At 68.9% G+C, this 53118-nt stretch carries 46 protein-coding genes, 2 pseudogenes and 3 CRISPR repeat arrays (1 of these 51 cut by a window edge); of the genes and pseudogenes, 19 read left to right on the top strand and 29 right to left on the bottom strand.

The window, feature by feature from the left end; translation table 11 throughout:
* Positions 1-836: 836 nt before the first annotated feature.
* From OG937_46260 to OG937_46250, 3 genes are all read left to right on the top strand, one after another.
* Positions 837-1376, top strand: a complete 540-nt coding sequence (locus OG937_46260) for a hypothetical protein (GenBank protein WUD78584.1) — start codon at positions 837-839, stop codon at positions 1374-1376.
* 67 nt (positions 1377-1443) lie between these two features.
* Complete coding sequence (locus tag OG937_46255; GenBank protein WUD78583.1) at positions 1444-1968, top strand: hypothetical protein; 525 nt, start codon at positions 1444-1446, stop codon at positions 1966-1968.
* A 140-nt stretch (positions 1969-2108) separates the two neighbouring features.
* Complete coding sequence (locus tag OG937_46250) at positions 2109-3272, top strand: DUF932 domain-containing protein (GenBank protein WUD78582.1); 1164 nt, start codon at positions 2109-2111, stop codon at positions 3270-3272.
* A 463-nt stretch (positions 3273-3735) separates the two neighbouring features.
* Here OG937_46250 and OG937_46245 read toward each other — a convergent pair whose 3' ends face one another.
* Positions 3736-4752 carry a pentapeptide repeat-containing protein gene (locus OG937_46245; protein WUD78581.1) on the bottom strand — a complete coding sequence of 339 codons (1017 nt, stop codon included), beginning with the start codon at positions 4750-4752 and terminating at the stop codon, positions 3736-3738.
* A gap of 1214 nt (positions 4753-5966) precedes the next feature.
* Between OG937_46245 and OG937_46240 the strand changes: the two genes are divergently transcribed.
* The 3 genes from OG937_46240 (at position 5967) to OG937_46230 (ending at position 7766) form a co-directional block, all read left to right on the top strand.
* Positions 5967-6359 carry a ParB/RepB/Spo0J family partition protein gene (locus tag OG937_46240; GenBank protein ID WUD78580.1) on the top strand — a complete coding sequence of 131 codons (393 nt, stop codon included), beginning with the start codon at positions 5967-5969 and terminating at the stop codon, positions 6357-6359.
* Between the two features lie 134 nt (positions 6360-6493).
* The gene (locus OG937_46235) at positions 6494-6946 is read left to right on the top strand and encodes a hypothetical protein (GenBank protein WUD78579.1); all 453 of its coding nucleotides are present in this window, start codon (positions 6494-6496) and stop codon (positions 6944-6946) included.
* Between the two features lie 124 nt (positions 6947-7070).
* Positions 7071-7766 carry a hypothetical protein gene (locus OG937_46230; GenBank protein ID WUD78578.1) on the top strand — a complete coding sequence of 232 codons (696 nt, stop codon included), beginning with the start codon at positions 7071-7073 and terminating at the stop codon, positions 7764-7766.
* Between the two features lie 692 nt (positions 7767-8458).
* Here OG937_46230 and OG937_46225 read toward each other — a convergent pair.
* Positions 8459-8911, bottom strand: coding sequence for a hypothetical protein (locus OG937_46225; GenBank protein WUD78577.1), 453 nt, complete (start codon positions 8909-8911; stop codon positions 8459-8461).
* Positions 8912-9296: 385 nt separating this feature from the next.
* Complete coding sequence (locus OG937_46220) at positions 9297-9419, bottom strand: hypothetical protein (protein WUD78576.1); 123 nt, start codon at positions 9417-9419, stop codon at positions 9297-9299.
* Positions 9420-9649: 230 nt separating this feature from the next.
* Between OG937_46220 and OG937_46215 the strand changes: the two genes are divergently transcribed.
* From OG937_46215 to OG937_46205, 3 genes are all read left to right on the top strand, one after another.
* Positions 9650-10795 (top strand): hypothetical protein, encoded by a 1146-nt coding sequence (locus OG937_46215; protein ID WUD78575.1) that lies wholly within the window; start codon positions 9650-9652, stop codon positions 10793-10795.
* A gap of 20 nt (positions 10796-10815) precedes the next feature.
* Positions 10816-11157, top strand: a complete 342-nt coding sequence (locus OG937_46210; protein WUD78574.1) for a hypothetical protein — start codon at positions 10816-10818, stop codon at positions 11155-11157.
* A gap of 103 nt (positions 11158-11260) precedes the next feature.
* The gene (locus OG937_46205; GenBank protein WUD78573.1) at positions 11261-11974 is read left to right on the top strand and encodes a hypothetical protein; all 714 of its coding nucleotides are present in this window, start codon (positions 11261-11263) and stop codon (positions 11972-11974) included.
* Between the two features lie 1420 nt (positions 11975-13394).
* Here OG937_46205 and OG937_46200 read toward each other — a convergent pair.
* The 7 genes from OG937_46200 to OG937_46170 all read right to left on the bottom strand — a co-directional run bounded on the left by OG937_46200 (position 13395) and on the right by OG937_46170 (position 18404).
* Positions 13395-13925 carry a hypothetical protein gene (locus tag OG937_46200; GenBank protein ID WUD78572.1) on the bottom strand — a complete coding sequence of 177 codons (531 nt, stop codon included), beginning with the start codon at positions 13923-13925 and terminating at the stop codon, positions 13395-13397.
* Positions 13922-14521 carry a 3'-5' exonuclease gene (locus tag OG937_46195; GenBank protein ID WUD78571.1) on the bottom strand — a complete coding sequence of 200 codons (600 nt, stop codon included), beginning with the start codon at positions 14519-14521 and terminating at the stop codon, positions 13922-13924. The genes OG937_46200 and OG937_46195 overlap by 4 nt, the downstream gene beginning before the upstream one ends.
* Complete coding sequence (locus OG937_46190) at positions 14518-15366, bottom strand: radical SAM protein (GenBank protein WUD78570.1); 849 nt, start codon at positions 15364-15366, stop codon at positions 14518-14520. The genes OG937_46195 and OG937_46190 overlap by 4 nt, the downstream gene beginning before the upstream one ends.
* Before the next feature lie 356 nt (positions 15367-15722).
* On the bottom strand, positions 15723-16271 hold the full coding sequence (locus OG937_46185; GenBank protein WUD79088.1) for a nucleoside-diphosphate kinase: 549 nt from the start codon (positions 16269-16271) through the stop codon (positions 15723-15725).
* A 5-nt stretch (positions 16272-16276) separates the two neighbouring features.
* Positions 16277-17296 (bottom strand): thymidylate synthase, encoded by a 1020-nt coding sequence (locus OG937_46180; GenBank protein WUD78569.1) that lies wholly within the window; start codon positions 17294-17296, stop codon positions 16277-16279.
* Positions 17297-17484: 188 nt separating this feature from the next.
* Entirely contained in the window at positions 17485-17976 is a 492-nt protein-coding gene (locus OG937_46175; protein WUD78568.1) for a hypothetical protein, read from the bottom strand.
* Complete coding sequence (locus OG937_46170) at positions 17970-18404, bottom strand: hypothetical protein (GenBank protein WUD78567.1); 435 nt, start codon at positions 18402-18404, stop codon at positions 17970-17972. The genes OG937_46175 and OG937_46170 overlap by 7 nt, the downstream gene beginning before the upstream one ends.
* A gap of 240 nt (positions 18405-18644) precedes the next feature.
* Between OG937_46170 and OG937_46165 the strand changes: the two genes are divergently transcribed.
* Together OG937_46165 and OG937_46160 are read left to right on the top strand one after the other, a co-directional pair.
* Positions 18645-19904 (top strand): hypothetical protein, encoded by a 1260-nt coding sequence (locus OG937_46165; protein WUD78566.1) that lies wholly within the window; start codon positions 18645-18647, stop codon positions 19902-19904.
* Positions 19905-19918: 14 nt separating this feature from the next.
* On the top strand, positions 19919-20470 hold the full coding sequence (locus OG937_46160) for an N-acetyltransferase (protein ID WUD78565.1): 552 nt from the start codon (positions 19919-19921) through the stop codon (positions 20468-20470).
* Positions 20471-20963: 493 nt separating this feature from the next.
* Here the strand turns inward: OG937_46160 and OG937_46155 are convergent, their stop codons facing one another.
* A complete protein-coding gene (locus tag OG937_46155; protein WUD78564.1) occupies positions 20964-22442 on the bottom strand; it encodes a restriction endonuclease in 1479 nt (492 codons plus the stop codon).
* A 537-nt stretch (positions 22443-22979) separates the two neighbouring features.
* Positions 22980-23932: a CRISPR direct-repeat array (repeat unit 28 nt; unit sequence GAACCACCCCCGCGTAGGCGGGGACGAC).
* Between the two features lie 91 nt (positions 23933-24023).
* Here OG937_46155 and OG937_46150 point away from each other — a divergent pair.
* Positions 24024-25157: an IS630 family transposase gene (locus OG937_46150; protein WUD78563.1), complete on the top strand. Its 1134-nt coding sequence runs from the start codon at positions 24024-24026 to the stop codon at positions 25155-25157.
* Positions 25158-25179: 22 nt separating this feature from the next.
* Here the strand turns inward: OG937_46150 and OG937_46145 are convergent, their stop codons facing one another.
* From OG937_46145 to cas3, 9 genes are all read right to left on the bottom strand, one after another.
* Positions 25180-25434, bottom strand: a complete 255-nt coding sequence (locus OG937_46145; protein WUD78562.1) for a hypothetical protein — start codon at positions 25432-25434, stop codon at positions 25180-25182.
* Positions 25435-25675: 241 nt separating this feature from the next.
* A CRISPR array of direct repeats spans positions 25676-26984; the repeat unit is 28 nt; unit sequence GAACCACCCCCGCGTAGGCGGGGACGAC.
* A gap of 44 nt (positions 26985-27028) precedes the next feature.
* A complete protein-coding gene (gene cas2e / locus OG937_46140; GenBank protein WUD78561.1) occupies positions 27029-27343 on the bottom strand; it encodes a type I-E CRISPR-associated endoribonuclease Cas2e in 315 nt (104 codons plus the stop codon).
* Complete coding sequence (gene cas1e / locus OG937_46135; protein ID WUD78560.1) at positions 27340-28398, bottom strand: type I-E CRISPR-associated endonuclease Cas1e; 1059 nt, start codon at positions 28396-28398, stop codon at positions 27340-27342. The genes cas2e and cas1e overlap by 4 nt, the downstream gene beginning before the upstream one ends.
* Positions 28391-29188: a type I-E CRISPR-associated protein Cas6/Cse3/CasE gene (gene cas6e / locus OG937_46130; GenBank protein WUD78559.1), complete on the bottom strand. Its 798-nt coding sequence runs from the start codon at positions 29186-29188 to the stop codon at positions 28391-28393. The genes cas1e and cas6e overlap by 8 nt, the downstream gene beginning before the upstream one ends.
* Before the next feature lie 4 nt (positions 29189-29192).
* Positions 29193-29990, bottom strand: coding sequence for a type I-E CRISPR-associated protein Cas5/CasD (cas5e, locus tag OG937_46125; GenBank protein WUD78558.1), 798 nt, complete (start codon positions 29988-29990; stop codon positions 29193-29195).
* On the bottom strand, positions 29990-31165 hold the full coding sequence (gene cas7e / locus OG937_46120) for a type I-E CRISPR-associated protein Cas7/Cse4/CasC (protein ID WUD78557.1): 1176 nt from the start codon (positions 31163-31165) through the stop codon (positions 29990-29992). Before cas7e ends, cas5e begins: the two co-directional genes overlap by 1 nt.
* Before the next feature lie 247 nt (positions 31166-31412).
* Positions 31413-32555 (bottom strand): type I-E CRISPR-associated protein Cse2/CasB, encoded by a 1143-nt coding sequence (casB, locus tag OG937_46115; protein WUD78556.1) that lies wholly within the window; start codon positions 32553-32555, stop codon positions 31413-31415.
* On the bottom strand, positions 32552-34240 hold the full coding sequence (gene casA / locus OG937_46110) for a type I-E CRISPR-associated protein Cse1/CasA (protein ID WUD78555.1): 1689 nt from the start codon (positions 34238-34240) through the stop codon (positions 32552-32554). The genes casB and casA overlap by 4 nt, the downstream gene beginning before the upstream one ends.
* Positions 34241-34544: 304 nt before the next feature.
* Entirely contained in the window at positions 34545-37424 is a 2880-nt protein-coding gene (gene cas3, locus OG937_46105; GenBank protein WUD78554.1) for a CRISPR-associated helicase Cas3', read from the bottom strand.
* 144 nt (positions 37425-37568) lie between these two features.
* A CRISPR array of direct repeats spans positions 37569-39302; the repeat unit is 28 nt; unit sequence GTCGTCCCCGCCTACGCGGGGGGTGGTT.
* Positions 39303-39615: 313 nt separating this feature from the next.
* Between cas3 and OG937_46100 the strand changes: the two genes are divergently transcribed.
* On the top strand, positions 39616-39903 hold the full coding sequence (locus OG937_46100; protein WUD78553.1) for a transposase: 288 nt from the start codon (positions 39616-39618) through the stop codon (positions 39901-39903).
* Positions 39904-40061: 158 nt separating this feature from the next.
* Here the strand turns inward: OG937_46100 and OG937_46095 are convergent, their stop codons facing one another.
* Positions 40062-40871 carry a phytanoyl-CoA dioxygenase family protein gene (locus OG937_46095; GenBank protein ID WUD78552.1) on the bottom strand — a complete coding sequence of 270 codons (810 nt, stop codon included), beginning with the start codon at positions 40869-40871 and terminating at the stop codon, positions 40062-40064.
* Positions 40872-40906: 35 nt separating this feature from the next.
* Between OG937_46095 and OG937_46090 the strand changes: the two genes are divergently transcribed.
* Positions 40907-42034: a glutamate--cysteine ligase gene (locus OG937_46090; GenBank protein ID WUD78551.1), complete on the top strand. Its 1128-nt coding sequence runs from the start codon at positions 40907-40909 to the stop codon at positions 42032-42034.
* Here the strand turns inward: OG937_46090 and OG937_46085 are convergent.
* The 3 genes from OG937_46085 to OG937_46075 are packed head-to-tail and all read right to left on the bottom strand — an operon-like array spanning position 42031 to position 46260.
* Entirely contained in the window at positions 42031-44235 is a 2205-nt protein-coding gene (locus OG937_46085) for a tetratricopeptide repeat protein (GenBank protein WUD78550.1), read from the bottom strand. The genes OG937_46090 and OG937_46085 overlap by 4 nt on opposite strands.
* A gap of 39 nt (positions 44236-44274) precedes the next feature.
* Entirely contained in the window at positions 44275-45330 is a 1056-nt protein-coding gene (locus OG937_46080) for an aminotransferase class I/II-fold pyridoxal phosphate-dependent enzyme (GenBank protein ID WUD78549.1), read from the bottom strand.
* A gap of 27 nt (positions 45331-45357) precedes the next feature.
* The gene (locus tag OG937_46075; GenBank protein WUD78548.1) at positions 45358-46260 is read right to left on the bottom strand and encodes a D-3-phosphoglycerate dehydrogenase; all 903 of its coding nucleotides are present in this window, start codon (positions 46258-46260) and stop codon (positions 45358-45360) included.
* Between the two features lie 357 nt (positions 46261-46617).
* Here OG937_46075 and OG937_46070 point away from each other — a divergent pair, with 357 nt between their 5' ends.
* Positions 46618-47100 (top strand): hypothetical protein, encoded by a 483-nt coding sequence (locus OG937_46070; protein WUD78547.1) that lies wholly within the window; start codon positions 46618-46620, stop codon positions 47098-47100.
* On the opposite strand, the gene OG937_46065 is transcribed toward OG937_46070, so the two are convergent.
* A complete protein-coding gene (locus OG937_46065; protein ID WUD78546.1) occupies positions 47066-47707 on the bottom strand; it encodes an IS5 family transposase in 642 nt (213 codons plus the stop codon). The genes OG937_46070 and OG937_46065 overlap by 35 nt on opposite strands.
* A 218-nt stretch (positions 47708-47925) precedes the next feature.
* Here OG937_46065 and OG937_46060 point away from each other — a divergent pair, with 218 nt between their 5' ends.
* Positions 47926-49053, top strand: coding sequence for a transposase (locus tag OG937_46060; GenBank protein WUD78545.1), 1128 nt, complete (start codon positions 47926-47928; stop codon positions 49051-49053).
* A gap of 73 nt (positions 49054-49126) precedes the next feature.
* On the opposite strand, the pseudogene OG937_46055 reads toward OG937_46060, so the two are convergent.
* The 3 genes and pseudogenes from OG937_46055 to OG937_46045 form a co-directional block, all read right to left on the bottom strand.
* Positions 49127-49252: pseudogene (locus OG937_46055) on the bottom strand (transposase).
* 129 nt (positions 49253-49381) lie between these two features.
* Entirely contained in the window at positions 49382-49669 is a 288-nt protein-coding gene (locus tag OG937_46050; protein WUD78544.1) for a hypothetical protein, read from the bottom strand.
* 211 nt (positions 49670-49880) lie between these two features.
* Complete coding sequence (locus tag OG937_46045) at positions 49881-50033, bottom strand: thioesterase family protein (GenBank protein ID WUD78543.1); 153 nt, start codon at positions 50031-50033, stop codon at positions 49881-49883.
* 695 nt (positions 50034-50728) lie between these two features.
* Between OG937_46045 and OG937_46040 the strand changes: the two genes are divergently transcribed.
* Positions 50729-50974, top strand: a complete 246-nt coding sequence (locus OG937_46040; GenBank protein WUD79087.1) for a hypothetical protein — start codon at positions 50729-50731, stop codon at positions 50972-50974.
* Positions 50967-52043, top strand: coding sequence for a response regulator (locus OG937_46035; protein WUD78542.1), 1077 nt, complete (start codon positions 50967-50969; stop codon positions 52041-52043). Before OG937_46040 ends, OG937_46035 begins: the two co-directional genes overlap by 8 nt.
* A 162-nt stretch (positions 52044-52205) precedes the next feature.
* Here OG937_46035 and OG937_46030 read toward each other — a convergent pair.
* Positions 52206-52393 (bottom strand): annotated as a pseudogene (locus tag OG937_46030) (MFS transporter).
* Positions 52394-52807: 414 nt separating this feature from the next.
* Between OG937_46030 and OG937_46025 the strand changes: the two are divergent.
* On the top strand, positions 52808-53118 hold the 5' portion of the coding sequence (locus OG937_46025; protein WUD78541.1) for a hypothetical protein. It continues 46 nt past the right edge of the window; 311 of the gene's 357 nt are visible here — the first part of the coding sequence; its start codon is at positions 52808-52810; the stop codon falls past the right edge of the window.

The raw sequence follows: 53118 nt of genomic DNA, 5'->3' as shown, positions 1-53118 counted from the left end.
ACCACAGCGCTGCGCGCTGTGCAAGGGAAGCCCACCGCTTCGCGGTGGGCTGGACCGCTCGCTGCGCTCGGCGGGTGCGGTCCGCTTCGCGGACCGCCAACCCCTCCACTTCGTTTCGGGGTTGGGCCCCGCGCTTGCGGGGCTGGCCTCACTTCGTTCAGCCTGCCCCTTTGCGGGCCCTGGTGGGCTTCCGCTTCGCTCCAGCCCACTTCCTGGCCCTGACTCGTGCTCAGGGTCAGGCGCGCTGCGCTTGCCTGACTGGCTCTCGGCTTCGCCTCAAGCCTTGGGGCCCGCTGACGCGGGCCCGGCTGGCTACGAGGGGTGTGAGGTGGTGGGCGCCTTTGAGTGATGCAGCATGTAGAGATGGGAAAACGGGCCACCCCCCTCAGAGGACAGGCCCGCTCCCCCGGCCGGAGTGACCGGCATGCTTGCACCACATAGCGGCCGCTGACATCACCTCACACACCCCACAGCGGCTCCTGACGGAGCCACACCCGCACAGCCCCTCCCCTCAGGAAACCCCCACGCGGCCCCACAGACGCCCAACACCCCACCCCAGCCGCTCGCAGCCCCACACAGACGCTCACAAGCCACGGCCCGCCCCGCCCCCACCACCGCCCCACACCGGGCCCAACAGCCCGGCAACCCCACGCACCCACCACCCAGCACAGCGCCCCGCCGGCCCGCCCAGACCGGGAAAGGGCAAGCCCACACCCCAGGCCAACCATACCCACCACAAAACGCCAGGGAATTAGGAGAAGTCAGAACCCGTCACCGGGCCGCATAGCCGCTTGACCAGGCCATACGCGGACGGACGTTGGCGTCCGCCGCAGGTGATGGCGCACGTATTGGCGCAGGTGATGGCGCAGGTGATGGCGCAGGTCCGGCTCGTACTGACGGACCGTCAAAAAGAAGTGTCCACGAGATCGCCAAATCGGCTGGAGGGCAGACCACCGAGTCTGTATGTTCTTATCGAAGGTAACTCCGGTGGCACGGAGGAGCCCGAACCGTCGTCAAGCGAAGGGCATGCAGTGGAAATCGTGATCTCTGCGGGAGTCGTCCGGCAGGCTGAGCAGGCTCCGGACACCCCCGAGGCGCGGCAGGCGCGAGTCATCGTCAACCTCCTGCCGACTCCGGCCCTGCTGGTCAAGGCCCGCGTCGTGCACCACGAGGACGAGGGTTACACCGGCATTCGGTTCGACACGAGCGCCGGGCCGGTTGTCCTGATGATGCCGGTCGAAGCCGGGTTCGAGTACCACGTGGTTCACGAGACCGACGAGGGCCCGAACATCCTGCGCAGCTACCCGGGCGCGCTTCGGCCGCAGGCAGTGGCGTTCCGGCTCGCGGAGTACATGCGCCAGCAGTTCGGCCAGTGATCACCCGGCGGGCCGTGCGGACCGGGCGGCCCGCCGCCCCCACCCAGCCTTTCCAGAAGGAGGCACCATGTCGGAGCTCACCACCATCCACCCCGCCCGCATCGAGACCAAGCCGGTCACCGACAACGAGCGGGAGCAGGCCGAAGCCGGGTTTGGCCGGCTGCTGGCCCAGACCGAGCACGCCGCCGCACTCGGCGGAAGGCTGCCCCTATGGGCGCGGCGCGCACGCGAGGTCTTCACCCTCGGTTGGGCACTCGGCGTCCGCTACGGCCACACCGGCCCCGCTCTGGCTCACATGCCGGTGACCGACGAGGAAGCCGCCGTAGCGCTCACCCCGATGGCGAAGCGTGTTGGCGACGGCCGCGCGCCAGACCTGGGCGAACTGGTCGAGTACCACGGCTCACTCACCAGCCGTCACGGCCGCTACTGGATCACCGACATTCGGGGCACCATCTCCCATGCCGGCGCGGCCTATCTCGGTTACCGGCTGTCCGAGATGCGCGAAGACCGATACGTGACCGTCGTTAGCAACGTGCGCCGGGTGAGCATCACCCCGCTCGGAGTGTTCGGAACGCTGGAGTTCGACCGGTAACAGCCCAGGTCAGCAAGGGTGCGGGGCCACCAGAAAAAAACCGGTGACCCCGCCCCATAAAGAGCGTATTATCGAAGACGTTCGACGGGTGGCACCGCCGGACACCGAACCAACGTCAACGCACGAGAGGAACCCACCTCATGACCCACCAGCAGAACCAGCCCCAGTCCCCCGCCGCCACCACCGCCGCGCGTAACGCGTCGCTCGCGGACCTCGCGGGCCTGCTCAAGTCGCAGCAGGCCGACAAGGTCGACGTCGTGGCCCCCGCCGCCGCGCTCACCGCCCACGGCGGACAGATCGTGGTGCAGGGCGTGGCCCCCGTTCTGTCCACAGGCGGCGTCACGCTCGCCGACGGCACCTACCGGCCCACCCAGGTGGCCGACGAGGGGATCGCCGACAAGCTGCGCATCCCGCTCGCCTACCTGCGACGCATGCGCGCCGAGAACCTGCCGCTGTTCGATCTGAACGTGTCCGGCTGGCTGGAGGCCGACCCGTCCCGCCGATTCCTGCTGCGCACGTTCCGCAGCGCCGAGGAGGGCACGCCGGGCGTGCTGCGCGCGCTGCTGTCGGACAGCTACCGCGTGATCGACAACTTCGACATTCTCACGGCCGCACTCAACGGCGTGCAGCAGTCCGGGCACGAGGTGAACATCACCGGCTGTGACCTGACCGACCGCCGCATGCTGGTGCGCGTGGAGTCCGAGCACGTCCACGTGCACGCCCCCCAGCTGCTCAAGGGATACCGCTCCCCGTTCACCGGCCAGACCGGGGACGAACTGCCGATCGTGTCGGCAGGGTTCGTGATCTCCAACAGCGAAGTCGGTTCCGGGGCGTTCACCATCACCCCGCGCATCGTGGTCCAGATCTGCCGCAACGGCATGCAGATGGGGCACGACGCGCTCAAGGCCGTGCACCTGGGCACCAAGCTGGAAGCCGGTGTCATCCGCTGGAGTGCCGACACCGAGTCCAAAACGCTGGACCTGATCACCGCCCGCGCCCGCGACGCAGTGGCCACCTTCATGGACCGCGCATACCTGGAGGCCAAGCTCCGCGAACTCGAGGAGCAGGCCGGGGCCCCGGTCAAGGACCCCGCCGCCGCGATCGAGTTCGTCGCGAAGAAGCTGCGGTACACCGACAGCGTGCGTGAGTCGGTGTTCGCCCACTTCATCCACGGCGGACAGGTCACCGCCAGCGGCGTGATGCAGGCCATCACCGCCACCGCCCAGACGCTGACCGACGCCGACGCCGCCCACGAACTGGAAGGAACCGCGCTCACCGCCATGGCGATGGTCCCCACCGCCTGACAGACCCCCGGTGCGCCGCCACCCCCCGGCGGCGCACCCGGCCCTACCCCTCCCGGGGCCGGTGCCCCCAGGCCCCCGGGGCGGTGCGACGGCCGCCCCCGGGGAGCCCGCGGGCGGCGGCCGGGCACGGCCCGGCCGGGGGAGCTCCCCGGGGCCGGAGGGGATGCGAGTTCCCCGCGCTGACGGCGAGTTCCCCGCCCACCGAGCCGTTCGGTCCGAGTCCCCCCGCCCACCGGGCGAGTTCCCCGCGCTCCCCCGCCCCGTGGAGGGGCACACCCCCCATGCCGAGGGCCGCCACCTCAACCCGCTGTTACAGCGCACCGTCCGGGAGGCCACCGGTGGAAGCGTCGCCGGTCTGACTGACTCCCCGCACACGCGGGGACAACCCTGGGAAGCAGTTGGTCGCTCCCAGCCGAGCTGTCGTCGCCAGGCAGCACTTCGCTACGCCGCCCGTTGCCCTGGTTCACCGGGGCAGGTCGTGGGTTGACTGCGGAGTCAGCGGCGGGGCGTCGGCCCCGGCAGTGACCACGTCCGTGGCTGTGGGGTCGAACCCTGACGGCCAGATCGTGGTCGCGTCAGCCACCGCCCCGGTCAGGCCGGCAACGCTCGGGTCGGTGCCCGCGAGGTCCGCGCCCCGTAGATCGGCCAGCTCGAACCGTGCGCCTTTGACCACTGCACCCGTCAGGTCGGCTCCGGACAGGTCCGCAGCACGCAGGTCCGCTCCCTCCAGCCGCGCGTGCCACAACACCGCCGTCCGCAGGTCGGCCTGGCGGAGGTCGGCGTTGATGAGCACGGCACCGGCCAGGAAAATGCCGGTCAGATCAGCACGTCGCAGGTCGGCCCCGTTCAGGCCCGCGTCGGTGAGGTCGCTGTAGTGCAGGTCGGCGTCGACAAGGTCGGCGAAGACCAGCCGGGCCCGGCGAAGGTCGGTTCGGTCCAGGCGCAGTTCCTGGAAGTACGGCGTGCGCGCCCTACGGCCGAGCACGGTCATCGCCGCCTGGCGGTCCGGGGATCGCAGGGACAGCGGTTCTTCCCCGCCGTACGTGCGGGCCAGCTCGCCTTTGCGTGCCGCATCGCGGGGAGTCGGCCGCTCGCCAAGCGGGGCGGCCGGCCCGGTGCGTTTCACAAAGGAGCACAACACCTCCGCGATCGGCCCGCGGTCGGCAACAGAATCCCGGGCGATGCGCTCAAGGGCATAGACCGCACCGATCCGTACCTCCGGGCTGGCGCTGCCCAGCTGCTCCACGGCCGCCGTGAAACGCTGAGTGAGATGCCCTTGCCGGCTGACATCAAGCTGGCGCCAGGTGAAGAAAGCGCCGATCAGCAGGGCCACACCCGCCAGCCCCTGCAACAGCGTGGCCCGGATGTCATTGACCGCCTTCGCCCGGTCTGCAGCGGGCGTCGCGGGAGCGTCCCAGCTCAGCAGATACCGCGGTGCCACCACCGTGACGAAGACGACCAACAGCACGCTGCCGCTCACCACGGCCAGCCCTGTCAGCCAAGGCCGGGCAACACGCTGCGACCCAGGACGCAGCACCTCCCGTACGGGATGCCCAGGCAGAACCCTGTACCGCTCCGACGCCCTCGCCATCCCCCATCACTCCCCGCCCACGCTCGCCGCACAGCAAGGAGATGCGCCGTAGGAGCTGTCCCCAAACACCCACCCAGAACAATCCCCACCGTCTCCGGAACCCTTGCAAAACCACAAGTGCACCGCATCCCGAACTACACGGCCACTACCGCCCACTCCACGACCAGCCCCACTCCTGACGCCGTCCCGCAACAAAGCGGACGCCCATACCGCTGGTGCGAACCCGTCTCCCGCCGTGAATCCGCCTCACTTATTTGGTCCGAGTACCTGGAGTTCGCCCCGCCCCCGAACGGCAAGCGCGGAAAGGGCGAGGCCACCGCCTTGTCCATGCGGCCCTACTACGCGCCCGGCACCAGGCCACAGGACACCCCGCCGTGGCGGCAAGCAGCCCCGCCGGGACCCGCCCCGCCCGCCGTTCCGGCACTGGAGGAGGAGCAGCGGACGGGAACCCGACGGCCCTGGCCCCCTGTTCCGGCTGCACCCGACTGTTCCGGTTCGACCCCCAGCGGGTGGCGTCCATCGCGATCGACCCGGCCACTGGCACCTACCCGGTGCCCGAGAGATGGCCCCACCGCACGCTGTACCCGGTCTGCCACTTCTGCGCGCGCCGCGCCAACATCCAGCGCCGCAAGCACGGCCTGCCGCTGGGCCACGAGAACGACACCTTCGACGACCTCATGCGGCGGCCGACAGCGCCAGAGTTCGGTGGAACGAGGACGGCCGCTGTAGCCCGCCGGCCCACCCGGCCCGGCCCCGCACCCCCTGACCGCACGCATTTCACCGAATTCGCTTTTCGATATTCCGTAATTCCCTTGACGAATTCCCGGAGAGGTCCCCCATGCGAAGATTCCGCCTGCCCCGGCTCCTGCGACCCGCGCCTGTCACACCCGCCCCGGCTGCTCCGGTCGACCGCCGCTGCCTGGACTGCGGCAGACCCGGCACCGAACAGGTGGCCACGCTCCCCCGCGTCCACGGCGCGCCCCGGCCGGTGTTCGCCTCCCGGCCCCACGCGGCCCGGCACCGCATCTGACCAGGCCCGTTACGGGGGTGGGGACGGACAGAAAATCATTCGACCCCACCCCGGTAAATGCGTATTATCGAAGATGTCGGGAGAGGCACCCGGCGTCCGAACCACCGTCACAGAAGAGGAGAGCCATCATGGCCACTGCGACCAAGGCCCGAAGGCCGCGCCCCCGGCCGACGACGTGACCGAGAAGCCCGACGCCGCCACAGCCCCCGCCGAGGCGTTCGGCACCACGTGGACGCTCCAGGACATCGACCCGTCCCACCTCGTTCGAGACGAGGCCAGCGCGCGGCCCGACACGCCGCCGGACGCGGCCCTGATCGCCTCGATCAAGGCCATCGGGGTTCAGGAGGTCGTCGGCGTGCGGCCCCGCCCGGACGGCACCTTCGGCGTCTTCAAGGGCTGGCGTCGCTCCCAGGCCGCCCAGCTCGCCAACGACAGCGCGGAGGCCGAGAACCGGCCCCCTGCATAGCGTCGCCTGCGCGGTGCACGCCGACCTGGTCGGCCGCGACGCCGCCACCCGGCTGCTGTCGCTGCTGGAGAACGACCAGCGCGAGGGCATGACCGAGCGCGACAAGGCCCGCCGTCGAACAGATCGCGCTCGCAATGAGCGACGCCGAACTCACCCAGGCCGCAGGCGTGCCGGCACGACTGCTCGATCGCGGGTGGCTGGTCTACCAAGGCGAGCAGGTGGCACTCACCGAGGCCGGACACCGCGCGCTGACGGAGTACGACCGACGCTGCGCGGAGCTTGCCGCCCAGCCCTACGGGGTGACGCGCAATCCGCTGGGCGGTGAGTTCCACGACCCGAGCGAGCCCATCCGCAGGCTGCGGTATGCCGCCACCGGCGCCGAGATCCACCCAGGCGACACCGTCCCCGACGTCTACGGGGAAGCCGTCACCTACCTCGGTCCGACCATGTCGAGCGCCGACCAGGGCACGACATGGTTCCCCAGCTTCAATGCCCGCCTGCTGTACCCGGACCGGACGCCATGGCTGCTACCGCCCGCCGAGTTCGGAGCCGTCTACGACCCCGAGCCTCCCGGCATCTACCCCTGATCTGCCGCCGCCCCCGCGATCCGGGAGGGATCCGCCATGACTGCCGCACTACGCGGCCAGCCCGCGTGAACCCCGCCCTCACCGGCTCCACCCGACCGCGCCCACCACCAGAGGAGGAATCCGCATGCCCCGCATCCGCCGGCCCCGTGCGGCCGACGCGTTCCCCTACGACCTGACCCCGAAGACGAGCGAGGACACGTTCGCCGCGGCCGCCGCGGTCCTCACCGCGCGCGGCTGGATCAACGGCGAGACGTTCCGCATGCGGCCGACCAGCGTCCGAGCCGATGAGGTCTTTCTCGCCCCGATCGTCGGCGGTAACGACGTCTCCCCCGGCGCCGGTGGCGTCGAATGGCAGAACCAGGAGCACCGGCACAGGTGGAGCGAGGCCGCACACCACCTGGCCGAAGCGATGACCGGTGCGGGCTGGACAGCTTTCGGCACCACGCTGACCGGCACTGCGTTCCGCCGCCCCGACGGCCCGGCCACGGCTCTGGTGCCCGAGCCGGTACGGGACGCCGACGACCTTGCCGCCGCGCCGGGCCGGCGCTCCCGTGCGGCTGCTGGCCATCGCCGCCGAGGAGGGCATCCAGGCCGGACAGCTGGACGAGGCCGTCCTGAGGCAGCGCACGACCGGGCCGCCGACGCCTACAACACCGGTGCGCACCCCGAGGTGGACGGAACGGGGCGTACCTGGCCTCCCATGTCGACGCCGAGACGCGAGCCGGACAGATCAACGCGGATGGCCTGGAGGCCCAGTTGGCCTTTCTGTACGTGCAGTGCACCAGCGAAGCCGCGTTCCGGGCGCTACTGCGCGACCTGACGTCCTGACCCCCGAGTGGCCCGCCGCGCCGGCGGCGGGCCACCACCCGCTACTTCCGAAGGAGGCTGCGCCATGGCCCTGTGGCAGCCCTCAACCACTCCCCCTGAAGGCCGCGCCCTGATCGACCTGCTCACCCGCCTCCGCGGGATCCACAGCCGCTGCGGTGAGCTCCCCGGCTCGAACGTCGTGAGCGAGATCGAGCAGTGGGCCGACGGGTGGAAAACCGGCAGATCACCGACCAGCCGGCACATGACCCCGCAGCCCCGCAGTGACGACCCGGAGGACACGACGTGCCCCGCCTACTTGCCCCCTACGTCGCGCCCGCCGACAAGTTCTCCTCGTACCCCGTCGAGCTCGCTCTCGGTTCCTGGTCCTACGTCATCGACGACGGCGTCGTCCACGGCCCCGCCTGGTACCCCTTCCACCATGCGGAGGCGGAAAGAAAGCCGGACCCCTCTCACCCGCCACCTCCCAAGCTCGCCCCAACAGACCGGACGACCCCGGCCAGGGTCCGGATCTCCCCCGACGCCGTACCGGTCCCGGGGCAGCGAGTACGTGCTCCTCGGATCCGCCGGCCACCACGTCGAGGCGCTGATGCACCTGTCCGTCGCCCGGCAGGGCGAAGGTGCCATGGTCCGGCGTCTGCCAACCGCCCGAACCACGGCGACCCGGCTACCTCCCCCGGCGACCGTTCATTGAGCCAACCCGAGCCACCACTCCGCGACTTGGGCATCGATCCGATAGATCATCTGGGCCTTGCCGGTGTCTCCGTCATAGCCGCCCTGCCAGTTCTCGATCGGCCAACGCTTCTCCCCGAACAGGTCGGCAGCAATCCGGCTGAGACGTGCGTGTTCATTCCGCTGCTGCTGCTCGTCGAGCCCCGAGCGATTAAGGAGCTCCGCGAACGTGACCGTGTCGCCCGGCTTCGCGGCGGTGGCCTCGAACAACGCGCGAACTCCGGCCAGGTGCTTGACCTTTCCCCACAGCAGTTCGACTTGCTCACCCGTCCAGCGACCCTGCCGCGGGACGTTCACCGCAGCCTCCGTGCCATCAATGTCGGCAAGGAGACCGGTGAGCTTCTCCTGTGCAGCAGCGACGTCAGCGAGGGCATCGACGACCGCTGCCCTCAAGGCATCCCGATTCATGACTTCCTCCGGTGTCGTATACGACTCTACAAGAGAGTATGGACTCGTATACGACTCCGCAAGTGGGCTTGGTGTTCGTCTCACCGAGTTGGGTCGTGTCTCACTGAAGGCGGACAGATGTTGGTCCGTCTCATCGAAGGTGGGCGGCAAGCGCGCGACCAGCTCGAAAGTGGAGCAGGAGTCGGAACTCACCGTCGATGGTGCGCCGCCTCCGACGCCGGAGAGGCGCTTGCCGGTGAGACGACCGTAGCCTCGCGCTGACGCCGAGGCCCTGGCCAAGTACTCGATAGATCGGGTGTGACCAGCGCTACTGCGCATCGGTACACCTTCGGTGCGACGGGTCGGCTGCGCGCCTATGCCGAGAGGATCAACTGCGAACCGGGCATCACTCCTGGGCGGAGGCGGTCAACTTCATCATCGCCTCGGCGTAGGTCGCGCCGTCAATCTCCTCGTCGTGGTACTGACGCATCAGCTCGTCGATCTTGGCCTGTAGCTCTGTCCGGTCCATCGTTATCTCCCAACATGTCAGTGCCGCAAGGTGGGGACAGTAGCGCGACACGTACCGCACGGACGGCGTTTTCCTCAGATCGAGGGCACCTTGCCCTTCCACTTTCGAGCTGGTCGCGCGCCTGCTGCCCACCTTCGATGAGACGGACCAACATCTGTCCATCTTCAGAGACACGACCCAACTCCGGTGAGACAGGTCACGGACGGCGGCACGCATCAGCCTTGCAACACGTGCGAGCCAGTGAGAGAGGGCTGGGCAAGGACTCCAGCGCTTTCCTCGCCCGGGTCCTGACCGACCCGGACGCCTGCGGCATCGACCTTTCCCGCATGCCGGGCAGCGCGTGGCCCGACACCCTCGCCGACGCGGAGAAGCACATCCTGGCCCTGCTGCGCCGCCGCGGCGTGCGGTACGTGCAGGTCACCCGTGCCGGGCAGTCCCGACTCGCCGGGATCGACGTCCTGGACGACTCCCGCACACCCTGGATCATCACAGGCCGCGGCCGATGGGCCCTCAAGGCCGAACTGGAGACCAACAGCACCGTCCCGCAGCAGGCCGGCGGATCTGCAGCATCCGCGCCGAGGGCGAGCCAGGAGACGACTGGATCGCCGGTGCGTTCCCGGACGCCGTTCACCCAAGTCCCGGGCTACCACGCCGGTGAGCAGTGCCGCGCCGAGCACGACCGGGCCGCGGACACCAACCCGCTGCGCACCGCGTGGTTCCCGCTGATCGACTGGGGCTGGGGCGACCGGGAATGCGAAAACTTCCTGTACGACCTGTTCGGCGTGCGATGGAAAAAGTCGTACTGCACCTTCTGCTGCTTTCCGGTGAGCCTGGGTGCGCTGCCGGCGCACCTGGACCGCATGTGCCGCTATCCGCAGATCGCAGCCCTCACCCTGCGGCTGGAGTACACCTCCATGCGGCTAAAACCCAACAGCCGGCTGTTCGGCCGGCGCAGCCTGCTCGAGCAGTTCCGTCACGACCGCAGCGGAGACACCGCGGTGCTCAAGGCCTTCGCCGAGGAACTGCAGGCCTGCCCCTGGGCGGTGTACCGGGTGCGCCGCATCCTGCCCGCCAAGGCCGGCCCCCGGACAAGCGCGGCCCCGCGATGCGGTCGGTCCAGCTGCTCCGCCACGAGGAGCCGGGTCGGATCGCCCGCTGCGGGACATGGCGGACAAGCGCCAACTACTGGTGGAGAACGACGACCCCTACGGGTCGGTGCGGGTGTGGCTCCGCACGCGCGGGGAGAGCTTCCCCGCCGTGGAGGAGCTGCTGGTCGCTGCGCCCGCATCCGTGCGAAGCAAGGAGCGGCCCCGCTTCGCCGACCGCTGGGCCGAACTCACCGCTCACCGGTGAGCACTACCGTCATCATCGACTGAGGAAGGAAGGAGTGCCGACCATGAGCACCTCCACCGCACAGCTGCTGGACCTCACCGCACGCGCCGCGGGCACCACCGACCCGGGCGCCCTGCTCGAGATGCTGCAGGCCGGCCACACACACTGGTGCGCGGGCGTGGCCGAGCTCCGCGCCCACATCGCCGAGCGCTGCGCCGCGATGTCCGACCAGGAGGTGGCTGAAGCGTGCGTGCACGCCGGTGCGCCGTGGGAGCCGGGTGCGACTCGGGAGGAGACAGTGGCGTACCTGGCGTTCGCCGAGTGGGACCGAAGTCCCGCCGCGATCGCGTACACCGAGCTCGCGACCCGTGCGGCCGAACTCGGGGTGTGCCTGGCGCCCGGCTGACCGCGCCGGTTTCCTCCACGGACTGGACCCGGCCAGACTTATACGGCATTATCGAAGCGACGTCGGGTGCCGGCGTCACTCCAACCGAGTCGGTGAGGTCGCCATGTCCAAGCCCGCGAACCCCACGTTCGTGGACGCCGCACAGATCTGCGAGAAGCACGGCGTGAGCCGCTCGCGGCTGAGCGAGTGGAACCGGGACCGCGCCGACACCGGATTCCCCGCGGCCCATCACGGCACGGGCCGCCGCGGAAACCCGCTGCAGTGGCTCGAGCAGGAAGTCGACGCCTGGTTCACCCAGCGCGCCAAGGACACCGAGCAAGCCCGCAAGCTCCCCGCATCCGTGCTCGACGGCGACCGCGACGAACTGCTCAACACCACCCAGGTCGCCGCGATGCTCGGCTTCAAGCGGAGAACGACCATCGTGTCCTACCTGAGGCAACACCCCGGCTATTTCCCGAAGCCGGACGTGATCGAGCCGATCCCCTCCGGGCCCGGCCGGCCGCACGAGATGCACTGGCGCCGCGGCACCATCATCGACTGGAAAGCCACCCGCCCCGGCAAGGGCAAACGGATCGGCGCGACCCGCCAGGCACCCGAACTGCCGCAGGTCCCCGTCGACGGTGACCCGGACGAGCTGCTCTCCTCCACCCAGGCAGCCTCCATGCTCGGCTACAAAAGCCTCAACAGCTTCTCCAGCGCCCTGGCCCAAGGCAACCTCCCAGGCCTCGCAACGCCGGACGCACTGCAGGCCGGCGCCCGCGGCGGCCCCCGGCGCATGTGGAAACGCAGCACCATCCTCAACGCACGCACCCGATAGACCAGCACCACCAGCCGCGGACCGGCGCCCGGCTACCCTCAAGACGCGGACCTGGTTTTTCTTGACGATGGTTCGGACCAGGAGCCGCCCGACGGCCGGCATGAGAGGGCTGCCAACCTCCTCCCCCGCAGGGACACCCCTGCGGGGAACCGGCCGCCGCGATAACCACCCCCGCACGCCGTCACCTACCAACCCCAGGGTCCATCCCAACGGGCACGACCAGCAGATCCCCGGGAACCACACCCCCGGCACCGGGAGCAACCGACGTTCAGCCGGTAACAGTTCACGTCGAAGCCATCCCCCCGGCCGCGAGGACCAACTGTCCGACGGGAACGACCGTGCCGTGATGCAGGGACCACCCCCGCACGCGCGGGAAGCAGCCCTTTCGGAGCTTGGCGCGGATGGTGTCGGCGGGACCATCCCCGCGGGCGCGGCGAGCAGCTCGAAGACCTCGTCACCGAGGAGCCGGACCCGCGACCATCCTCGCGGGGCGCAAGGAGCAGCGCCAGAGCGTCTCCAGCGACCGGGCGTTATCGGAACCATCCCCACAGGCACGGGGAGCAGGTCCCGGGCCGGGCCGCCTCGATCACCTTGCCGAGACCATCCCCGCGGGCGCGGGGAGCAGTGGTCCACGTTGCCGGTGGCGATGTCCATCGTGGGACCATCCCCGCGGACGCGAGGAGCAGACCGGGCGGCGGTCTGCTGGACCTTGGCGTCGGGACCATCCCTGCCAGTGCGAGGAGCAGAACATGGACCGCAGGGCCATGAAGGCGTCCCGGGGGCCATCCCCGCCAGCGCGAGGAGAGCAGAGTAGGAACCGCTGGACGCCGCGACCTCCGCAACCACTCCTGCACGTGCAGGAAGCAACTGGAACATCCAGTGGTACTTCACCGAATCGTAGGGGTCCTCTCCGCGGGCACGGGGAACAGCCAGACGGCGAGGGCTACGACGGGCGGGCCGTGCCGGGGACCATCCCCGCGGGCACGGGGAGCAGGGGAGGATCAGGCCCCGTCCCGAGTCGTACTTGGGACCATCACCGCGGGCGCGGGGAGCAGGCCGGGTGATTGTCGCAGATGGCGAGGAGGTTGGGACCATCACCATCACCGCGGGCGCGGGGAGCGGGACGGTCAGATCGTCGTCCCCGACCTGTCGCTGGGACCATCCCCGCGGGCGCGGGGAGCAGAAGGCCATCGTGGATACGACCCTGACCACGATGGGACCATCCTCGCGGGCGCGGGGAGCGCACTGGGCGACCTGCTTACACGCTTGAACCCAGGAGAAGTGGCACTTTCATGGAAAGCGGCATTTAGAACAGGAGTGGAGCCGTCTGACTGCGAGTTATCGCAGCATGTGGCGGTGGTCACGGTTCTTCCGGGGCATTACATCGGGTTCGGATAAGACACCAACACTCCCCGAATGCCTACTCCAGTGATCTGTTGCATCCGTGCGTCACAGCTACAGCTTCAAGGCGCTTAACCGCGCCGTTCTCGAGATGCGGCAGCACGCCGATGGCGAGGGCCTGCAGTCCCAGCAGGGCCCACTCGCTGGCGCGGGGCGGAAGAGCAGCGATGGCCTGCGGGGTGGGCAGCACGCGCAGTACGGCCCGCGGGTCCTGGTAGTCCAGGCGTGCAATGTCGTGCGGGTTGAGAGGATCGGTGACGACGAGGTGCGTGGTGATCCTGCGGCGGCGGCCTTGAGTGTTGATGACAGCGACCTGGCGTCGGATGGTCGCCTGGCCGGCCAGTACGGCGCGGGCGGCGTCCTCGGGGGTCTGGCCGTCGTCGACGGTGCCGTGCGGGAGGACGTAGTAGCCGTGGCCGGTCACGTCGGCGAGGACTAGGCCGTTCGCGCCGACGGGCGCTAGGAGGGAGACGCCCACGATGGGGGGTCGCCAGTTCTCGTAGCGGGGGCGTGCGGGTGGTGGCGCGCCGGTGGGCGCGGTCGTGGTCACCACAGCGTCGGGTCCCTTTCGGGTTCGGGGGCACCGGGCAGGCCGGGCGGTACGGCCGCGGCCACGAGCTCGTCCCAGGTGCCGTAGTGGCGTGCCATGGCGACGAGGAGTTGCGCGGTGGCCCAGGTGTCATAGGTGGCGCGGTGGCGGTGTGCCGGGGCCTCGCTCATGTCCGGCTGGACGTGCTCGAGCACGGCGTCGAGGCTGTACTTCGTCAGGTCGTACGTCGCCTTGGCGAGGCGTAGCGTGTCGAGGACCCCGGCGGGTTCCCACCGCGGAAGGTGCGCTTTGAGCACCTTGTAGTCCACGTGCGCGTTGTGGGCGACGATCCATGCCGTGCCCAGCAGCGTGTGGACGTGGTCGGCGATCTCCTCCCAGCCCGGCGCGCTCGCGAGGGCCTGGTTGGTCAGGCCGTGCACGCGGGTGGCGAAGCCCGTGATCGGGCGTCGGGGTTTGGTCAGCCACGCGCTGGCCCTGGTCTTGTCGGGCCGGCCGTCCGTGATGGGCAGCGCGGCGACCTCGACCAGGTCGGGCGGGGTCTGGCCGTTGCCCTCGACGTCGACGACGAGCAGCCGGGGCCAGGAGGAGAAGTTCATGCCGTTCCGTTCTCCGCGGGCCAGCCGATTGGGGCTCGGCCGTGCTGGCGGTACAGGTGGGGGCTGTGCCGGTCGTGGCACTGGTAGCCGAACAACTGCTGCAGGTAGTTCCGGGTGGGCCCGTCGAGGCCTTCCACGATGATGGCGCGCTCTCCAATCTCAACGGGGCCGGTCGCGCCGAGTTCCTGTGCCCGTGCGGTGACGGCGGTCAGGTCGGGCTTGGCCCATGCGTCCTTGCAGAGCTGGAGCTGTTCCAGGGGGCAGATGTCGCACAGTTCCCTGATGCCGTAGTGCCCGTTGTAGTCGGCCTCGCCGTGGACGTAGGCCACGCCGCATGAGGTCTTGCGGAACAGCGGGCCCCAGGGGGCTTCGCTGTTGCCGGGGTCGTGGAAGGCGGCCAAGATCCGGTGTTCGCCGATCTCGGGCATGACCTTGCGGCGGGCGGTGTCGTCGTAGGGGATCGGCAGGCCGTGGCCCTCGTAGTAGGCGGCGATCTCGTCCTTGAAGAACAGGCCGGTGAAGACGGTCGCGTGGGCGTGGCGGGACAGCTCGCGGGCGCGCGCCAGGTGGGCGTCGGTGTCGTTGAGGCCGGGTACGATCGGCCGCCAGTACAGCAGGGTGCGGTAGTTCTCGGCGTGCTCGTACAGGGTGCGGAGGCTGGTGGCGGCGATGTTGGAGTCCACCGGTTCGATGCGCGGGTCGTCGATGCCGGAGTGGGTGACCAGGATCGTCAGACGCAGGTGCGTGAAGCTGTTGAGGACCGCGCAGTCCTCGGGCTCGACGCGCCACCGGGTGATGATCAGGACGTGGTTCGTCAGGCCGCGGGCGTTGAGGAGCTGCAGCACGCGGAAGGTGTGGGGGCTTGACCGTGGGCAGCATGGGGTCGGTGGCACGGTTGAAGACCTGGATGGGCGTGGCGTGCGGCCGGAACAGCGGGTGGTCGACGAGGCGCTGCACGGCCTCCGCGTCGCTCATGAGGGCCCTCGGGACCTTCATTTCGAAGTTCTGGAAGAGGTGTCTCACGCAGTACCCGCAGTCGAGCGGGCACCCGACTATGTGGTTCAGGGAGATGCCGCTCTTGCGGTAGGCGACCGGGTCCAGGAGCTCGGGGTCCATGCCAGCGCTCTGCTCGGCCGTAAGGATCGGCAGCGGGCGGCGGGTGGCGCGCGGAATCGCAGACGTGGTCATGAAGCCTCCAGGGTCAGACGGGCAGGTACTGGGCCGGGGCGGCCGGTTCGGTCAGCAGAGCGCGGCGCGCGGCGCCGAACCATGTGCCGAAGTCCCGGCGGGCCGCGGCCGGATCGTCCGAGGTGTGCGCGAGGTTCCGCACGAGGCGCTTCTCGGCGACCGCCGCGGCAAGGCTGTCGTTGCCCAGGTCGCCGCGGATCGTGCCGGGGGCGGCCACGGTGGGGTCGTAGTGCCCGAGTAGGTCGCGCAGCCGCGCGTGGACGCCGGGCGCGCCATGGATGAGGGCGACGGTGACCGGGCGGGCGGCGTACTCGGCGTCGAGGCAGGCGGGGATGTCGCGGTCGGTGAACCAGTCGGCGTTGACGAGCAGGTCCCAGTAGTGCACGTGCGCCTGCCAGGCCTGCGCGGTGAGGTGACGGCGGGCGACGACGGTGGCGTAGGAGCCGGAGATGCGTTCGAGTACCTGGTCGACGAGGCCGCGGTCCACGGCGTCGGGCTTGCACAGCGCGACGACCCACTGGGAGAAGTCGACGCCTTCCACGACGGTGCCGCTCGGCGGCATGCGGGTCACAGCTCGCCCCTGTTCTGGGCGCAGGCCTCCCAGCGGTGGCCGCACAGCCAGCGCAGGCCCGGCCGCAGCGCCGTGAGGACGTCGTGGGTGACCGCGTCGGTGTGGTCGTGCTTGATTTGCCGATACAGCTCGAACAGCAACACGACTTGCTGCCAGTACGGGTCCAGGTCGAGGGCTGCCACATCGTCGGCGGTGTACTGGGCGCGGTTGGTGCGGAGCAGTTCCTCGTGCTGCAGGACGCGGGTGATGCTGTCCGCGTCGGTGTCGGCGGGCATGGCCGGGAACGCGTACGTCTGTGGTGCGGGCCGGGTGCGGGCCTCGTGCAGTACGCGCTTGACCCGGTCGACGTTGCGGTCGTTGACGTGCGCGGAGCCGATGTAGTGGGTGTAGGAGCCGAGCATCAGGCCCAGTCGCACGGCCGCGTACTCCTGGATCATCGTGAAGGAGAACACGTCGCTCAGCAGGCCGCAGTCCAGATCGTTGGCCCGCATGTTGACCACCATGTGCAGGCGCCCGCCGCGGGGAAGCAGGTGCAGGCCGGCCAGGCACGACACGCTCGGGTTGTCGCGGTCGGCGAGCTCCGCGGAGGAGAACACGGGCAGGTAGCCGCGTTTGCTGTCCTTCTCCTGCTGCAGGACCTCGAGGACACGGTCGAAGGGGGAGACGGTGTCGCCGGCGGCCGGGTAGAACAGGACGTGCCCGTAGGCGCTTCCGTCGAGGTTGACGCCGTCGCGGGAGTCCGAGGCCATCGTCGGCGCGTAGTGGACCATCATCGCCAGGTCGCGCCGCCCGGCCAGGTACCAGAGCGCTTCGGCGAAGTGGAAGACCGGGTTGACCTTCCGTTCCGCGAGGTAGGGAAGGCGCTGACGGGGGTCGGGCAGGCGGAAGCCCACGCCGATCACCTCGCGTGCGTCGTTGCCGCGCGGGCCAATGTGGTGCTCGGTCTGTTCAGTCGCCAGTTCCAGCAGGGACACGTATGCGCCCTCGATGCTGCGGCTCATCGGTGGAGTGAGCATGGCTCTCCTCAGTGCTCGGGGTGCGTGGCTTGGTCCGCCGTGCACGCCGGGTGATCCGAATGGGCACGGCGCGCACGGCGAATGGTGCTCGGCCCGGTCCTTCTTCACTGGCGGGCCACCCACCCCCCGGAGGGAAGGGGCGGGGTTTCCTCCCCGGGATGGGAAGGAGACTGGGAGTGCCGCGGGACTCAGGGGGCGTGAAAGCCCATCGCAGCAGCGAACGACTCGTGCGGAGTCGGCATCGGGCGGAAACGCTCGAGGAGGTCGCGGAGCGGATTCGGTGGCACAAGCCGGTCGCTCACGCAGGGCCGCAGCCAGTACGGGCCCGGGGGCACATCACGGGCGAGCGGAGGCAGGGTCAGGATGTGCGGGGCACCGACGCACAGACCGTAGGTGTGCGGCTCCCACCGGGCGGTCGTCCCGGGAGGCACGAGCCAGTACAGCCACGCGTTCTCCGGGTCGGCGATGACCGGGCCGCAGACGCCGAGCTGGACCTCGTCCATGGCGGCCACTATGTCGGCGGAGTCAGTCCCGCTGCCGCTGATCACCACGTCGAAGAGGCCGCCGCCGAGAGGCATCCGGACCGCGCGCTGATCGCCGATGTCGAGGTAGGCGCGGATGCGGGCGGCCAGGTCCTGCATGTCGTCTCGAGGGGGCACCGGCGCCTCAGTGGTCAGCATGCCGGCGTCCCCGGCACCAGGGCCTGCACGGTCTTGGAGCGGCCGTCCTCGGCGACAGCGAAGGAGAGGCGGGCGCCGAGGTGTTGTGCGACCCACAGGCCGCGGGCCGACTGGCCCTCGGTGGGCTTCCAGGTGACGGCCTCGATGAAGCCAGGGAAGTCCGGGAACGGGTCGGTCACCTCGATGAGGAGTTCGCCCGTGGCGATGACGGCCAGGCGCAAGTCCAGGCGGCCCCGCGGCGGCGGCGACGAGTGCCGGGCGGCGTTGTCCATCACCCGCGCGGCAATCTGCGCGGCATTCTTGATGTCGCCGTGCCAGTGACCCATCGTGAGCTGCGTGCGGGTGTGGACCCTGGCGTTTCCGCTCGCGGACCCGTTCGCCTCGAAGTCCCTCCGCCAGTGCCAAACGGCGTCGTCGCGGACGGGCATGGGCGTCTCAACCACGGCAACCGGAAAGCCAGACGCGCCGGTCGAGTCGGTTGCGGGTGTGTGGGGTCGTGTGCTGCTCACCTTGTCTCCCAAGGCCGAGATCATGCGCTGTCTTGTGACGAGGTAACCGCGCAATCACTCTCCGCAGTAGGGCGAACGGGCACCAACGTGCATGCACGCCCTAGGGCGAATTTGCGATTCCATTACCTTCGGGTCTGGCGCCCCTACTACCGTTGACACATGGTCAGCTCCCGTGATGGGCACAGGAACACGGTCCTGGAAGCGCAGATGCGCGCCGCCGGTATGAGCGCAGCTGACCTTGCCAAGGCGCTCAACGAAGCTTTACTCGCCCTCACCGGACGCATGGGCGACTTGACAGACCGCACGATCCGACGCCTCCTGAGCGGACAAACTCGATGGCCGCAGACGCGACAGCTTCTGGCGCTGGAGGCAGTATTCGGCTGTACCGGTGAGGCGCTGGGCTTCACCAAGCCAACCCGCGCCAAGCGGAAGCCCACGCAAGAGGACCCCATGCAACGCCGAACTTTCGCTGCCGGCGCAGTCGCCGCCGTGATTCCCACACCCATCACCGCACCCCGACGCATCGGACGCGCCGACCTCGAACGCATGCAGGCGGCCCTCGACGCGCTCTCCGTCCAAGAACAGCGATCCGGCGGCTCCGCTGCGGTGGAAACCGAAGCTCTTACCAAGGCACAGATGGCCGTGGACCTTATGAACCATGGCCAGACCACCACCACCATCCGTTGCGCGATCTACAGCCTCGCCGCCAACGCCACCATGGCCGCTGCGTGGGCCGCGCTCGACGCCCACGCCATGGAACGCGCCCAGCGTCATCTCGAACGAGCCCTCATGCTGGCCGGCTATAGCGGAGACTCAGTGGTCACCCTCCGCGCCTGGAACTACATGGCGTTGCTGTCCAGCCAGCGCAACAAGCCCGGTGACGCCCAGGCCGCCGCGGAACGCGTACGCCGCAACGCCACAACCCGGCGTGATCCGATGTACGCCTCCCTTGGACACGCCAGATATGCGCTGGCCCTGTCGCAACAGCAGGACGTACGCGGGGCCCTACGCGCCATCCGCCTGTCCGAAGACGCCCTGCACAGAGCAGACGCCAACGCTCCCCGCCCGGCATGGTTCAGCTTCTACGATGTCGCCGAGTGGCACGGCCTGTCCTCACTCGTGCACCTTCGTATTGGCCGGCCCGATGAAGCCGAGTTCCACGTCCACCAGACCCTCGCCCGCATCCGCCCCGGCTTCGAGAGAAATCGCGCCTACTACACGGCGCAGCTCGCCATCGCCCAGGTCAAGCAAGGAGACCTTGAGCAGGCCTGCCGCACCGCTGACGTCCTCTACACCCATGGTCTTCCCAACTCCGGGCGTGTCCGCGAACTGCTGCGTATCTTCCGCACTGAGGCCGCCGCTACCGGATCGAAACGCGCACGCGCGTGGCTGCATGACACTGCCACCACCACCCTTTGAGAAAGGACCGCACCATGGACCTGGAGCTTCAGCGCATCGGACGGGAACAGCTCGACGAGGTACGGCACACCCTCCTAAGCGTGTACGCCGAGGTCTACGCGCACCGCATGGAGGACCCGTTCTTCTCCATAGAGCGCTTCGATGAGCGACTTACAGGGCACGCCGGCCGCAACTCCTGGGAGGCCGTCATCGGCTATGTGAACGCAGAGCCCGTCGGCTACGCCTACGGCGCCGCCCTGCAGCCCGGCGCCCGCTGGTGGATGCACCAGCTCGACCCCCTGCCAGAGGACTACACCGAGGAGACAGGCGCCCGCACTCTCGCTCTGTTCGAGATCATGACCCGCGAACAGTGGCGTGGTACCGGCGTCGCCCATCGCATCCACGAGGAGCTGCTCGCCAGCCGCGCCGAGGAGCGCGTGACTCTGCTGGTGGACCCCCGCAAGGTCGATGTCAAGGCCATGTACGAGCGCTGGGGCTACGCAAGCGTCGGCGAGCAGAAGCCGTTCCCGGACTCCCCGCTCTACGCCACCATGGTCCGCCAACTCCGAACCCCCACGACCGCGTAGACAGCCAAGCAATGGGCGATGGAGGCCCTGCCCGGTCCGGCACGGCCTCCATCATTTCTGCCTATCTGACCTGGGTCACCTCCCCATGAGGAGAGCTGCAAGCTGCCCGCGGAGCTCGACGCGGGCGCGCTCCACAGCGAGGTGCTGCGAAACCAAGCAAGCCGAAGCAACACGACTCCTCAGCCGGCCCGTCATCGACCTCGGCCCCGCCCGGCACGCGCGCGCGAGAGAAGGGATAGAGACTGTGCCGATTTCGAGGCATGCCGGTGACCGTGGTCATGACCTCGGTGTCGATCCGCACGGTGATCTGTCCATGAGCCCACGCATCCAGAGCCACGTGCGTGGTCGTCGGACCGGCGCGCACTACCCTCGCGCGGCTCCGCTCGTAGACTGCCATGGCCTGCCTCCGTGCACATCGTGCCTGATCAGCCTTGCCGAGGCGACAAGTCACGTCAACGCAGAATAGCTCCCAGCCCCTGCCTTCAGCCCTGGATCAGAGCAACCCGACCTGCTGGAGGACCCGGGCGTCGGTGTTGTACGGGTAGTGATGGCCGTGCTCAAGGCTCTTCTGGACGAGCTGACCCCTCTCCTTGTCCGCGTGGAAGGTCGACCAGTTGTGGCACGTCTCGCACACCTCGATCGTGAGGAAGGGTCGCAGGAGGTGCAGGCCACGGTCGCGGTCGACCAGGTACAGGCTGCCGCTCTCGATCGTGTTGCTCGGATGCTTCATCGTCGAGGTGGGCACCACGGGATGGTCGCCCATCAGGCGCCGGAACATGATCGAAGCCTCGGCCTGGTAGGCGTCCCACGACACGGACGTCACGTGGACAAGAGGCAGATCAGCGAGGAACCGGGCATGTCCCAGCACCAGCTCTAGGTCGCCGCGTGCCTCCTGCAGCGCCGCGGGGAGGGTGACTGCGTCGAGCGCACGCCCGTGCGCTCTGGCATGGCGGCGGTCTGCCAGCCGACTCCGTGCCTGCTGGACGTCATCACTGCTGAGAAGGGTTCCCAGCTCGTGGAGGGGGTGGTCCGGAGTCAAGCCGCGCCGGGTCTTCGCCCCGCCGATTTGCTGCAGGATCGCCGTCCAGTCCCCCAGCCCTGGGCCGCCTGCGCCCCCGGACAGTTTGCGTTGTAGATCCGATACGGAGGAGAGACTTATCCCGGCTTCATGGGCAAGGGCCGCCGCGACCAGAGCGCCGTACGCGAGAAGCGCCTCCGCTGTCTCAAGAACGGCGTCGTAGGCGGGCGCAGTGTCGTTTGCACTGGTCCGGGCCTCGACTTCTCGCCAGCGCAACGCGATGGGGTATGGAAGTCGGGTGCGGAAGATGTAGCCCGGTTGGTCAAGTTGGGCTGCGGCTTCCGCTCGGAGGCGGGTGAGCTGGCCAGCCTCGATGATGGAGCGTCGCGCGTTCTCGGGGTTGGACCCGGTGTCGTATACGGAGTTGGCCAGGTTCGCTGCTTCTGCGCTCCAGCAACTCATCCGTTGGCCAGCTGTGCTCAGTTCCTCCAGCGCTGCCGAGAGTGCCTGATCGACTATCGGCAACGTCAGGGTACGGAGGTCTCTGGGCGAAAGCCGCCGGAGCCCGGCCGTGCCGTAGGCCAAGCGTCCGACGCTGTCTGAGCGCAGGAAGGCGAGGATCAGGCGAGCGTGGTCCAGCGGCAAGGAGGTGACGGGGCGTAGGACGAGGAGGCTGCCCACAGCTGCCGCGGGCAGGTCGGACTCCTCGACACGAGCTGCCTTGGGGTGTCCGGTGATCACTTCAGATAGCAGAAGATCTCCGGCGCGGAGGTGGAATTGCTCCGGTACATCGTTCCGCCAGATGTCGGCATCTTCGTCCGGTTCGGCAATCTCCCCGTCCCGGCTCAGGTGGCTGAGCCTGATCAGACGTACGGCATCCGGCCGATCCGGCAGGCAAGCACCCTCCGATGCAGAGCCCTTGATCGGATAGCTACGCCGAACGCTGGCGATCACTGTCTCTAAGGGCACACCTGCCGTTGTCGACTGATCCTGACCGTTCTCAGACGTACTGTCCGCTCCGACACTCGACATGGCTCCCCCTCGAGCTCAAGATGATCGGATTCTAGGACGGGCAATGACGAGCTTGGTCGGTTTCCCAGCAGGTCACAGGAGTTGCGCTGCCGACCTCGCCCATCGACGGGCGTTCGCTCATGCCGTTCGATCCATCCGGGCCGCTGGTACGGCGGGGATCTGGCCGTCGCGCTGAGCCCGCTTGTAGGCCAGAGCGCATAGCCGCGCGTGGTCGCTGCTCGCAGCGCGGGGGCACGCGGCCTCGATAGCGGCCTGGCCGTCAGCGAAGGCCTCCTCCGGCTCCCGGCTGCTGCGTAGCGCGGCATCATGCTGCGCGGCCCGTGCTCGAGTCTCCTGCTCGAAGCCCGACTGTTCGGCGGCGCGGACAGCGTCTTGGATGGCGGCCGGCGCGAGGAGATACCCGGCTGGCACGTAGTCGGGGACGACCCGGAATACGGCGTGCCGGTTCAGGATCTGCTCGAACCACCCCCGCGTAGGCGGCGACGACGTGCCGATGGCGGGGCTGGGGGCCGTCCCGACCTCGGCAGAACCACCCGGGCGTGGGCGGGGACGACGTGGTTTTCGGCGGGGCGGTCGTGACGGCTCTGGAACCACCCCCGCGTAGGCGGGGACGGCACGACACCCGAAGGTTCTTCACCTGACGGATCAGGTACGAACCATCCCCGCGTGGGCGGGGACGACGCAGGCGCGCGGCCTCACATCCTGTGGGACCCCGAACCACCCCCGCGTAGGCGGGACGACTCGTCCTCGTCCAGGCAGGCCACCCATTCGGGCGAACCACCCCCGCGTAGGCGGGGACGACTACCTCTACGTCTCCAGCGGTACCGCGATCCGTGAACCACCCCCGCGTAGGCGGGGACGACGACGAAGCCCCCGTACCTCGCCGGTACGGGGGCGAACCACCCCCGCGTAGGCGGGGACGACCCGCCGACGAACAGCGCCAGGCCGGGCACGGACGAACCACCCCCGCGTAGGCGGGGACGACATGGTGGCGCCCGAGGGGACAGTCCACGCGAACGAACCACTCCCGCGTAGGCGGGGACGACTTCTGGGCGAGCTTCCACCCGGCGTTGCCGAGCGAACCACCCCCGCGTAGGCGGGGACGACGCCGGTGGTGGCGGTGACTGCGGGCATCAGCCGGAACCACCCCCGCGTAGGCGGGGACGACTTGTTGTAGTGCGTGGTCTTGATGACGATCGACGAACCACCCCCGCGTAGGCGGGGACGACTAGCGCAGCGCGTCGACGCTGTGATCGTCCCGTGAACCACCCCCGCGTAGGCGGGGACGACGTTGTTGATGGACTTGCCGTGCCCGGCGAGCGAGAACCACTCCCGCGTAGGCGGGGACGACGTGGTGCAGGCGGGCGAAGAACTCGCGCACGGCGAACCACCCCCGCGTAGGCGGGGACGACTAGTGCCGCGTCAGGCAACGTTCGCCCTCTTGTGAGGTGACGCGCCGCCCGGGTGATCGCTCGGAGGGCCGCGGGCCGCCAAACTACGCGGGTGGCAGAGCGAGTACGGGTTCGCGAGATCGATGACGACGAGGGCCGGCGGCTGCTGCGGATCGTCCGCAGGGGGACCGGATCGGTGGTGACCTGGCGGCGCGCGCAGATGGTCTTGCTGTCCGCGCAAGGCATGGCCGTGGCGAAGATCGCCGAAGTGACGTTCACGAGCCCGGACCGGGTTCGTGATGTGATCCACGACTTCAACGCCGACGGCTTTGAGGCGCTCTACCCCAAGTACAAGGGTGGACGCCCCAGGACCTTCACCCTGCCCGAGCGCAGAGAGATCAAGAAGATCGCCAAGTCCAAGCCGGTCGAGCACGGCCTGCCCTGCTCGACCTGGAGCCTGGCCAAACTGGCCGGCTTCCTGGTCGCCGAGGGGGTGGTCGACGACATCAGCCACGAGGGCCTGCGGGTCCTGCTCCGCGAGGAGGGCGTCTCCTTTCAACGCGTGAAGACCTGGAAGACCTCCCGTGACCCCGACTACGCCGCCAAGAAGGCCCGGGTCGAGCACCTCTACGCGATTGCCGACGACGAGGTCACACCCGATGGCGGAGAACCCGAAGTCGTGTTCTGCATGGACGAGTTCGGCCCGCTTAACCTCCAACCGCACCCGGGACGGCAGTGGGCCGAACTCGGCGGCAAGCACAAGGATCCCGACCGGGAACCCAGACCGAGGAGGCGAGCGACATACACCCGCCCGCACGGCGTGCGTCACCTGTTCGCCGCGTATGACCTGAGCAAGAACAAGCTCTACGGGCACATCAAGAAGACCAAGAACCGCTCGAAGTTCCTGGAGTTCTGCCGCTACCTGCGCGGCCTCTACCCGACCAACGTGCGCATCGCCATCGTCTGCGACAACTTCTCCCCGCACCTGACCACCAAGCGCTGCCGCCGGGTCGCGGACTGGGCCGAGGCGAACAACGTCGAGATCGCCTACACCCCGACCAACAGCTCCTGGCTCAACCGCATCGAAGCCCAGTTCACCGCCCTGCGCTACTTCGCCCTCGACGGCACCGACCACCCCACTCACAAGGCCCAGGGCAGCATGATCCGCCGCTACATCATCTGGCGGAACAAGAACGCCACCGACAAGCACCTCACAGCCCTCGTGAGCAGGGCCAACGCAGCCTGACCTGCAACGGCAACAGGCATCGTCACCACAGGTGCAGGAAGCTCCGCACGTCGTCATAACCGTCCTGGGCCCGACCGTCCACGTCCGACGGGTCCACCTCGGCCCGCGCCGCCAGCGACGCTGCCAGTGCGAGGGCCTCATCGCTGAGTCGACCGAAGCGTCGAGCGGTATGGCCCAGGCACAGGCCGGCCAGCCCGAGCAACGGACTCCCCGACACAGCCCGCGTCCCGACCTCCATGCACCAGTGCTCGACGAACTCTCGGTCGTCGTCGTTCAACGCACTCCCGACCAGGACACTCGCTGCCTCGATCTCGTGCGAGCGGTCACCCAGAGCCCGCTCCAACGTCTCGACTACAACCTCGTGAGGCAGCGCGGGAGGGTTCCGGAAGCTCCGATGTGTATGCACCCCGCGAGACTACGCAGACCCGCAACACATACATCTGTCAGGCTGCACCCAACGGGGCGAACGTTGCCTGATGCGGCACTAGGCGCCATGACGTCCCCGATACGTTCCGGTAGAACCACCCCCGCGTAGGCGGGGACGACAGGGCGTCGGCGGCGGTGCGGCCGGGGGCGCGGGAACCACCCCCGCGTAGGCGGGGACGACAGACCGATGGCTCCCCATCCGGTGATGCGGGGCGAACCACCCCCGCGTAGGCGGGGACGACTCCTTCCGGCCGCCGATCTTCGGCGGGGTGAACGAACCACCCCCGCGTAGGCGGGGACGACTCGTACTCGGCGGCGGGGCCGTCATGGTGTGGGGAACCACCCCCGCGTAGGCGGGGACGACCGGGGGCCACCCCAGGGGGTGCCGCCGGCCTGGGAACCACCCCCGCGTAGGCGGGGACGACGCGTCCTCGGCAACGCGCTGCATGCGGTCGGCCGAACCACCCCCGCGTAGGCGGGGACGACAGCACCCACACGCCCATGGGGAGGGGTCCCACCGAACCACCCCCGCGTAGGCGGGGACGACGGACCGAGCCCGTATCCCTGGTCGTTGGCGTACGAACCACCCCCGCGTAGGCGGGGACGACTCCTGCGACGTGCGCGGAAGCTTGACGCCGAGCGAACCACCCCCGCGTAGGCGGGGACGACGAGTACTCCGGGGCCGCCAGCTCGCCCCAGTACGAACCACCCCCGCGTAGGCGGGGACGACACAGACGTGCAAGTGCCCGCCGCCGTGCCAGGGGAACCACCCCCGCGTAGGCGGGGACGACGGGCCTGTGGCGGGCCTATCAGGAAGCTCGGGAGAACCACCCCCGCGTAGGCGGGGACGACGATGCGCCCCGTCTGGTCCAGGATGATGCACATGAACCACCCCCGCGTAGGCGGGGACGACTAGTCCAGAACGCGGCCGTTCTCCTTGGCTGCCGAACCACCCCCGCGTAGGCGGGGACGACGCCTCCAGGTCGGCCTGGACGGAGCCCGACGCCGAACCACCCCCGCGTAGGCGGGGACGACACACCCGCATACGAAGAGGCGGGCATCTCTTTCGAACCACCCCCGCGTAGGCGGGGACGACACACCGCCGGTGAGGTACTCGTCCGGGGTCTCGGAACCACCCCCGCGTAGGCGGGGACGACGGACGTCATGGCGCCTACCACCGCTGTGCAGGGGAACCACCCCCGCGTAGGCGGGGACGACGGCGGCTTCGGGGGTGCCTTGGGCGGGGGAGGCGAACCACCCCCGCGTAGGCGGGGACGACACCGCGTCCCCGGACAGGCCCGCGAGCAGCGCAGAACCACCCCCGCGTAGGCGGGGACGACGCCTGTGTGGTCACACCGGACACGCCGCCAGGGGAACCACCCCCGCGTAGGCGGGGACGACACTTCCTGACCTGCGGCGTTGTTACGCGATCACGCTGTTTTCCTTTACGTAATTTGCGTGGGGCGCCATGGTTCCGTTCCGTTGCCGCGTGGGCGGGCCATGAGGGTGATGCCGTCGAAGTCAGCGGGGGTCCAGCGGTCACGGCCAGCTGTGCGTACGGACCATCCCTGCTCTGTAGCTGCTGGCTCGATCATGACGGCTTGTCCGTCGCTGATTCGCTCGGCGAGCACGTTCCACAGGCGATCGCGGATACGGGGGTTAGGCGTTCCGACGAAGACGCCTGGGGCTGTTTCGAGGAACCATCGGGTGAGGTGACCGCGTAGTCCTGGTGGTGCGGCGATGAGCACGACGACTGTCATGTGGCCGCCCCCGGGTTCGCCGCATCCTGTGTCGCTCCATGCGGTGTGTCAGGTGCTGCGGATCTGGTGGTCGTATCGCTGTCCGCGCCAGGGCGAGGGAGCAGGACATCGAGGTGCCGGTTGGGTGCAAAGGCGTCGCCCCAGTTGCGGCCGCTGGCGATGATGGTGTTGCTCTCGTCCCACAGCCCGCTCAGTTCCTCGTCGAGTGGAGTGTCTGGGTTGGGAGCGAGAAGGTGTTTGATGTCGGTGACGATGCGAGGCATGAGTTTGCCTCGGACGACGGCGTCGCGTAGCGCTGTGCGTGCGTCGCGCTCGGTTGTCAGGCCCTTTGCTGCGAGATCGAAGGCCAGGGGAATGGTGAATTCGGCCTTGTAGAGGTCGGCGATGTCCAGGACGAAGGACAGTGCGGAACCAGTGTGGACGAAGCCGAGTGCTGGGCTGGCGCCGATGCCGGTGATGACGGCGTGGCAGATGCCGTAGAGGGCGGAGTTGGCAGCGGACAGCAGCCGGTTGACGTCGTCGCCGGCGGCGAACGCGTCTCCTGGCCGGTAGTCGCGTTTGACCCATGGGACGCCGGTGCGTTCGGCATGGTGGGCGTAGAGCCGGCGGATGCGGGTGCCCTCGCGACCGCGGAGTTGCTGGAGGGTCAGTGCGGTGGTGTCCTCTCCGGGGAATCGGAGTTCGTACATGCGCCGGGCGACGGCGACGCGTTCTTTGGGCCGGGTGACCAGCCATGCCTGGCGGAGTTGGAGTTGGGAGCCGCGGGCGGTGCTGAGCCCTGCGGCATAAAGGCGGACGCCGTGCTCGCCGACCCAGCACACGGCGGTGGCGGAGTCGGCGAGCAGGGTGATGGCGGCGTGGGTGATGCGGGTGCCGGGTCCGATGAGGAGCACGGCGAGGTAGGCGGACGGGACGTGAACGGTTCGTGCTTTGGTGACCAAAACGATGGCGTTGTCGTCCCGGTCAATGTGGCAGCGTTCGGCGTAGAGGCTGGTGATGCGGTCTTCGAGCCGGTGCACGTCCTGTGGCCCGGTGCGCCACCAGGGTTCAGGCACCGGGTGCCTCGGCGGGGAGCGGGGCAAGGGTGAGGAGTCCTTGTCCGTAGCCCTTGGCTGGGCCGATGCCGCCGAGGAGGGCGGCGCGTAGTGCGGTGGGGTTGGTGACGCGGAGCCGGCCTTGGAAGGTGGCGGTGGCCAGGGTGACGCGTGGGCCTTGGCTGTGTTTGCGGAATCGCAGGACGTCGCGGGTGAGCAGCGACACCGCGGGAGCGGGCTGTGGGTCTGGCGCGTCGTGGGTGAGGCCGGGGGCCGGGTCGGGGGCGGGCACGGTGGGGATGGTGAAGCCGTGGCGGTCGGCGCGGGTCAGGAGCCAGTGGAGTTGTTGTGCCGCGGTGCGCTGGGGGACGCGGAAGCCTCGTGCGCCGCGTTCGGCGGCGGTGCCAGGGATGCTGTTCTGTTTCTCCAGCCGGGCGGTCTGCTCGTCGCTGGGCTTGATCGGGCGGCGTACGGACTGGACCGGGTTGGCGGTAAGGCGGAACGCGAATTCCCGTCCGATCACGAGCCGGTCGAGAACGGGGGTGTAGTCGGCGATGAGGGCCTGACCGCCGTCGGCGTCGGGCCAGCCAGCCTGTTCGATGAGGTGGTACCAGGACGGTCGGCTCTCGGTCAGGACCAGGACCTCGGCACGGTGGGCGGCGTGGGTTTCCAGCCGCCACAGGACGCGTTCGGTGACCGGCTGGACGGCGAGCCCGGCCAGGATGGCAGCGTGCATCCGGTGCGGGTTGCCGAGCAGGGCGGTGGCTTCGCGGCGGCGCGGGTTGAGAGGAATCTTCGACAGGTACGGCATGGGGTCACCAGCCCAGGAGGGCGAAGGGGTCGTGGCCGGTGTGGCCCGGACCAGTGGAGGGGGTGGGTGCGTCGCCGGTGGGCTGCTCGTGCCCGGTGGGCACGGTGACCCACAGGTGCCGCACGGCCCGCTGGGTGAAGGTAGTACCCTCACGCAGGTCGTAGGTGTCGGGCACGTCGGCGACGAGGTCCTCACCGGCGGGGTCCTCGACGGTGGCCTCAAGCGTGACCTGCACGTCGCGGGTCCGGCGGCGGTGGTGGGCGGAGGCCTGCCAGGGCACCGCGGCCAGGATGTCGGTGAGTTCGGCGTCGGGACGAAGTCCGAGGGTGACCGGCCCGGTGGGCGGGCAGGAGCGGCGTCCGAGCGACAGCGGGAAGTGCGGGTGCTTTACGGCGTGATCGAGGCTTTCCAGCAGGGGTGCGGGACCGCGAAGGGCGGCGATGAACACCGCGTCCTGGAGGTAGTAGCGCTGCGTGACGTGGGTGTATTTGGCGGGGCTGGTCTTCTTCTGGACGCCCTTGGCGTCGACCTTGCCGGCTGGGAGTGGCAGTCCGCGGTGGTCGCTGACGGTGTGGTAGTCGCGCAGGAGGCTTCCGGGCTGGTCGACGCGGACACCGAGTTGCAGTCCGAGGAGGTCGGTGAGCGAGGCGTCGCGGGGGCGGCCGCCGGCGGCGGCGAGCAGGCCGAGGACGCCGGACTTGGTGGGCTGGGGGTGGGTGTCGCGCCGGTTGTAGCGGGAGGGTGCGCCCCAGGCTTGCAAGGGGGCGGCCAGTCGCAGGACGAGGACGGCGGAGTCGGTCATCACACCTCCGCCTGCTCGGTGCCGGTCGTGGGGATGGTGCCGTCGGCGAGCCACTGTCCGACCAGGTCCTGAAGGGATTCCAGCAGGGCGGGGAAGGCCACGGAGGGGCCGAAGGCCTCGGTGAGCTTGTCGCCTTCCAGGGCGTAGGTGGCCAGGGTGCGCTGCGGTGTCGTGCCCCATGCGGCGGTCACCGCGGTCAGTTCGCCGGCCAGGCGGGTGGCGGATTCGGCGGCCAGGCCGTTGTGGCCGGTGACGGGTTCCTCGAAGGCGGAGACCAGGTTGACGGGCTGGTCGGTGCGCACGGTGATCAGGACCAGGTGGGGCAGGGTGCGGTGGGCGAAGGTGTTCTGGTGTCCGGTCGGCATGGAGCGGGTGAAGGAGTCCACGAACCGGACGGTGGCGTCACAGGTGGCGTCCGCGGAGCTGAGGTTGTCCTTGAGCTGGTGGACGCCGAGGACGGCGTAGCGGTAGAGGGTGGAGGAGTTGAACTCCACGGTGCCGATCATGCCGGCGCCGGAGTCCTCGACGTTCTCGTCATCCACGGCGGTGTAGTAGTCGAACTCGGTGCGCACGGCGTGGGTGGACAGGGCGTGGGCGACCTGCACGGCGGCGTCCACGTTGAGGTCCTTCAGGTCGGCGACCATCCGGCCGAAGAGGGCGACCTCGGCGGGGTGACCGGTGGACAAGGTGGCCACCACGGGGAGCTTGCTCACCTCGTCCTTCAGGTCCTTGTCGGGCAGGGCGGCCAGCTCGGCGGCCCGGCCGTCCAGGAGCGCGACGAGCGAGTCGAGCTGCCGCTTGCCGAAGAAGAGCAGGTAGGCGGACTGGTCTTCCTTCTTGGCGGACTTGGTGATGCCCAGCGGCTCCAGCAGCGCGCCGGCCAGCCGGTCGGCCTGCTCGGCGGTCAGCCCGGCTCCGCCTTCGGCCGTGGGCCGGGTGAGCCGCTCGGCCAGGAGGCTGGCGATCCGCTTGGTGCGGGTGGCACGGTCGGCTGTGGGCACGCCTTGGGCGAAGTGGATGCGGGTGGCGCGCTTCCACGCCTGGGAGGAGACGCGGGCGCGGCGGGCTCCGCCGTAGACGGCCTGCTTGGGGGTGCCCGAGTCGTCGCGGTTGATGTTGGACGGGGGGACGCTCTGGAGGATGTGGACCTCGACGAAGAGGGTGGGCTGGTCCATGAGCGGACTCCTTTGGTGTGGTCGTGCGCCGCGCCTTGGGGCAGCGCCGAGGGGAAAACACGGTGTCTGGTGCCGGGTGCGGGGCACGGCGGGCTGGTACGAGGCGCCGGTGAGGTGGCGGGGGACGCGTCACCGGGGGCAGGGCGCGTGCGGTGATCCCGTGTGCGCGCAGGACGGATGCAGGGGCGGGGTGCCGGTGCTGCGTGGGGGCGTGTTGCCGGTGGCCGCAGGGGCCGGGCTCCCCGTGTCAGCCCTGGCCGGTGGGTGCGCCAATGCGGAAGTCGCGGTCCCAGCGGCTGCGGATGCGTGCCTGCTGTTCGGGGTGCCGTGCGTCGTCCCAGCGCAGCAGGTCGTCGCGGAGCCGGGTGTAGTCCAGGCCGATGGCCGCCCCCCTCAGCAACGGGACCAGTCCCCGCAGATGCCAGCAGAGCTCCTCGCCGTCCGCGGAGGTCAGCAGCTGGCCTACGCGCCGTGTCATGGCCTCCTCCCCCGCCTTGTCGGCGCCGACCAGGTGCAGCAACCGTCGGCAGGCGGCCCCGGGACTGGTGCCCGCGGCATGCATCGGCTCGCGCCGGGCCTGCTGGTGCAGGCCGAACAGGGTGAGCACCGCGTGCTCAGCCGCAAGGCCCCGGCCCAAGAAGCCGGCTTCCTGGGCAGCCGGGCTGACCCGGGCCCGGTGGAAGGGCCACATCGCGGGCACCGTGCCCGCCTCACGGCCCAGGCCGGAGCGCAGTGCCGCCAGTTCCGCACCGGTTTCGGCGCGCTGCGGGTCGAAGGTGACCCAGTACGGGGAGCCTTCGCCGTCGGGGATGGCCGTGGCGGGACCGCCGTTGGGACTGCTGGTCTGGGTGCCGGCGCGGTCGGTGTACTGCAGGCCCCAGGCGCGGATGGTCCTGCCGTGCCCGGTTCCCAGCCAGGACCGCAGGTCGTGCAGGAGCCGGGTGTAGTCCAGGCCGATGCCCGCATCGCGGAGCAGGGGGACCAGTCCGCGCAAGTGCCAGAGGAGTTCGTCGAGGTCCTGGGCGGTCGCGGCGGCGGTCACGCGCCGGTCCAGGGCCTTGCCCGACATGGCCCCGGTGCGGTGCAGCCTGCGGCAGGCCGTGCCGAGGCCTGCTCCGGCCTGGTGCACCGATGGCCTGGACGGTGGCTGGTGAAAACCGAACAGGGTCAGCGTGGCGTGCTCGGCCGCGTAGGCGGCCGGCACCGGTTCGCCGGGCCGGGCAATGTCCGGCAACGGCGTCCGGTGCAGGGGCCTCATGGCCGGCACGCTGCCGGGCTCGCGGCCCAGACCGTCGCGCAGTGCGCGCAGGTCCCGTGCGGCATACGGCGTGCCGGGGGCGTAGGTCTCCCAGAAGTGGGGGCGGCGCGGGGCGCGGACGCTGGTGGTCATGCGACGGCCTCCTCGTTCGCCGAGCGTGCCTCGGCGGCCCGCCACAAAATCTCCCCGAGCGCCTTGTGGAAGCGCCCCTCAGCGCTGCCGCTGCGGAAGACGACCTCTTTGCCGTTCACTTTGATCTTCCGTCCGATCACGGCCCGGGGCGGAGCGGCGGCCAGCAACGCGCGCGCCTGATCAACCGCGGTCAGGCGCAGGGCCTGTTCCCAGGCTTCCTGCCCGCGCTCGACCAGCTCGCCGTCGTCACCGGCGGTGCGCAGGCCGGCCAGCACGCGGCGCATGCTGCGGTCCACCGAGTGCAGGAACCGCGCCGAGGCGGCTTCCCCCTTGTCCCGCGGCAGTGGGTCACCGCCGGCGGCCCGCCGCAGGTCGGCGTGGAGACGGTCCAAGGCCCGGGCGACCTGGTCGGCTTGCTCGACACATTCCAAGATCGCCTGCCGTAGCAGGGCATCCTCACCGACCAGCGCGGTCACCGGCAGCGGGATCCCGTCGGCGATGGCGTTCTCGACCACCGCGCTTTGATTGCCGTACTCCAGGCCGCAGATCTCCACGCCCAGCGGGTAGCCGGCCGGCAGCCGGTCCTCCGCACGCAGCTCGCCGATCTGACGCAGGAGCACCGAGGTGTAGGGCCCGTCGGAATCGGTCGGCATGGTCAGCGCCAGCAGGGCGCCAAGGCCCCGCCAGGCCGCCCGCCCGGAGATGTGGCGCCGCGGCCGCAGCGGCGGCTGGCCCGCTTTGGGCTTGGCCGCGTGATTCCACGCGGTGTGCGGATCGATCTGCGGGGTGGAGGTCAGCCGGTCGCCCGCGCAGACCACCACCTGCCGCACCCGCAGCCCGTCGTGTGTCTCGCACGGGATCAGCCGGATCCGCCGGGACTGGAACGTCAGCAGGTCCAGCAGATCGCGGGCCGAACGCGCGGACCACTCAGGGCCGGCCGGGTCCTTCTCCCCCGCGGTGTGCGGGCGCTCCGGCCACGCCCACTGGGGACGGTCGGCCGGGTCGAGACCGTCGGCCAGGACCGGGGTGTTCAGCAGCAGCGTCTCGTACAGCGTCCGCCCGGTCGGCACGATGACACCGAGCTGACCGAGCGGGCCGGTCGGATTACCCGTGGTCTTGTTGCCCTTCGCCGCCTGCGGGTCACCGACCGCGCCGGTCTTGATCGCGGCGGTGTCCCAGCACTGCGCATGCAGGAGCCACAACGCTGCCTGAGCAGGCGTCAGGTCCAAGTCGTCGGCCTCGGTAACCGCGCTGAACAGCGGCACGTTATTGCCCGTCGCGATCGAGGGGACCAGCAGCGTGGACGGCTTCGTCTCCCCGGTCAGCGCGGTCAGCCCGCCGGCCTGCGCGAAAGGCCGCACCGGATCGAAAAGCCGGAACCGGCCGCCATAGCCGGACGGACCGAGATAGCGGACCAGTTGCTCGGCCTCGTCCTCGGTAAACCGCCCCCGCTCGAACCGCTCCTGCCACTCCCCCACCGTGCGAGGCGCGCCCAGCACGTCCAGCACGACCGGCAGCAGCAACTGCCGCAGCAGCGCGGGCAGCATCGTCGGCACGGGCACATCCAGCCGTCGCACCGAGTGCGAGGCCGTCAACGCCTCCAACACCCCGACATCGCTTACTGCGCCGTCCGTGCGGACCACCGGCAGCCATCTGCCGCGAACAAGATCATCTTCAGGTCCCATGGAAGCCCCCCTCCCTGGATGAGACGCGTCTCCCCAGACGCATCTGCCGTTGATCATGTCGCCCGATTTATAAGGAAATTGACGTCATATCATCAACGGCAGGCAGACTTTCATGAAGTTGCAGTGCTGGTCAAGCTCTACGGATCGATGGCACTCAACCGAGGCGCCCTTCGGTACCCCGGTACGCTCTACACACGGGCGGCGCCCCGCCCTCCCCGCCCCTGCGGGGGTGTTCCCTTGCAGTGCTGAGAGCCGTCCCCGCCCCCGCGGGGGTCCCCCGGTCTCAGGGCACGGGCGCCGCCCTTCAGCCGACGCACTGCACCACCAGGCCCGCCACCTCGTCGTAGGACACGCGGTCACCGCCGAGCACCGCGGTCCCCTCCTCGAGCACCAGAGCACGCGCGTACCGCAGCCACGGGTGTCCCGACCATCCGGGCAGCGCCGACAACTCCTTCACGGCCGCTTCGGTGAGCCGGGCCGGCAGGCGGACCGTGCCGCCCAATGCGCGCTCGACCACCGCGTCGTCCAGGGCCTCGCCATGGGGTCCCAGCCGGGTACCGTCCAGTGCGGCGTAGCCGGCCGGATCCCGGCGGACGATCACGACCTCGACCGACGATTCCCCGTCCCGCACCACAGCGTCGAGTTCTTCCTCCGTGTGTGCACGGTTGCTGCCGTAGTGCAGCCCCTGCAACGTCGGCGCGGCCCATTCGCGGGGCCGGGTCAGCAGGAAGGCTTCGGCGTTCCTCGCCCGCTCTGCCTCCCTCGCCCACCAGACCTCGCGGGCCTTCTCCTCACCCCACTCCTGCGGGCACACCACGGGCTCCCCATAGGCCCGCGCCACCAGACCGGGAACATCTTCGGGAATGCTCCAGCCTCGGCCGGCGGACCCGCCGGATTCCTCCTGCGCCCCGGTGGCCAGGAGCGGGCCGGCCGCCTCGGACACCAGGGCCGCGGCCCGCAGCAGCGGCCACTCGCCATAGATCGCCTGGGAGGCCGGCAGGAACTGCGGACGGCCAGAGGGACCGGCTGTCACGCCGGTCACCAGCACCCGGGGCACCGCCAGCCCCTTGGGACGATAGGTTCCCTTGTGCCGGTGCAGGCGGCCGATGCGCTGGAGCAGCAGGTCGGCCGGGGCCAGGTCCGTGATCAAGATGTCCGCGTCGACGTCGAACGATTGCTCGGCGAGCTGGGTGGCGACGACCACCATCCGCGGCGGCCGTGCGCCGCCGGCCTTCGAGCCCAACTGATGCAGGCACTTCTCCGTGCGATGCGCCCGATGGCCCGCGCACAGCCGTCCGTGCAACAACATCAGCTCACCGTCGAAACCGTCCCGCTGCAGGGCAGCGTGAATCTGCTGGGCACGATCCACCTGATTGACCACGACCAACGCCACGCCACCCTCGGCGACCGCCGCCCGCGCAGCCGCAGCAACCGCATCCCCGCCCACCTGGGCATCCGGGAGCCACTCGATCCGCGTCGGCACCGACTCCCGCCAGGACCCCACGACACTCCTCGAGCTCTCCACCTCAGGACACCCGGCCACCGCATACGCCGAGGTGACACACGGATAACCCGCCGGCTCCGGCACCGGCTGCGACACATCCGCCCGCCCCAGAACACCCGAAAGGTAAGCGTCCACGAACGCCTGCCGCTGCGCCGGAGGCAAGGTCGCCGACAACAGCACCACCGGCACCCCCGCCTGCCCAAGCCACCGCAACGCCTCCAGCAGGAACTGCCGCATATAGACATCGGCCGCGTGCACCTCGTCCACCACCACGACCTTGCCCGCCAAGCCGGCGAACCGCAGCATCACATGCCGCGTACGCGTCGCCGCATACAGCAGATGGTCAACGGTCCCGACCGCAAACGCCGTCAGCAGGCCACGCTTGTTCCCCAGGAACCACTGGGCCGGCCCATGACGCTCAGCCTCCTGCGGCGCAGCGCCCGGCATGCCGAACTCGTCGTCCTCGTCGATCGCCCCGTAGGCCTCCCACGGGTCGCCCCCGTCCGCAGTCGGTGCTGCCTCCCACATCTCGCGCCACCGCCGGTTGAAGCGCCGCTTCCCGTGCAGCAACGCCACCTGCGCCTCAAGCTGCGGATCGAACGTCCGGACCCAGTCCAGCACCTGCGCGTACATCGGATCGCTTGTCGCCTGGGTCGGCATCGCCACGAACACGCCGTCGAGACCGAAGCGAGCCGCCAGCACCTCCGCCGCAGCCAAGGCGGCCTTCGTCTTGCCCTCGCCCATCGGAGCCTCCGCCACCAGCAGCCCGGGCGCGGGCATCGACCACGCCCGCTCCACCAGCTCTACCTGCGACGCCCGCGGCTGCACTCCTAGACGTTCGGCGAGTGGCGCCATCGGGGACTCGGGATACGGCAGTGGTCCCCAGCCGCCGCGCAGCCCCAAGCGCTGCCAGGCCGTCTCCGCCCGTGCCGTCGCTCCGGCCGGGGATATCTCCTCGGCGTTGGCCAAACCTGGGAAGCACGAGTGGTCGCTGGCAATCCAGTCGGCCATCACGATCAGGCCCGACAGCGCCATTTGCTCGGCCTTCCGCAGTGGGGCCCCCGGACGCGCCGCGGCCAGGTCCTCGAATCCCACCGCGCGGGTGAACACCTCGACGACCGCACGTTGAGCCTCTGACCAGGCATGTCCCACTCCCCGGAATTCGGGGTGCGGCGGCGTCAGGCTCCCGGCCGGGGGAAACTTCCCGTGGTGGCCGGCCACCAGCGGCCACACCCACCCAGCCGCCTCCACACCCCAGACCTGACGCAACCACGGCGCGAGGATCGCCCCGCCCGCGACATCATGGCGCCACTTCTTCGCCTTCGGCAGCCGACGCCACGTCAGACCCGCAGCAACCACAGGTGCCGCCTCTGCCCCATCCAGGGCCTGGAACGCCGGGCATGCCTTGCCGCAGTCGTGGATCCCGCACACCCACATGAACCAGGAACGCCCCTGCCCCCTGGCGATTTCGTCCAGGCGACGGCGCAGCGACTCCGCCAGGTACCGGTCCCACATCACCCCGGCCACTGCGGCAGTGTCCAAAAGGTGGCCAAGCAGCAGATGCGTCTTCCCGCCGTTACGCGCGGCAGACTTGCCCCACAGTGTAGACAGCCGCACCACCGCCGCATCAGACAGACCCATCGACCGCATCAGCGCGATCAGCGACCGCTCGTCATCCACGAAACCAAGCCCCCAGCGATCGCACCCTGCAGATGCGCTGCACCCTAGACGGCACCACTGACAACGGCCCGGAGTGAGGGCAACACACGTTATGCAAGTAAAGAAAAACAGCCCCCTTGCTAGCATCGACGCAGGTCATGAAGTGTCGTCCCCGCCTACGCGGGGGGTGGTTGCATCGGGTCGTCGCCGCAGTAGCGGGCCAGGCGTCGTCCCCGCCTACGCGGGGGGTGGTTGGTCGACTCGGTCACCGATGTGCGCGAGGTGTTGTCGTCCCCGCCTACGCGGGGGGTGGTTGTACCGGCAGGGCTACATCGACGCGCTGGCCCAGTCGTCCCCGCCTACGCGGGGGGTGGTTCCTGCCGGGACCGTTCGCGCACTCCGAGCGCGAGTCGTCCCCGCCTACGCGGGGGGTGGTTCTGCAGGTCGATCGTGATCTCGGGGCGGAGGTCGTCGTCCCCGCCTACGCGGGGGGTGGTTTCACCTCGGCCATGGCCTTGGCGATCTCGTTGTGTCGTCCCCGCCTACGCGGGGGGTGGTTGCGGGTTGCGCGCATGGCCCGGTCCGTTTTCAGGTCGTCCCCGCCCACGCAGGAGTGGTTCGGAGCCGCCGGGGTCCGGCGACTCATCGAGCGAGTCGTCCCCGCCTACGCGGGGGTGGTTCCCTGGCCGTGCAGGGCGACCCGCTCGCCGAATGGTCGTCCCTGCGTACGCGGGGGTGGTTCGTCCATCATGTTGTCGAACACGATCACCTGCGGGTCGTCCCCCGCCTACGCGGGGGTGGTTCGTACACCCAGATCGTCCGGCCGCCCTTGACCCGGTCGTCCCCGCCTACGCGGGGGTGGTTCCTGGTCCCACATGTCATACGGGCCGCTGTCGTAGTCGTCCCCGCCCACGCGGGGGTGGTTCCTGCTGGCGCTGCGGGATCATGCTCAGCACTCCGTCGTCCCCGCCTACGCGGGGGGTGGTCCGAAGGTGACCGGCGCGAGCGGGGTGGCGTTCGGGTTCTCCCCGCCAGCGTGGGGGTGATCCGTGCGCGCCATCGTCATGCGACAGTGCGGCGGTGTTCTCCCCGCCGACGCGGGGGTGATCCGAACCCGGGGGAAACATCGAGGGTCGCGGCCAGGTCCTCCCCGCCGACGCGGGGGTGATCCGGCCGAGGAGTACAAGGCTGCGGGTACCACGTGTCCTCCCCGCCGACGCGGGGGTGATCCGTGGCCCTACGGCCTGGCCAGGAACGTCCGTTTGTCCTCCCCGCCAACGCGGGGGTGATCCGGTCATGCAAGGCACGGGCGGCAACGACGGCAGGTCCCTCCCCGCCGACGCGGGGGTAATCCGACTGCGGATGGCGCTGGTGGCCCCAGCGCGGTGGTTCTCCCCGCCGACGCGGGGGTGATCCGTACGCGGCGGGCCTGATCGCCACGTACCTGATGTCCTCCCCGCCGACGCGAGGGTGATCCGTCGTGCAGCTCCCCCCAGCAAGGGCGGTTGGTTCTGCCCGCCAACGCGGGGGGTGATCAGGCATAGTTGACGCCACTGGCCATGTGTTGACCGTTCTCCCCGCCGATGTGGGGGTGATCGTCGAGAGTGGGGCCACGTGGCCTTCGAACCTCGTCCTCTCCGCCGACGCGGGGGTGATCCGTTGTTCTGCGTCCCGTCTTGGATACCGGGGTGGTTCTCCCCGCCGACGCGGGGGTAATCCGTTGTTGCCGACGCCTATGGTTGCGTCGAACGTGTCCTTCCCGCCGACGCGGGAGTGATCCGTCGCGGCCGCCGCGCACGCTCATACGGCGGGCGTTCTCCCCGCCGACGCGGGGGTGATCCGTACGCACCCGCCTGGAAGTGACTTGACCCGCGTTCTCCCGGCCAACACGGGGATGAGCGTCGCCGGCAGCCCACGTCAGCAGTGCCAGCCGTTCTCCTCGCGAACACAGGGGCACACCAATCCTCAAACTCTGCGCAGGGTAGGTGCCTTGTTCTCCCCGCCGACGTGGGGGTGACCCGGGTTGGGCCGCCCGCTGCCCTGTTCAAACTCGTGTACGGGTTTCTCCCAGCGGCCGCGGGGGGTAATCCGCAAAATTCGGCGCGGCTGCTCCTCGCTGCCCTTCCCGCCGAGGCGGGGGGTAATCCGAACGAAGACGAGCTACTGCGGAAGCTGTTCGGGTTCTCCCCGCCGCGGAGTGATCCGTTTCATTATGCTGGGTGTCGAGCTCCAGCTTGTCCTCCTCGCCATCGTGCGGATGATCCACTGGAGCTGGAAACGATGGGCGCTGAGAGAGGGTCTTCCCCGCCGACGAAGACTCCGGGTCTCGCTCCACTCGCTGGCCAGAACGCCGATGCTCGCTCTCACCGGCGACGCCCGACGCTGGGGGCTCAATCGCCTGCAGCTTCGGCTGTTCTCCGTTGCGGCCCACCTCGCCATGACCGGCCGACTCCGCTACCTCCTGATCAACGCCGCGTTCGCGTGTCTGCAAGCCAGCTGACCAGCGACAACACCTGTCCCGTCCAGCACCTGGTACAACCCCGTAGCCGTGAAACCCGGCGCCCTCCGCGACAGTCGGGCCACCAGCATGCCCACCACTCTTGAGAAGTCAAAACGGCCCCGCCGGAAGAGCCGACGGCCCGTCTCTCAAGATCGGGGCTAAATATGCGCTCCCTCGTGTATCCAGTAGCTGGTCAGGATAAGCCTGCGCCCCGACTCCAGCGGGGTAGCCCTGTGCAGGCCACGCCCGTCGAAAATCACCAGAGTGCCTGCCGGGCCGGTGCACGATACGTCGATGTAGCCGTAGTCGTGTTTCAGTTGCGCCACTTCATGGGGCCAGAAGCAGCCCAGGTACCAGATGTCCGTATCACCACCGAAGCCGCGCTTGTCGACTACATAGTCCCGGGCGATCTGCGCCTCGGCCCACCGCCGCCAACCCCCCTGATGGCTGCCGCGCAGGTAGGTCATCGGGGCACTGCTTGGACCGACGTCCTCCAGATAGAGGAAGGCCTTCATTCGGGCCCGCCAGGTGTCCATGTGATAGAAGAACTCGAAGGTCATGAAATCACCGGTGACAACCTTTAGACCGATCGTGCGCCGGTGTGCGACAGCACGGCCGGAGATATACGAGCGGGCGAGACCGCGGACCACATCCGAGTCGAAGAACGGGGACAGCTCAGGGATCCGGTCCGCATCACTGTAGAGCAGCGCCCGGTCGCCCTCAGGTGACTCGTCGAATTGCTCCTGAGGAGGGATGGCGGCACGCATCCGTTTGATCGTCTGCCCCGACAGGAAGTCGGGGATCACGACGATTCCGTCACGTCGCAGCGTCTCCAGATGCGGCAGCACTTCGGGCGAGGAGGGTAAAGTGCGCCGGCTGCGGCGATCGCGCCAGTGCCGGGGCAGAAAGCGCATGGCCATCGTCGCGCCGAAGAAGTGATCCGTCCGGTACCCGTGAAGCGCAGACATGCCAAACAGTCTGACATCCGATTAGAATCCGCCGCATGGAGAATCCGGTCACGTTCGGCGTTGAAGAAGAATTTCTCCTCGTCGATGCCGAGTCGTGCCGGCTGGCGCCCGTGGCTCGACAGGTGATCGCGGCACTGCCGACCACGTTGCGGCCCTGTGTGAGGATGGAGACCCGGGCCACGCAGATCGAGCTCGCGACGCAAGTGTGCACCGGACTCGACGAACTGCGGGAAGGCCTTGGCGAGTTGAGATCCGCATTAGACGCTGCTGCCCAGTCGGTGGGTTGCCGGATCATGGCTGCGGGAGCGTGCATCCTCAAGGAGGACGAGACCTTTCCGGTCGCCGACGGGCTGCGATACGGGGAGATCGTGCGGAGTTTCGGTCTGTTGGAGGATCCACGCGGGTTGTCCGCCTGCCATGTCCACGTGGGGGTGCCTGACCGTCGATTGGCTGCCGAGGCCCTCAACCATCTGCGGGTATGGCTGCCTGTACTGCAGTCTCTGTGCAGCAACTCGCCCTTCATCAATGGTCACGACAGTGGCTATGCCAGCTCGCGGGCGATGACGATCTGCGCTTGGCCCACGGTCGGGCCGACGCCGGATATACGCTCACTGGCGCACCACGACGAGCTGGTTGCCGATCTCATCGCGACCGGCGCGGCCCTTGACGACCGGATGGTCTATTGGTATGCGAGGCTCTCTGCCAGCTACCCGACGATTGAGGTCCGACCTGGCGATGTGTGCCTGACCGTGGACGAGACAGTCCTGCTTGCCGCGCTCTCGCGTGCGCTCGTGGCTACGGCCGTACGGGACGTCCGGGTCGGCGTTGCCGCACCCTGCGCCGATCACGGCTCGCTTGTCGCGGCGCACTGGCTGGCTGCGCGCGACGGTCTGGAGGGCAGTGGCTTCTGCTTCACGGATCGCGTCCGGGTCCCGATCTGGCACCTGGTTGACCGGCTTGTCAAACACACAGAGCAGGCACTCGTCGCCGCTGGCGACTACACTTTGGTGCTCGCTGCGCTGGACCGACTGCGGGTGACCGGCTCGGCCGCTGCCCGGCAGCGCTCGATCGCTGCGGCGCCATCTACTTGCGCTGCGACAAGCGGGGCCATGGCCAATCTTCCCCGACTCGCACACTGGGTGGTGGAACAGACCTGCCTCTAGCGCAACCGCACCAGCGCTTGTTCTGTTTCCACCGTCTCTGGGTGTTGCTCGCCCAGCGCCCGCTGACGCAAAGTCAGTACCTCGCCGTAGATCTGCTCCGCCTCCCGTCGCCTCCCCTGGCGCTCGATCGCGCGCGCGAGGTTGAAGAGGTTGGTCAATGTTGTCGGATGCTCCTCGCCAAGCACGCGGCGTCGGCTTTCCAGCAACTCCTGATAGGCGGCCTCTGCGTCGGGCCAGCGTTCCTGGTCGGTCAGTGACCTTGCCTGGCCGTCCCGGGTTGCCAGGGTCGTCGGATGTTCCTCGCCGAGCACTCGGCGTTCGTCGGCGAGCAGCTCGGTAAAGGTGGCATCCGCCTCGGGCCAACGGTGTTGCGCGGCGTATGCTCGGGCCAGGTGGTGCCGGCTGGCGAGGGTGGCGGGATGATCGTGGCCGAACACTTGTGTGCGCCGCGTGACCACGTCCATGGCCATTGCCTCGGCCTCCTGCCAGCGTCCCCCGTGCGCGTATGAACGGCCGAGATCATGCAGCGTGGACAGGGTCACTGGATGGTTGTCGCCCAACACCCTCCGTTCGATTTCCACCAGTACGTTGAAGTCGGCTTCGGCCTCGGCCCAGAACCCGCTCCGGCCCCGTTGCAGGATCGCTTGCTGCTGCAACCGCAGCACGGATTCGTGCTCGGGGCCGAGCGAGGCCGAAGCCGTGAGCGCTGCCGTCGTGAGGGCGACTGCCGTGTGCAGGCCACCGCTCCAGTCGTATGAGAGAGACGTCTTCGCGGCAGCGCGACACACCTTGCCCAGCGCTTGCGGTTCGAGCGGCAGGGACAACAGTGCATGCAGGTGCGGTGTTAGCGATGCGAACCATGGCCAGTCCTGCGGACTGCTGAAATCCAGTGCCGTGCACTTGGCCGCGACCAGCTCAACGGCGGTGGCACGCACAACGGCAGAGTCCAGTTCATCGGGGCCGGGTGCGGCCATGTGCGTTCGGCAGGAGCTCGCGATCACGGGGTGGATGGTCACGGCGTCAGCCTCGGTTGTACTGACCAGTCCCAACTGGATCAGCCCCGCGAGCACCCGGTCGAGTTGTCCCTCAACGTCGCGGACGCCGGCGAAGAGCGGGGCCATCAGCTGGGGGTCAAGAAGGGCAACAGGGATCGGCGTGACCGCCGCGAAGCAGGAGAGCATCCGGAGTACCGGCCTGGCTTGCGCCAGCCCGTGGTCTGCCAGGTGGTCGAGCGATAGTTCCCAGGTTCGCATGATCATTCCTCGGGCCTCAGCCGCCCTGCCGGCGAAAGCCAATGCTGAATGTGGCTCTCCGTCGTTGAGCGCGTCACTATATGCGGTGAAGGTCTTCCATCTTGCCAGCGGCTGGGACAAGTAGCTGCCAGCGACGTGCAGTGCCAGCGGTAGCCCGCCGAGCTGCTGGGACAGCCGACGGGCTGCCGCAATGTCGCCTGCACTGGGTGCCAGGTGTGTGAGGACCCGGGCCGCCGCGTCAGCCTGCAACGGCTGGATTAGTTCGATCTCGGCGTGGTTCCCCCAGGTGGCCGGATCCGTGAGGCGGCTGGTGACAATGGTCAGACCTCGGCCATTGGCACGAACCCATCCGGTGCCCCCGGCGACGCAGTTCGCCTCTACTGGTCTCCAGGGCTGCGGCGCGCACAGCACCGTGGGATCGTCGGCGTTGTCAAAGACGAGCAGCCAGCGAAACCGGGTGTTCCGTAACAGTTTCCAGAGCCGATCCGGTCCGTCCGGGGCACCCGTCGCCACTGCTTCGATGTCGGCCTCAGTACCCCCGGCCTGCTTGGCGATGGACACCGCGCCCATGCTGAGGCTCGCTGGATCGGACGCTGACACCCACCACACCACCCACTCGCGGGTGCGGTGCCAAAACGGGCGCTGCTGGCCGATGCGGCAGGCAAGTTCCATCGCCACCGTTGACTTACCGACTCCGCCCATGCCCGCTAGGACGACGAAACCGCTGGGGCGTGCCACAGCGCGCTGCAGGACACCGAGAATGTCCTCTCTCCCGAGGACCTCTGCGGGCAACAGTCCTGTCGGCGGGCTCACCGAAGCGCCCGCCACCGATCTTCCTATCTCGGCACTGCTCGATGTCGGTGATCGCTGCGACACGCGCAGTTGCAGCATGGCAACCACCAGTCCCCCGACGCCGACAAGCGTGCCCATGAATGCGGCGATGTCCACGTTGGCGACCGTAGCCTTTCGCTGAGGCAAGGCGAATCTTTACAGCTCAAGCCAGCTCGGGTGCAGCAAGTTGATACGGGCGAAACCGTTGAAGCCGGTCAGGTCGAAGAATCGCTGGTCCATCAAGATCGCGCTGCGTGCTCGTCGTTCATCAATGTGAGCAAAGGTGTAGTAGGTAACTGACGGTGGGGCGGCCTCAGCCCGGATCACGCCTTTGTCCCAGAGGATTCCGTGCACTGTGGCGATGTGCTCACGCAGTTCACGATTAGACTGCGGGGAATTGAGCACCTCCATCAGGCGCAAGGCATCGGACTGAGCCTGTGCGCCGCTCGCGCCAGTGAGGTTTGCGGCGGGATACCGTATCGACTCGCGCTGCCCCGGGGGCATGAGCAGATACGCGAAGCGGGAGCCGTGGACCGCCGTGCTCTTGGTGGGGCATACGATGCGGAACGTATGCTCCAGGTCAAGCTCACTGGTGGCCTCCGCCTGGTCCGGCGGGTTCCAGGCGGTGTACTGGAACGTGCCGTCGACGAGCACCTCGGAACCGAAGCGGCGCTGCCACTCCGCGATCTCCTTGATGTGCACTGGATGCACGGGCGTGCCAAAGACCCAAATCGGGTCGGCAAAAATCAGGACGGCGGGTCGCTGCGGCAGCCGAAGCCGCGTTTCGGGATGGTGCAGTGGGCTCGTGTCGAGGCGGTGCAGGGTGATCCCAACACTCTGTGCGAAGTAGTAGCAGGTGTAGTAGATGGGTGGCACGTACCACGCCTCGCTGACACCTTGCTCGCGCAGGCGCAGGAAGAAAGCCATCAGCAAGGGGCTCGATCCGCTGGCGGCGTATACGGCCTCGGGCGGGTAGTCGATACCATCCCTCGTCCGATGGAACTTCCTGATGCTTTCGGTGAGAGCCGCGGAGTCCGACAGAAACGAGTACTCTTCGACCGACCGGGGCGAACCATCTTGGACGCGCAGCAGATAGTGCTCTGCGAAGGGATGGCTGGTCTGCCATCCGGACAGAAATTCCGCGTCGCCCGCGTTCCGCGATAGCAAATCCAGTTCCCGGTGTAACCGCAGCAACTCCCGTTGCCGTTCCACGGCGTTCTCCTCCCCCCAGAGTGGCGATCAGCTGACGACGTACCGCGGGCTGCCCGCCACGAAAGCCTGCACCGTCTCTACCCATGTCTCGGCTCGCCGATACACGGCTTCCTGGGTGTACCAGCCGCACGTCGGCGTCAGGATGGTGTTGGGCAGGTCGAGGAACGGCGCCGGCGAACCGATCACGTCCAGAGCGGCGCCCGCGATCCGGCCGTTGCGCAGCGCCGCCGCCAATGGTGCCGGGTCGATGAGTTCGTCGGCCGAGACATTGACCACGCGGGCGGTCGGGCGCATGAGGGCGAAAGCCTGGGCATCGAGGAGATGGAAGGTCTGCGGGGTGAGCGGCAGGGTTAGGAAGACGAAATCCGCCTCCATCAGGAGTCGGTCCAGCTCAACCTGTTCGGCGCCGGGGTGCTCGCGGCGGCTACGGTTGACGAAGAGGACGCGCAGGTCCAGACCACGCAGCAGGGTGGCCAGCCGGCCGCCGATCTCACCCAGTCCGATGATGCCGGCCACCTTTCCGGCCAGCTCGCGGGCGAGCGGAGAGGGCGGCCGCGCATCGGTACGGGTAGCCGCGTCGAGCGGGAGCAGGTACCGGTTCGATGCCAGGGCGAGCGCCAGTGCGTGCTCGGCCACCGACGATCCGGTGTAGCTGGGAGTGTTGGAGACTACGATCCCATGCTCGCGACAATGGTCGAGGTCGACGTAGTCGGCCGCGGTCCCGGTGAGGACAATGCCGCCCAGCACGGGGAAGCGCCGCAGGTATGCACTGTTCAGCTCAGCATTAGCGGTGACAAGCAGCCGCACGTCAGCAGTGTCCTCCTGCCCGGCCGCCAGCCAGAGCACCGACACTGCGGACTCCAGCCGGGCAAGCAGAGAGCCGGGGATACCACTCCGTTCCATGAGCACCAGGGCAGTGGGCTTCGTCAACGTGACTCCCCGTCTCGTGGCAGGTGCCCATAGCCTTACAGACACGTTGGACTGTGTCAGCCCTGACTGACCCTGTTGCGGTTCGAGGACATAGACGGCCCACCCGGGCAGGTACGCGCATGGCTCCGCGGCCCTGGCCCTCGTCGCCGAGGCAATGCAAACGCCGGCGACACCCCCGACGAATGGGCAGCCACCATGAAGACGGCCGCCACCGACCGGCACCAGCACAGAAACGCCTGGTCTAAGAAGGTGTTGTCTTTCCGAAGGCGGTAGCTGCGTTTCCGCTGGTCAGGCATGATTTCGGTGGCTCGGCGGCAGGGATGACGCGTCGTGTCATTTCTTCGCGTGGGGTGTCAGATGCCGTCGGTGTTGGGGCTGTTGGAGGAGCGGGAGCGTGCTGCCCGTCAAAGGGTGGAGATCCAGCAGGCCGAACTGCGGGACGCCGAGGCCACGTGGCAGCGGTTCGTGACCGCCCGCGAGACGGTCGGCCAGGTCCTGGCGGAACCGCGCGGACGCGAGAATGTGGCCGCTGCCGCGTCCGACGAACGGCCCGTACCGGTGGCGGGTGCGGTGCCCGGTTCGGTGGTGCCGGCATGGCAGGCAGGCCTCGACCCGGCGGTGCTGGCGCCGGACTACCGGCGGCTCATGGACATCCTGGCCGGCCGGGACGGGGAGGCGATGGACTGCCGGCAGCTCGCCGCGGCGCTTGGGCTCGCGCCGGTGCCGGCGAAGGTCGAGGGCGTGCGGTCGAAAGCCAAGCGCCTGGTCGTGCGGGGCTGGCTGGTCGAAGAGAATCCGGGGATGTTCAGCGTCCCCGCCGGGCGAGCCGGCGGCTCATGACCATGCTCATCGACCAGTGGATCAGCGCTTCGGCGCTGTCGGTGCGGGTCTCGTAGTCGCGGGCCAGGCGGCGAGAGCGCATCAGCCACGCGAACGTCCGCTCCACCAGCCACCTTTTGGGCAGCACGGTGAACCCGCGGGTGTCGTCGGTGCGCTTGACCACGGTCAGCGCGATCCGCCAGACAGCGCGGGCGACGTCGACCAGATGCCCGGTGTAACCGCCGTCCGCCCATACGCACGAGATGCGCCAGTGCCGCTCGCGCAGCCGGGCCAGCAGACCGCCAGCGGCCTCACGGTCGGTCACCGAAGCGGCCGTGACCATCACGACCAGTAGCAGTCCGAGGGTGTCGACCACGATATGGCGCTTGCGTCCGTTGATCCTTTTCCCCGCGTCGAAGCCCCGCGTGGCGGCCGGAACCGACGCCGCCCCTTTGACCGACTGCGCGTCGATGATGCCCGCGGTCGGCTCCGGATCGCGGCCCTCGACCTGGCGGACGCGGTCGCGCAGCCGGTCGTGCAGTTCACCAATCAGGCCCTGGTCCCGCCACCGTCGCCAGAACGCGTAGACGCTTCCCATGCGGGAAAGTCCGCGGGCATCGACCGCCACGTGATACCGCCCGCTACCAGGTAGCGGACCGCGTCGAGCATCCAATGCCACGAAGTTAAGAGCCCAGCGGCGGTGTCAAGCGTGGGCGGGATGCGAGGGGCCTCCTCTGCTATCCAGGGGACGGCTGCGGGAGCCTGTCCGTCCCCGACCACGAGCGCAACCGGTCCTGGCTCGGCCGCACCGAACGCCGCTACGGCCCGACCGGCTACCCCCGGCTGATGCTCATGACCCTGTGCGAAACAGGCACCCGCGGCCTGATCGCAGCGGTCTTCGGCCCCGCATCCAAGGGCGAGACCGACTACGCCCACGAACTGGTCGGTCACCTGACCCCGGACATGCTCCTCCTGGCGGACCGCGCCTTCGACAGCAACGAACTGCTTGCAGACATCGCAGCTCAGGGCACTCAGTTCCTGATACGCGCCACCAGCACCCGACGACCGCCGGTGCTGGCGCTGCTGCCCGACGGCTCCTACCTGACCCGGATCGGGGGCCTCCCGCTGCGGGTGATCGAGGCCGAGATCCACTCCCGCACCGCCGACGGCAGCGACTTCGGCGGGACCTACCGCCTGCTGACCACGCTCAACGACCACCACACCGATCCCGCCGACCACCTGGTGCGTCTCTACCACGAGCGCTGGGAGATCGAGATCACCTACCTGGCGCTCCGCCACACCCTGCTCAAAGGCCGAGTTCTACGTTCGAAGGACCCGGTGGGTCTCAACCAGGAGATGTGGGGACTGCTCGCCCTCTACCAGGCCCTGCGCTCGGTCATGGTGACCGCGGTGGAGACAATGCCCGGCTGCGATCCCGACCGAGCCGGCTTCACCGTCGCTCTGGAAGCCGCCCGCGACACGGTGGCCAGCCTGGTCGGAACGACCGTAGCCTCAGGGCCGAGCAGCCGTTCCGACCTGGTGGAACACATCGGCGCCCGCGTCCTGCACGCGCTGCTTCCCAGGCGCCGGATGCGACTGTCCGCCCGCATCGTCAAATGCGGAACCTCCCGCTACAACATCTGGAACCGCGACGGGCGTCCACGCGACAGCACCCCGATCACCGCCATCGAGATCACCGTGCACCCACCACCCCTGCCCAGCGCGCAGGACCCAAGCCGAGCCCTCTCAGGACGCTGGGGCCAGGTCTGCCAGCTCTTGGCCGCGAACTCCAACCAAGCCATGCACACCCGGGACATCGCGCGGCATCTCGCGCTCCCCACCTCGGGGCGTCCCCTCAGCAGCCTCACCGCGCAACTCTGCTACTGGGCTCGCAACGGCCGACTCATCCGCACCGCGCCGAACACCTACAAGATCACTCTCCCTGATGCCTTGACACCACCGCGGGGCTCTTAACTTCGTGGCATTGGTCGAGCATCTGCCGATGGCAGTAGCCCTCCGGCTGCCCGCCCCTGCCCTCCATCCACCCCGGCACCGGCAGTAGATCGCGCACCGCGGCCCACTCCGTGTCCGTCATGTCGGAGGGATACCTCGGCCTCCTGTGCGGGCGATCCGCGGCGTTCCCGAACCGGTGCGCGAGACAGGCACACGACAGAGGAAGCGAGTTGGACTCCGCCGCTACCGGAACGCAAGACTGCGGCACAGGGCCTCCTGTTGCTCACTTGGATTCGACACCCATGAGCTGTGCAGGAGGCCCTACCCTCATGCCCGGACATCCGGAAGATCACCCGACCGAGTCGCCACACTCGAACCGATGCTCACCATGATCGATAGGGAAACGGCTTCTGAGAAAGCCAGGCGAATATCCCACAGCAGGCATGAGGGCCAGGGCCACGCGAGCTTGGGCAGACATCTGTGCGCGAGCACGGTGCCGCCAGGCATCGAGCCGGGCAGGCTGGCTGCGGCTCTGCAGGGCTCGCGCTGCAAGTTCCAGCTCATGCAGCGGCATCGGCGCCTCGGCCACACGTGTACGGGCCAGATCCTGAACCGTGAAATGTATGCGGTAGACCATGACAGCCTGGGGCGCTCCTTCCGCAATGTCGTTCTTCAGGTCAGGCCGAATCAGGTCAAGATCGTAGCGATCAAGGAGGAAACTCGGCCCACCAGTCAGCCGACACGGTCACGTGCGCGGGGACCCCTGCCGACGCGGCCAACCGCTACCGACCGGTTCAGGCAGGAGCGGCGCACCGGTGCCCGCCCGAGCGGCACCACGACGCAGCGGTTCAGACACCCGGCCCGAAGCCGGGCACGACCATCTTCTGCGCCGCCGAGACGATCTCGGGCGGCATCGGGCACGAGCGCCGGGCGGCCGTGTCGATGTGGACTCCGGTCAGCACCATCACGGCCGCCACCTCGCCGGTGGCAGCGTTCTCCATACGGCGACAGAAACGGACGACCTTGTCCTTCGCCTGCCCCGCCACACGTCGCTACTGCACCCTCCCGCGGGCTGCGCAGCGGGTCCGGCTGCGCACTCCTGACGATGGCGAACCGGCCCGAGCTGGACGGCATCACCTCCCACAACCCGCGGCAGCTCCCACGGCCGGCGCATACGGGCTGCGCACGCCTCACTCGCTGATCAACACCGACCCGGCGGCGGCACGGAGCTTCGCTCAGGCGGTGAACGGGGTTGATCGTTTAGCGAATCGTTTAGCGATTGGCTGTTCTGGCCCTACGCACCATGCCCTGCGAGCGCACGGACACATGCACTACCCGCGGGCCGGGCCAGCCGGTCCGCGGACGGCGGCGCTGAGCGCGTTTGGGGTCGGCTGCACGGCGCCTGCTGCCAAGGCGCTGGCGTGCAGTGACGGCTCGGCTCGCGGCGTTGCGGGAGTTGGCACCGTTGCAGAGCAACACGATGGCAACGTTCGGTAGCGCCCGTCTGTAGACCAGCGCAGACGTTTCGCCACAGTCGGGTAGGGGGCGTTGCAGCCGAATACTTGGCCGCCGCTATTGCCCGATCCCGGGATGCAACACCTGGGGCTTGCTTCATTCTGGACTCCCCATCCGCACTGGGCTGGATGGGGGTCACGTTCCGCTCTTGTGGGGGTGGGTTGCATGAATGGAGTACGTGGTGGACCGTCCGTTGCTGTCATTGAGAGCGACGCTGGTGTTCCTGCTCGCCTTGCTTGCAGGCGCGGCAGCCGGTGGGCTGACGGCCCTGGCCGGGGAAGGGGCGCCGCGCAGCGTGCTCGCGGGTCTGACCGTGGCGGGCGTGGCTGTCCCGTTCTTCAACCGCCTCATTGATTCCGACAGCAGCGCGGTGCAGCCGTCGGCGCCTGCGGGCACCGGTGTCGCAGAGGGGGAGCGCCATGGGTGAGCTGCGGCCTCTGGGAGATGACCTCAATGACGCTTCACGTGCTCTTGCTCAGGCTCTGCGGGAGCTGTTTGAAGGCCTGGAGGTATCCGTGCGGCGGTACGCGGCGCGGCGCCAGCGCGACCCGGGAACGTTCTCGCGCTACCTGAACGGCACCCGGTTACCGCCATGGCAGGTCATCAACGACCTCTTCGCGGATGTCGCCGAGCACCGTGGAACCGCGGTCACCATCGAGGCCATCGAGTTCGTCCGCGAGTTGTACGGGTCGGCCGTGGATGCCGCCTCCTCCCCCAAGCACGCTGCCGAGATCCTGGAGCAGCAACTGGCCGACGCCGACAGGGTCTCCCGGCGGTCCAGCGTTCGTGGCGACGTTCTGGGCGATGCGCTGCTGGACAGGAAGCAGCGGATCGCCGACCTGCAGACGCGTCTGAACCAGCTGGAGGCCGAACGCAACGAGGAGCGGAAGCGAGCGGACGAACTCGCGGCAGCTCATCCCGATGTGTGCGGTCTTATTGCCGAGCGCAACGTGCTGCAGCGGGAAGTCGAGCGGCTCGGAGCGGACCTCAGGGAGGCACGAGCCCAGCGTGCTGCCGCGGAGGACCGCTGCAATCTGCTCGAACGCCAACTGGACGCAGTGCAGGAGGCAGCGACTGCGAAACTGCCGGCCACACCGCGGGGTATGCCCAGGATCCTGATCGTCGACGATCAGCCGGACAATCTGCTCGCGATGACTGCTGTTTTGTCCACGCTCGACCAAGAGATGGTCACCGTGTCGTCCGGGCAAGAAGCGCTCAAGGCGCTCTTGGACTACGACGATTTCGCGGTCATCATCATGGACGTACAGATGCCGGGAATGGACGGATACGAGACCTGTGCTCATATTAAGCGCCGCCCCCGGACCCGGGACGTCCCCATCATCTTCCTGACTGCCATGGGAGTGGACGCGGAGCACTCAGCCCGTGGGTACGCGGCCGGCGCCGTCGACTACATCGGCAAACCGTTTGACCCTTGGGTCCTGCGCGCCAAGGTCGCCGTCTTCACCACCATCCACCTGGAGCGACACGTCTCATAACGCCACCGAGAACAACGGGAACATGCTCCAGTGCATTTGCTCAATGGACTCGGGCAGCTTCGAGACCTCGCCGTCTCTGCGGCGGCGAGCAGGGGCTTGTTCGCAGCGGCCCCCGTCGGCGGGGAGGACTCCCGCATCAGGAAGTTGATGAGCCCGGCGTAAGACGGTGGAGGCGAGACCGTCGGCCAGGGTGACGATGGTCAGGGCACGGACGCGCTGGTCGCCCCAGCATCGGGCGAAGGCGCGAAAGCTGGCTGGTAGAAGGTCGCAACCATGGCGACCCCTGCGAGCAGCCATCCGGCTCCGAAGACCGCGGCGTTGGGAGCGGCAGCGACGGCGATCAGCGCGAGGGGCAGGCTCCGGCCACGCCGGGGCGACGTGCAGGATCCACCCGACGGGAGCGTCCCGCCCGAAGAAGGAGCCGATCCCACTTGTGCCTCCCCGCGGGCCAGCACCAAGATCTGTTGTGTGTTGTACCGCGCAGCGCTCAACGGGACCGGCCGATGAGGGAGCGCAGCAGCGGCACGCTCAAGCCGGCCGCGGTCATGCCGACCAGTATGGCGCTGGCTACTGGGGCAGCACGACGGTGGTGTGCAGGGACAGGAATGGCGGCTCCGCAGCAGAGCCCATCTCTGCGGGTGCGGAAGGCAGCCGGAAGGGACTGGGTTTGACGAGGGCGAGCGGCGACCATAACTCTGAACTCTCGCTACAGTAGGGCTCCTTGATGCCTGATGTTCGTCAGATGGTGACACCCAGGGGGACACATGGACGTTGTGGTGAAGATCGAGGGTGGCCGGGCGGACGAGCTACGCAGGATTGAGACGGCTGTGCGCGAGGAGCTGGAAGAGCAGGGCGTTCAGGTCGACCGCTCCGTCACCGAGGTCGAGAAGGGCGCGCTCGGCGCCATGGAGGTACTCCAGTTCTTCGGAGAGAACGCGATGCTTCCGGTGCTCGTGCAGATGCTCTATGACCACGTCGTACAGCGGCTGCGCGAACCGGATGGAGCCGCCCTCAAGGTCCATGTCATCCGCACCGACTTTCCCGACGGCACCCGGCGCTCCGAGCTCACGCTAGA

It is taken from the genome of Streptomyces sp. NBC_00510 (assembly GCA_036013505.1).
Taxonomy (GTDB): domain Bacteria; phylum Actinomycetota; class Actinomycetes; order Streptomycetales; family Streptomycetaceae; genus Actinacidiphila.
This window is presented reverse-complemented; position numbering and strand designations above follow the sequence as displayed.

Coding starts and splice junctions, on each gene's coding strand:
- OG937_46250 (WUD78582.1), top strand. CDS start 2,109: ATGACCCACCAGCAGAACCAGCCCCAGTCCCCCGCCGCCACCACCGCC.
- OG937_46160 (WUD78565.1), top strand. CDS start 19,919: ATGGACCTGGAGCTTCAGCGCATCGGACGGGAACAGCTCGACGAGGTA.
- OG937_46210 (WUD78574.1), top strand. CDS start 10,816: ATGAGCACCTCCACCGCACAGCTGCTGGACCTCACCGCACGCGCCGCG.
- casB (WUD78556.1), bottom strand. CDS start 32,555: ATGACCACCAGCGTCCGCGCCCCGCGCCGCCCCCACTTCTGGGAGACC.
- OG937_46220 (WUD78576.1), bottom strand. CDS start 9,419: ATGGACCGGACAGAGCTACAGGCCAAGATCGACGAGCTGATGCGTCAG.
- OG937_46175 (WUD78568.1), bottom strand. CDS start 17,976: ATGCTGACCACTGAGGCGCCGGTGCCCCCTCGAGACGACATGCAGGAC.
- OG937_46180 (WUD78569.1), bottom strand. CDS start 17,296: ATGCTCACTCCACCGATGAGCCGCAGCATCGAGGGCGCATACGTGTCC.
- OG937_46230 (WUD78578.1), top strand. CDS start 7,071: ATGCCCCGCATCCGCCGGCCCCGTGCGGCCGACGCGTTCCCCTACGAC.
- OG937_46095 (WUD78552.1), bottom strand. CDS start 40,871: ATGTCTGCGCTTCACGGGTACCGGACGGATCACTTCTTCGGCGCGACG.
- OG937_46170 (WUD78567.1), bottom strand. CDS start 18,404: ATGCCCGTCCGCGACGACGCCGTTTGGCACTGGCGGAGGGACTTCGAG.
- OG937_46090 (WUD78551.1), top strand. CDS start 40,907: ATGGAGAATCCGGTCACGTTCGGCGTTGAAGAAGAATTTCTCCTCGTC.
- OG937_46225 (WUD78577.1), bottom strand. CDS start 8,911: ATGAATCGGGATGCCTTGAGGGCAGCGGTCGTCGATGCCCTCGCTGAC.
- OG937_46185 (WUD79088.1), bottom strand. CDS start 16,271: ATGCCGCCGAGCGGCACCGTCGTGGAAGGCGTCGACTTCTCCCAGTGG.
- OG937_46255 (WUD78583.1), top strand. CDS start 1,444: ATGTCGGAGCTCACCACCATCCACCCCGCCCGCATCGAGACCAAGCCG.
- OG937_46035 (WUD78542.1), top strand. CDS start 50,967: ATGGGTGAGCTGCGGCCTCTGGGAGATGACCTCAATGACGCTTCACGT.
- OG937_46165 (WUD78566.1), top strand. CDS start 18,645: ATGGTCAGCTCCCGTGATGGGCACAGGAACACGGTCCTGGAAGCGCAG.
- OG937_46045 (WUD78543.1), bottom strand. CDS start 50,033: ATGGAGAACGCTGCCACCGGCGAGGTGGCGGCCGTGATGGTGCTGACC.
- OG937_46060 (WUD78545.1), top strand. CDS start 47,926: ATGCTCATGACCCTGTGCGAAACAGGCACCCGCGGCCTGATCGCAGCG.
- OG937_46195 (WUD78571.1), bottom strand. CDS start 14,521: ATGAACTTCTCCTCCTGGCCCCGGCTGCTCGTCGTCGACGTCGAGGGC.
- cas7e (WUD78557.1), bottom strand. CDS start 31,165: ATGGACCAGCCCACCCTCTTCGTCGAGGTCCACATCCTCCAGAGCGTC.
- OG937_46240 (WUD78580.1), top strand. CDS start 5,967: ATGTCGGGAGAGGCACCCGGCGTCCGAACCACCGTCACAGAAGAGGAG.
- cas6e (WUD78559.1), bottom strand. CDS start 29,188: ATGCCGTACCTGTCGAAGATTCCTCTCAACCCGCGCCGCCGCGAAGCC.
- casA (WUD78555.1), bottom strand. CDS start 34,240: ATGGGACCTGAAGATGATCTTGTTCGCGGCAGATGGCTGCCGGTGGTC.
- OG937_46070 (WUD78547.1), top strand. CDS start 46,618: ATGCCGTCGGTGTTGGGGCTGTTGGAGGAGCGGGAGCGTGCTGCCCGT.
- cas2e (WUD78561.1), bottom strand. CDS start 27,343: ATGACAGTCGTCGTGCTCATCGCCGCACCACCAGGACTACGCGGTCAC.
- OG937_46235 (WUD78579.1), top strand. CDS start 6,494: ATGAGCGACGCCGAACTCACCCAGGCCGCAGGCGTGCCGGCACGACTG.
- OG937_46260 (WUD78584.1), top strand. CDS start 837: ATGGCGCACGTATTGGCGCAGGTGATGGCGCAGGTGATGGCGCAGGTC.
- cas5e (WUD78558.1), bottom strand. CDS start 29,990: ATGACCGACTCCGCCGTCCTCGTCCTGCGACTGGCCGCCCCCTTGCAA.
- OG937_46100 (WUD78553.1), top strand. CDS start 39,616: ATGCTGGGTGTCGAGCTCCAGCTTGTCCTCCTCGCCATCGTGCGGATG.
- OG937_46205 (WUD78573.1), top strand. CDS start 11,261: ATGTCCAAGCCCGCGAACCCCACGTTCGTGGACGCCGCACAGATCTGC.
- OG937_46050 (WUD78544.1), bottom strand. CDS start 49,669: ATGGTCTACCGCATACATTTCACGGTTCAGGATCTGGCCCGTACACGT.